The sequence below is a fragment of the Bacillus sp. CD3-5 genome (assembly GCF_006349665.1).
Classification (GTDB): Bacteria; Bacillota; Bacilli; order Bacillales; family Bacillaceae_G; genus Bacillus_A; species Bacillus_A paranthracis.
This window is the reverse complement of record NZ_VEPX01000019.1, coordinates 1-57,671: the sequence shown is the minus strand read 5'-3', so window position 1 is coordinate 57,671 and position 57,671 is coordinate 1. Positions and strand designations below refer to the sequence as shown.

The 57,671-nt window shown below is 36.5% G+C and carries 50 protein-coding genes and 1 pseudogene (1 of these 51 running past the window's edge); 42 read left to right on the top strand and 9 right to left on the bottom strand.

All coding sequences use genetic code 11. The annotated features are described in order from the left end of the window. From FH036_RS24635 to FH036_RS24620, 4 genes are all read left to right on the top strand, one after another. Positions 1-1,610, top strand: the 3' portion of a protein-coding gene (locus tag FH036_RS24635) for a peptide ABC transporter substrate-binding protein (RefSeq protein ID WP_000727525.1). It extends 103 nt beyond the left edge of the window; only the last 1,610 of its 1,713 coding nucleotides appear in the window; its start codon lies off the left edge, out of view; its stop codon occupies positions 1,608-1,610. A 376-nt stretch (positions 1,611-1,986) separates the two neighbouring features. Beyond that, positions 1,987-3,693, top strand: coding sequence for a peptide ABC transporter substrate-binding protein (locus tag FH036_RS24630; protein ID WP_070806664.1), 1,707 nt, complete (start codon positions 1,987-1,989; stop codon positions 3,691-3,693). A gap of 303 nt (positions 3,694-3,996) precedes the next feature. Continuing rightward, the gene (locus FH036_RS24625; protein ID WP_044793388.1) at positions 3,997-5,703 is read left to right on the top strand and encodes a peptide ABC transporter substrate-binding protein; all 1,707 of its coding nucleotides are present in this window, start codon (positions 3,997-3,999) and stop codon (positions 5,701-5,703) included. 112 nt (positions 5,704-5,815) lie between these two features. Further along, the gene (locus tag FH036_RS24620; protein ID WP_139896353.1) at positions 5,816-6,535 is read left to right on the top strand and encodes a class I SAM-dependent methyltransferase; all 720 of its coding nucleotides are present in this window, start codon (positions 5,816-5,818) and stop codon (positions 6,533-6,535) included. A gap of 41 nt (positions 6,536-6,576) precedes the next feature. On the opposite strand, the gene FH036_RS24615 is transcribed toward FH036_RS24620, so the two are convergent. Beyond that, complete coding sequence (locus FH036_RS24615) at positions 6,577-6,972, bottom strand: hypothetical protein (RefSeq protein ID WP_042875367.1); 396 nt, start codon at positions 6,970-6,972, stop codon at positions 6,577-6,579. Positions 6,973-7,106: 134 nt separating this feature from the next. Here FH036_RS24615 and FH036_RS24610 point away from each other — a divergent pair, with 134 nt between their 5' ends. From FH036_RS24610 to FH036_RS24590, 5 genes are all read left to right on the top strand, one after another. Next, complete coding sequence (locus tag FH036_RS24610; RefSeq protein WP_044793382.1) at positions 7,107-7,442, top strand: hypothetical protein; 336 nt, start codon at positions 7,107-7,109, stop codon at positions 7,440-7,442. 70 nt (positions 7,443-7,512) lie between these two features. Then, positions 7,513-7,851, top strand: a complete 339-nt coding sequence (locus FH036_RS24605; protein WP_139896352.1) for a VOC family protein — start codon at positions 7,513-7,515, stop codon at positions 7,849-7,851. Positions 7,852-8,108: 257 nt separating this feature from the next. Continuing rightward, positions 8,109-10,208, top strand: coding sequence for a vWA domain-containing protein (locus FH036_RS24600; RefSeq protein WP_139896351.1), 2,100 nt, complete (start codon positions 8,109-8,111; stop codon positions 10,206-10,208). 73 nt (positions 10,209-10,281) lie between these two features. Beyond that, complete coding sequence (locus FH036_RS24595; RefSeq protein WP_000175140.1) at positions 10,282-13,644, top strand: tubulin-like doman-containing protein; 3,363 nt, start codon at positions 10,282-10,284, stop codon at positions 13,642-13,644. Between the two features lie 57 nt (positions 13,645-13,701). Then, positions 13,702-13,836 carry a hypothetical protein gene (locus tag FH036_RS24590; RefSeq protein WP_001116175.1) on the top strand — a complete coding sequence of 45 codons (135 nt, stop codon included), beginning with the start codon at positions 13,702-13,704 and terminating at the stop codon, positions 13,834-13,836. 78 nt (positions 13,837-13,914) lie between these two features. Here the strand turns inward: FH036_RS24590 and gerSC are convergent, their stop codons facing one another. The 3 genes from gerSC to gerSA are packed head-to-tail and all read right to left on the bottom strand — an operon-like array spanning position 13,915 to position 17,684. Next, on the bottom strand, positions 13,915-15,051 hold the full coding sequence (gene gerSC / locus FH036_RS24585) for a spore germination protein GerSC (RefSeq protein ID WP_139896350.1): 1,137 nt from the start codon (positions 15,049-15,051) through the stop codon (positions 13,915-13,917). After that, the gene (locus FH036_RS24580; protein WP_139896349.1) at positions 15,052-16,149 is read right to left on the bottom strand and encodes an endospore germination permease; all 1,098 of its coding nucleotides are present in this window, start codon (positions 16,147-16,149) and stop codon (positions 15,052-15,054) included. Then, on the bottom strand, positions 16,146-17,684 hold the full coding sequence (gene gerSA, locus FH036_RS24575; RefSeq protein ID WP_103141356.1) for a spore germination protein GerSA: 1,539 nt from the start codon (positions 17,682-17,684) through the stop codon (positions 16,146-16,148). The genes FH036_RS24580 and gerSA overlap by 4 nt, the downstream gene beginning before the upstream one ends. Positions 17,685-18,016: 332 nt before the next feature. Here gerSA and fdhF point away from each other — a divergent pair, with 332 nt between their 5' ends. The 17 genes from fdhF (at position 18,017) to FH036_RS24490 (ending at position 33,543) form a co-directional block, all read left to right on the top strand. Then, entirely contained in the window at positions 18,017-20,956 is a 2,940-nt protein-coding gene (gene fdhF, locus FH036_RS24570) for a formate dehydrogenase subunit alpha (protein WP_139896348.1), read from the top strand. Between the two features lie 12 nt (positions 20,957-20,968). Beyond that, a complete protein-coding gene (locus FH036_RS24565) occupies positions 20,969-21,451 on the top strand; it encodes a helical membrane plugin domain-containing protein (RefSeq protein ID WP_044793370.1) in 483 nt (160 codons plus the stop codon). A 117-nt stretch (positions 21,452-21,568) separates the two neighbouring features. Next, positions 21,569-21,913 carry a Na-translocating system protein MpsC family protein gene (locus FH036_RS24560; RefSeq protein ID WP_000039582.1) on the top strand — a complete coding sequence of 115 codons (345 nt, stop codon included), beginning with the start codon at positions 21,569-21,571 and terminating at the stop codon, positions 21,911-21,913. A 16-nt stretch (positions 21,914-21,929) separates the two neighbouring features. Continuing rightward, a complete protein-coding gene (fdhD, locus tag FH036_RS24555; RefSeq protein WP_000802674.1) occupies positions 21,930-22,727 on the top strand; it encodes a formate dehydrogenase accessory sulfurtransferase FdhD in 798 nt (265 codons plus the stop codon). Between the two features lie 20 nt (positions 22,728-22,747). Then, positions 22,748-23,764, top strand: coding sequence for a GTP 3',8-cyclase MoaA (gene moaA, locus FH036_RS24550; protein WP_044793369.1), 1,017 nt, complete (start codon positions 22,748-22,750; stop codon positions 23,762-23,764). Positions 23,765-23,953: 189 nt separating this feature from the next. Next, entirely contained in the window at positions 23,954-24,733 is a 780-nt protein-coding gene (locus FH036_RS24545; RefSeq protein ID WP_000864003.1) for a formate channel, read from the top strand. 24 nt (positions 24,734-24,757) lie between these two features. After that, entirely contained in the window at positions 24,758-25,774 is a 1,017-nt protein-coding gene (locus tag FH036_RS24540; RefSeq protein ID WP_139896347.1) for a molybdopterin-synthase adenylyltransferase MoeB, read from the top strand. Positions 25,775-25,792: 18 nt separating this feature from the next. Continuing rightward, on the top strand, positions 25,793-27,100 hold the full coding sequence (gene moeA, locus FH036_RS24535; protein ID WP_139896346.1) for a molybdopterin molybdotransferase MoeA: 1,308 nt from the start codon (positions 25,793-25,795) through the stop codon (positions 27,098-27,100). Then, complete coding sequence (gene moaE / locus FH036_RS24530) at positions 27,081-27,545, top strand: molybdopterin synthase catalytic subunit MoaE (protein WP_000531873.1); 465 nt, start codon at positions 27,081-27,083, stop codon at positions 27,543-27,545. The genes moeA and moaE overlap by 20 nt, the downstream gene beginning before the upstream one ends. A gap of 4 nt (positions 27,546-27,549) precedes the next feature. Further along, positions 27,550-27,786, top strand: coding sequence for a molybdopterin converting factor subunit 1 (gene moaD, locus FH036_RS24525; RefSeq protein WP_000628476.1), 237 nt, complete (start codon positions 27,550-27,552; stop codon positions 27,784-27,786). A 129-nt stretch (positions 27,787-27,915) separates the two neighbouring features. Continuing rightward, complete coding sequence (locus FH036_RS24520; protein WP_139896345.1) at positions 27,916-28,965, top strand: P-loop NTPase; 1,050 nt, start codon at positions 27,916-27,918, stop codon at positions 28,963-28,965. A 14-nt stretch (positions 28,966-28,979) separates the two neighbouring features. After that, positions 28,980-29,204 carry a hypothetical protein gene (locus FH036_RS24515; protein ID WP_000752372.1) on the top strand — a complete coding sequence of 75 codons (225 nt, stop codon included), beginning with the start codon at positions 28,980-28,982 and terminating at the stop codon, positions 29,202-29,204. A 42-nt stretch (positions 29,205-29,246) separates the two neighbouring features. Beyond that, entirely contained in the window at positions 29,247-29,645 is a 399-nt protein-coding gene (locus tag FH036_RS24510) for a hypothetical protein (protein ID WP_001056279.1), read from the top strand. 159 nt (positions 29,646-29,804) lie between these two features. After that, the gene (locus FH036_RS24505; protein ID WP_139896344.1) at positions 29,805-30,053 is read left to right on the top strand and encodes a DUF1294 domain-containing protein; all 249 of its coding nucleotides are present in this window, start codon (positions 29,805-29,807) and stop codon (positions 30,051-30,053) included. 92 nt (positions 30,054-30,145) lie between these two features. Further along, positions 30,146-31,087, top strand: a complete 942-nt coding sequence (gene rarD / locus FH036_RS24500) for an EamA family transporter RarD (RefSeq protein WP_000535532.1) — start codon at positions 30,146-30,148, stop codon at positions 31,085-31,087. A 77-nt stretch (positions 31,088-31,164) separates the two neighbouring features. Beyond that, complete coding sequence (locus FH036_RS24495; RefSeq protein ID WP_000447815.1) at positions 31,165-31,590, top strand: divergent PAP2 family protein; 426 nt, start codon at positions 31,165-31,167, stop codon at positions 31,588-31,590. A gap of 99 nt (positions 31,591-31,689) precedes the next feature. Beyond that, the gene (locus FH036_RS24490; RefSeq protein ID WP_139896343.1) at positions 31,690-33,543 is read left to right on the top strand and encodes a terpene cyclase/mutase family protein; all 1,854 of its coding nucleotides are present in this window, start codon (positions 31,690-31,692) and stop codon (positions 33,541-33,543) included. A gap of 71 nt (positions 33,544-33,614) precedes the next feature. Here the strand turns inward: FH036_RS24490 and FH036_RS24485 are convergent, their stop codons facing one another. Then, positions 33,615-33,764, bottom strand: a complete 150-nt coding sequence (locus FH036_RS24485) for a YfhD family protein (RefSeq protein ID WP_001035808.1) — start codon at positions 33,762-33,764, stop codon at positions 33,615-33,617. Between the two features lie 133 nt (positions 33,765-33,897). Here FH036_RS24485 and fabG point away from each other — a divergent pair, with 133 nt between their 5' ends. Beyond that, positions 33,898-34,638: a 3-oxoacyl-ACP reductase FabG gene (fabG, locus tag FH036_RS24480; protein WP_000395019.1), complete on the top strand. Its 741-nt coding sequence runs from the start codon at positions 33,898-33,900 to the stop codon at positions 34,636-34,638. Between the two features lie 50 nt (positions 34,639-34,688). Here the strand turns inward: fabG and dhaS are convergent, their stop codons facing one another. Continuing rightward, positions 34,689-36,173 (bottom strand): aldehyde dehydrogenase DhaS, encoded by a 1,485-nt coding sequence (dhaS, locus tag FH036_RS24475; protein WP_139896342.1) that lies wholly within the window; start codon positions 36,171-36,173, stop codon positions 34,689-34,691. Positions 36,174-36,446: 273 nt separating this feature from the next. Between dhaS and FH036_RS24470 the strand changes: the two genes are divergently transcribed. The 6 genes from FH036_RS24470 (at position 36,447) to FH036_RS24445 (ending at position 42,953) form a co-directional block, all read left to right on the top strand. Further along, on the top strand, positions 36,447-36,725 hold the full coding sequence (locus tag FH036_RS24470) for a YhdT family protein (RefSeq protein ID WP_000800722.1): 279 nt from the start codon (positions 36,447-36,449) through the stop codon (positions 36,723-36,725). 3 nt (positions 36,726-36,728) lie between these two features. Beyond that, positions 36,729-38,162: a sodium/pantothenate symporter gene (gene panF, locus FH036_RS24465; RefSeq protein ID WP_001104830.1), complete on the top strand. Its 1,434-nt coding sequence runs from the start codon at positions 36,729-36,731 to the stop codon at positions 38,160-38,162. Between the two features lie 106 nt (positions 38,163-38,268). Continuing rightward, positions 38,269-39,216, top strand: coding sequence for a nucleoside hydrolase (locus FH036_RS24460; RefSeq protein WP_155005152.1), 948 nt, complete (start codon positions 38,269-38,271; stop codon positions 39,214-39,216). 117 nt (positions 39,217-39,333) lie between these two features. Then, on the top strand, positions 39,334-40,443 hold the full coding sequence (locus FH036_RS24455; RefSeq protein WP_000751358.1) for a serine hydrolase: 1,110 nt from the start codon (positions 39,334-39,336) through the stop codon (positions 40,441-40,443). Positions 40,444-40,544: 101 nt separating this feature from the next. Then, the gene (gene argH, locus FH036_RS24450; protein WP_138321384.1) at positions 40,545-42,053 is read left to right on the top strand and encodes an argininosuccinate lyase; all 1,509 of its coding nucleotides are present in this window, start codon (positions 40,545-40,547) and stop codon (positions 42,051-42,053) included. A gap of 66 nt (positions 42,054-42,119) precedes the next feature. Further along, positions 42,120-42,953, top strand: a complete 834-nt coding sequence (locus tag FH036_RS24445) for a GNAT family N-acetyltransferase (protein ID WP_139896341.1) — start codon at positions 42,120-42,122, stop codon at positions 42,951-42,953. A gap of 35 nt (positions 42,954-42,988) precedes the next feature. Here FH036_RS24445 and FH036_RS24440 read toward each other — a convergent pair whose 3' ends face one another. Next, positions 42,989-43,738, bottom strand: coding sequence for a (S)-benzoin forming benzil reductase (locus tag FH036_RS24440; RefSeq protein WP_139896340.1), 750 nt, complete (start codon positions 43,736-43,738; stop codon positions 42,989-42,991). Between the two features lie 116 nt (positions 43,739-43,854). Here FH036_RS24440 and FH036_RS24435 point away from each other — a divergent pair, with 116 nt between their 5' ends. Further along, positions 43,855-51,327, top strand: coding sequence for a DUF7507 domain-containing protein (locus FH036_RS24435; RefSeq protein ID WP_139896339.1), 7,473 nt, complete (start codon positions 43,855-43,857; stop codon positions 51,325-51,327). A 47-nt stretch (positions 51,328-51,374) separates the two neighbouring features. On the opposite strand, the gene FH036_RS24430 is transcribed toward FH036_RS24435, so the two are convergent. After that, positions 51,375-51,932, bottom strand: a complete 558-nt coding sequence (locus tag FH036_RS24430) for a CatB-related O-acetyltransferase (RefSeq protein WP_000966320.1) — start codon at positions 51,930-51,932, stop codon at positions 51,375-51,377. Between the two features lie 110 nt (positions 51,933-52,042). Here FH036_RS24430 and FH036_RS24425 point away from each other — a divergent pair, with 110 nt between their 5' ends. The 7 genes from FH036_RS24425 (at position 52,043) to FH036_RS24395 (ending at position 56,436) form a co-directional block, all read left to right on the top strand. Then, positions 52,043-52,384 carry an ASCH domain-containing protein gene (locus tag FH036_RS24425; RefSeq protein ID WP_001268356.1) on the top strand — a complete coding sequence of 114 codons (342 nt, stop codon included), beginning with the start codon at positions 52,043-52,045 and terminating at the stop codon, positions 52,382-52,384. Next, a complete protein-coding gene (locus FH036_RS24420) occupies positions 52,381-52,776 on the top strand; it encodes an NUDIX hydrolase (RefSeq protein WP_000197781.1) in 396 nt (131 codons plus the stop codon). The genes FH036_RS24425 and FH036_RS24420 overlap by 4 nt, the downstream gene beginning before the upstream one ends. An 86-nt stretch (positions 52,777-52,862) precedes the next feature. Further along, a complete protein-coding gene (locus FH036_RS24415) occupies positions 52,863-53,483 on the top strand; it encodes an acetate uptake transporter (protein ID WP_000070938.1) in 621 nt (206 codons plus the stop codon). A 142-nt stretch (positions 53,484-53,625) separates the two neighbouring features. Continuing rightward, on the top strand, positions 53,626-54,069 hold the full coding sequence (locus FH036_RS24410) for a flavodoxin (protein WP_001062755.1): 444 nt from the start codon (positions 53,626-53,628) through the stop codon (positions 54,067-54,069). Between the two features lie 16 nt (positions 54,070-54,085). After that, on the top strand, positions 54,086-54,985 hold the full coding sequence (locus tag FH036_RS24405; RefSeq protein WP_139896338.1) for a WD40/YVTN/BNR-like repeat-containing protein: 900 nt from the start codon (positions 54,086-54,088) through the stop codon (positions 54,983-54,985). A 215-nt stretch (positions 54,986-55,200) separates the two neighbouring features. Further along, positions 55,201-55,401, top strand: coding sequence for a cold shock-like protein CspB (gene cspB / locus FH036_RS24400; RefSeq protein ID WP_001179150.1), 201 nt, complete (start codon positions 55,201-55,203; stop codon positions 55,399-55,401). A 189-nt stretch (positions 55,402-55,590) separates the two neighbouring features. Further along, entirely contained in the window at positions 55,591-56,436 is an 846-nt protein-coding gene (locus FH036_RS24395; RefSeq protein WP_139896337.1) for an exonuclease, read from the top strand. Between the two features lie 291 nt (positions 56,437-56,727). Here the strand turns inward: FH036_RS24395 and FH036_RS27695 are convergent. After that, positions 56,728-56,856 (bottom strand): annotated as a pseudogene (locus FH036_RS27695) (hypothetical protein); the annotation flags it as partial. Positions 56,857-57,114: 258 nt separating this feature from the next. Here FH036_RS27695 and FH036_RS24385 point away from each other — a divergent pair. Continuing rightward, on the top strand, positions 57,115-57,462 hold the full coding sequence (locus FH036_RS24385; protein WP_139896335.1) for a hypothetical protein: 348 nt from the start codon (positions 57,115-57,117) through the stop codon (positions 57,460-57,462). Positions 57,463-57,671: the final 209 nt, after the last annotated feature.

Below are 57,671 nucleotides of genomic sequence, written 5' to 3'. Positions count from 1 at the left end.
CAAGCACAAATTCTAGCTCTGGCGGAGATAGCAAATCAGAAGAAAAATTAGCAGCGAAACAAGTGCTAAACCGTACAGAAACAAATGAGATTCCAACAATGGATACTTCTAAAAATACAGATACATTAGGTTCTCAAATTTTAGGGAACACAATGGAAGGTTTATATCGATTAGATAAAGATAACAAACCAATCCCAGCTGCTGCAGAATCAAGCACGAAGAGTGAGGATGGTAAAAAATATACATTTAAACTACGTAAAGATGCAAAATGGTCAAATGGTGATCCTGTAACAGCAAAAGATTTCGTATATGCATGGCAACGTCTATTAGATCCAAAAACAGCTGCAGAGTATGCATTTATCGCATTCCCAATTAAAAATGCAGAAGCTGTTAATAAAGGTGAAAAACCTGTAACGGAACTAGGAGTAAAGGCAGTAGACGATCTTACTCTAGAAGTTGAATTAGAACAAGCAGTACCATATTTCTTAAACTTAGTAGCATTCCCATCGTACTATCCGTTAAATGAGAAATTTGTAACAGAAAAAGGGGACAAATATGGTTTAGAGTCTGATACGACAGTATATAACGGACCATTCGTACTTACTGATTGGAAACATGAACAAGGCTGGAAACTGAAGAAAAACGATCAATATTGGGATAAAAAGACTGTAAAACTAGATGAAATTAACTATAGTGTAGTAAAAGAAGTAGCTACAAGAGTAAATTTATATGATACAAATGCAATTGATTTTGCACTTCTATCAGGAGAATTCGTTGATAAGTATAGAAATAATAAAGAAGAGTTTGGCACATACTCACAAGTAAGTACATTCTTCTTACGTATGAACCAAAAACGTGGCGGACAAGATACACCATTAAAGAGCCAAAAATTACGTGAAGCAATCGCACTTTCAATCGACAAAAAGAATTTAGCAAATGTTATTTTAAATGACGGATCTAAACCTGCGGACTTCTTAGTACCAAAAGGATTAGCAACTGGACCAGACGGTAAAGACTTCCAAGAAACATTTAAAAATGGTATTAAACCAGATGCGAAAAAAGCAGCTGCTGCATGGGATGAAGCGAAAAAAGAGCTTGGAAAAGACCAAGTTACAATTGAGCTATTAAACTATGACACTGGTAATGCGAAAAAAGTTGGGGAATATGTAAAAGATCAAATTGAGAAAAACTTAAAAGGTGTAACTGTTAATATTAAACTTCAACCATTCAAACAAAAACTGAAATTAGAAACAGAGCAAGATTATGATTTATCATATGCTGGTTGGGGACCTGACTACGCTGACCCAATGACATTCTTAGATATGTTCCAGTCTAATCATTCTCATAACCAAATGAGCTTCGCTGATCCTAAGTATGATGATATGATCAAAAAAGCTGGCGGAGAATTAATGGGTGATGCGAAGAAACGTTGGGAAGAGCTAGGAAAAGCTGAGAAATTACTTCTTGAGCAAGATGTAGCACTTGTACCTTTATACCAACGTGGTGATGCATACGTTCAAAAACCAAATGCAAAAGGCATCGTTCACCATAACATTAGCCCAGAGTATAGCTTCAAGTGGGCGTACATGACTGAAAAAGATGGAAAATAATTTTTAAGCAGTGAGGCTATATTTAAGTGGATGTATATAGGTTTCTTAGCTTATTTTGTAGTGAGAATCTCATTGTCCACTATAGAAAGATAAAATGATAGAGCATTCTAAAAGTAGACTATTTACTTTTGGAATGCTCTTTTATTATGAGAATACATGCGAATAAATAGATGGATGTAGGAAAGAACTTGTATCGTGATAATTGTAAAGAGTGCTCGTTACTATCACAAAAAAATAATTTTTAGAATATTTTAAAAATAACTTTACAAAAATAGAAAAGTTAGTAGAATATTAATTAATAAGAATTTTCTGATAACTAGTTATTAGAAAATCTCTCAAAATGAGTTTCGTACATATAATTGGGGAGGGTACAAAAATGAAGAAAAAGATGAAGAAGTTCACGGCAGTTGTAGCGCCAGTTTTAGCGATGAGTGTGGCGTTGACAGCTTGTTCTGGATCTGGTGGGGAGAAGAAATCAACTACGACGTCTAGTGGTGGTGGGGAAGAGAAAAAGTCTGAAATTAAATACGCAGCAAAACAAGTGTTAAATCGTACAGAGAATCAAGAGATTCCGACGATGGATGTTTCAAAATCTACCGATACATTAGGTTCTCAAATTTTAGGGAACACGATGGAAGGTTTATATCGATTAGATAAAGATAATAAGCCGATCCCAGCTGCAGCAGAATCTAGTACGAAAAGCGAGGATGGCAAAAAATATACATTTAAACTACGTAAAGATGCCAAATGGTCAAACGGTGATCCAGTAACAGCGAAAGATTTCGTATACGCATGGCAGCGATTACTTGATAAAAATACAGCGGCAGAATATGCGTTTATCGCTTACTATATTAAAAACGCAGAGGCAATTAATAAAGGTGAAAAGCCACTAACAGATTTAGGGGCAAAAGCGGTAGATGATTATACGCTAGAAGTAGAATTAGAAAAACCAGTGCCGTATTTCTTGAATTTAATGGCATTCCCATCGTACTATCCTTTAAATGAAAAGTTCGTAAAAGAAAAAGGAGATAAGTTCGGTTTAGAAGCAGATACAACGTTGTATAACGGACCGTTCGTTATGGCTTCATGGAAACATGAACAAGGATGGCAGCTAAAGAAAAATGATAAGTACTGGGATAATAAAACTGTGAAATTAGAAGAAATTAACTATAGTGTAGTAAAAGAAGTTGCGACGAAAGTAAACTTATATGATACAGGATCAATTGATTTCACGCTATTATCAGGGGAGTTCGTTGATAAATATAAATCGAATAAAGAAGAGTATGGTGAATATTCAGAAGCAAGTACATTCTTCTTACGTTTAAATCAAAAACGTAATGGACAAGATACACCGTTAAAGAGTAAAAAACTACGTGAAGCAATCGCATTATCAATTGATAAAAAAGGTTTAGCAAACGTTATTTTAAATAACGGTTCAAAAGCAACAGATCAATTAGTACCAAAAGGGCTTGCGACAGGACCAGACGGTAAAGATTACCAAGATACTTTTAAAAATGGTCTGAAATATGATCCGAAAAAAGGTGCAGCAGCTTGGGAAGCAGCTAAAAAAGAACTTGGAAAAGATCAAGTGACAATTGAATTACTAAGCTATGATGATGGAACAGCGAAAAAAATTGCTGACTATTTTAAAGATCAAATTGAGAAAAACTTAAAAGGTGTAACGGTTAATACGAAAATTCAGCCGTTCAAACAAAAATTAAAATTAGAATCAGCACAAGATTATGAAATTTCATTTGCTGGTTGGAGCCCAGATTATTCGGATCCAATGACATTTATTGATATGTTCGAATCGAAGAGCCCATATAACCAAATGAGTTATTCGAATCCGAAATATGATGAAATGGTGAAAAAAGCAGGTAATGAGTTAATGTCTGATGCGAAGAAACGTTGGGAAACGTTAGGTAAAGCAGAAAAATTATTACTTGAAGAAGATGCAGGGATGGTACCTTTATATCAAACAGGTAGAGCATATGTAATGAAACCGAATGTAAAAGGTATTGTGAAACATAACATTAGTCCAGAGTATAGCTTTAAGTGGGCTTATGTAACGGAAGGTAAATAATAAAAAGAAAAATGAGCGTTTAAAAAATATATTATTTATTTTTTTAGACGCTCTTTTACTATTCAATTAAATTTAAATAAATAGAGAAGAATAAGAAAAGTGGTACTTACATATAGTAGATGTGGGAGAATTCGTATAGTAATAGTTATTATGGTTGTTAGATTAATTATTCGGAATATTCATAAAACACTTTACAAATCAGGATAAATTAGTAGAATGATAATTAGTAAGAATTTTCTAAAAATAAACGAAAGAAAGTCTCTCGAAGTTAGTTTCGTACATATAATTGGGGAGGGTACAAAAATGAAGAAAAAGATGAAAAAGTTCACAGCAGTTGTAGCACCAGTTTTAGCAATGAGTATGGCTTTAACAGCATGTTCTTCTGGATCTGGTGGGGAGAAGAAACCGACTACAACGTCTAATAATGGTGGGGAAGAGAAGAAATCTGATATTAAATATGCGGCAAAGCAAGTGCTAAATCGTACAGAAACGAATGAAATTCCGACGATGGATACTTCCAAAAATACAGATACACTTGGATCACAAATTTTAGGAAATACAATGGAAGGTTTATATCGCTTGGATAAAGATAATAAGCCAATCCCAGCTGTAGCGGAATCTAGCACAAAAAGCGAGGATGGCAAAAAATATACATTTAAATTACGGAAAGATGCAAAATGGTCAAACGGTGATCCTGTAACAGCGAAAGATTTCGTATTTGCATGGCAACGGCTAGTAGATCCAAAAACAGCTGCTGAGTATGCATTTATTGCTTACTATCTTAAAAATGCAGAAGCGATTAATCAAGGGAAAGCAGAAGTTTCTACATTAGGTGTAAAAGCGGTAGATGATTATACGCTTGAAGTAGAACTAGAAAGACCAGTACCATATTTCTTGAACTTAATGGCATTTGCGTCATACTATCCATTAAATGAAAAGTTCGTGAAAGAAAAAGGGAATAAATTTGGTTTAGAGTCTGATACAACACTTTATAATGGTCCATTTGTGCTTACTGATTGGAAGCATGAGCAAGGCTGGAAATTAAAGAAAAATGAGCAGTATTGGGACAAAAAGACTGTGAAGCTAGAAGAAATCAATTATAGTGTAGTAAAAGAACCAGCTACTAGAGTGAACTTATATGATACAGGTGCGATTGATTTCGCGCTTTTATCAGGTGAATTTGTTGATAAGTATAGAAATAATAAAGAAGAGTTTGGCGCATATTCGGAAACAAGTACGTTTTACTTACGTCTAAATCAAAAACGTGGTGGGCAAGATACACCGTTAAAGAGCAAAAAACTACGTGAAGCAATTGCATTATCTATTGATAAGAAAGCTTTAACGAATGTTATTTTAAATGATGGTTCAAAACCAGTGGATTACTTAGTACCAAAAGGTTTAGCGAGTGGACCTGACGGTAAAGATTTTGCAGAAACGTTCAAGAATGGTTTAAAACAAGACTCCAAAAAGGCAGCGGCAGCCTGGGAAGAAGCGAAAAAAGAACTTGGAAAAGATCAAGTCACGATTGAACTGTTAAATTATGATACTGGTAATGCGAAAAAAGTTGGGGAGTATGTAAAAGATCAAGTTGAAAAGAATTTAAAAGGTGTGACAGTAAATATTAAGCTACAACCATTTAAGCAAAAACTAAAATTAGAATCAGACCAAGATTATGATTTTTCATATGGTGGCTGGAATCCAGATTATGCGGATCCAATGACATATCTTGATATGTTTGAAACAAAAAATTCGCAGAACCAGATGAGTTACTCAAATTCAAAATATGACGATATCATTAATAAGAGTAAGACAGAATGGATGGCTGATGCAAAAAAACGTTGGACAGAGTTAGGGAAGGCAGAGAAATTGTTACTTGAGGATGATGTAGCGCTTGTGCCTTTATATCAAAGTGCTAAATCTTATGTGATGAAACCAAATGTAAAGGGAATTGTGAAACATAATATTAGTCCGGAATATAGCTTCAAATGGGCATATATTGAAGAGAAATAAAAAAGATAAAAGCATTTTCAAGTTGCGGTATAGCACTTGGAAATGCTTTTTTACGTGCACGATTTATTGATGGGTGAATATATGTATTATAGAAAATTTAAAGGAGAATCCCATGAAACGAAACACATACATCGATTTCCTAGCTTATTACGGAATAGGGAGTGCTCATCCTGGTGGTTTTACGTTAACAAAACAATTGTTAGCACAACTCCCTTTTAGACATGGAGCGAATGTCCTAGAGATAGGTTGTGGCACGGGAAAAACCGCAGCATATATGGCGAGGAATTTTGGATATAAAGTAACAGCGGTGGAAAAGAATGAAATTATGATTCAAAAGGCGAAAGATAGATGGTCGTTTGAGGGAATAGATATTCAATTAATTGAAGGAAGTGTAGAGCAATTACCTTGTTTACATGATTCATTTGAGTTCGTACTCGGAGAATCGATACTCGCTTTTACAGAAAAAGAAAAGGTTATTTCAGAGTGCTATCGTGTATTACAGAAAGACGGTAAGCTTGTTGTCATTGAAATGATTATTGATAGGCACATTGATAAGGGAGAGGAAGAAAAAATCGCTCAATTATACGGGATGAAAGAACTATTAACTGAGAGCGAGTGGGTACAATTATTTCAGAAAGCAAATTTTCGGCGGGTTACTATTGCTGGCGGTGGTACAATTGCAGAAACAATCTCTAGCTATATAGAAGAGCCAGAATGGAATGTATCACAATTTATTCCGAATGAGTTATATGAGGCATGGGTGCAACATGAAAATGTACGACTTATGTATCAACATATTTTAGGTCATCGTATTTTTATATGTGAAAAATAAAGAAAAAGAGTTGGCTAAAGATAGTCAACTCTTTACTTATGTTAAATGAAAAATAATGCAGCTAATGTAATTCCGAAGATGAAACCAAATCCGAGTTCAACACCCCAGCCACAACCGCCGCCACCCCAGCCGCCGCAACCACAATTACTGCAACCACGACCGCCACATCCACAGCCGCTGAATCCACCACCACAACCAAATCCGCAACTATCACATCTGCTAAGGCCGCCGCAAAGGTCGCAACCACCATTTGCATAAGCGTCATAGTATCCGAATCCTGAATCAAAAGATGAGCGCTGTTGCACCGGTTCAATCCATACAGAGCTTTGTGTCACATCGATTATTTTACCTAAATGTATACGGCCATCACGGTCTTCAATCCGAACAACTTTTCCGAAGTAACGTCGGCACGTATCATAACATTTTTGTCTATGCATATTCATTCCTCCTTCCCCATTACAGTAATACGATATGTAAGGGGGACAAGTGCGGCTTGTACGAATGCCCTAACTATCATAATTGTTATAGGAAAGGGGAAATATAGGAAGAGGATATATAAGGAGGAAAAGGCATGAAATCTACAGATCAGTTTCAGACATACGAAGTACCGTGGGAAGAGTTTATTAAAGCGTTGAGAGAGGAAATGAAGAAGCAAGTAGGGGCAGATATTATTGATACAGTTGTTTGCAATTTAGAAGATGGTTTTGAGGTGTATACATATGTGCAGGGGGACTTGGATTTTGAGTATAAGGAAACGCTGGAAAGGAAATACGGGAGCGATGCCAAAACTCCTAACGTGTTAACAATTATGTTATTAGCTAGCATTTATCGTACAAGTGAAGAGAATATACGCTTACATGCGGATCATAAAGATAATCCAATTGTTGAAGTGTATGTGAAGCAATAAAACACGCTGTGAAGGCGTGTTTTTTATTTATATGATAAAATGTTAGAAAATTAAGAAAGATGGTGATGGTTTGAAAATTAAACATCTTAATTTAACAGTTGCAGATGTAGTAGCTACTAGAGAGTTTTTAGAAAAATATTTTCATTTAACTTGTAGCGGAGCAAGGGGAAAAGGCTTTGCAGTTATGCGTGATAATGATGGATTTATATTAACGTTAATGAAAGGGAAAGACGTACATTATCCGCAAACATTTCACGTAGGTTTTCCTCAAGAAAGTGAAGAACAAGTAAATAAAATGAATCAAAGGTTGAAGGAGGATGGATTTTTGGTCGAACCTCCTAAGCATGCACATGCGTATACGTTTTATGTGGAAGCACCTGGTGGATTTACAATTGAAGTGATGTGTTAAGTCAAAAATCAAACTTTTTGTTATTTGTTTTCAATATAAAAAGTAGGAAAAGTCTGTTTTAAGTGTAGAGCTTAAACAGGCTTTTTTACTTATAGTATCGGATAGAAAACGCTAGAAGGAATCATATTCAGTTTTTATAACTGTTTACATAATAAAGTTATGTTATGTTCGTTGTCCTAAAATACAAGTCATATATCTTGTATCCTCTCATAAATTTAAACATAGGAATTTGTCTACAAAGGTGGCGAAGCCTCATCATGAAAATTCGAATTTGTGCCACATTCATGTTGTTTCTATTAATATGGTTACATCCTTTTTGGACTTTTGCAAAAGGAGAGGAGGCAAAGGAAAGGGTCGTTTCACTTGTATATGATGATTCGGGCAGCATGAGAAATAACGATCGCTGGAAATATGCCAATTACGCTTTGCAAAGTTTAGTTGCGCTATTAGATGAAAAAGATACATTTTCTTACGTTCCAATGAGCAAGCCAAATGATCCATTAAACATTTCGTTAACGAAGGATAAGAGACAAACGGAAATTGAGGGAATTGGAGCATGGAAAACGTATTTAAATACTCCGTTTAGCGCAGTAGAAACGGCGATGCAATCTATAAAAAAGGAAGCCGATATAGATGGGAAACGTGAATTTTGGCTTATTGTGTTAACTGACGGGGCATTTAATGATTTAGAGAAAGATAAGGTTGGCGGAAAAGAACAAATTTTGCAGAAGCTAGCGCAGTTTAAGAAAGAAATGGATGTAAAAAAGATATCATTACATCCGGTTTTAATTACGATGGAAGAGGATTTAGGACAGCAAGAAAAGGTAAAACTAAATACGTTTAAAGAAATATGGAAGAAAGAGATAAATGGAGTTACGATGCCATCTAGTGGAGAGGATGGTATTGTAAAAAGCGTCAATCAAGTGGCAGCATTAGTTGCAAATCGGGATCCGTTTTCCTCTGTTGAATCGATTGTAAAAACGAAAGTAGTAGGGAAGAAAGTAGAGATTACAACACCATTTCCATTAAAGCGTATGACGCTTGTACGACAATCGCCTTCTTTGTCTAATTATCAGGTCACACAAATTTCTAAACCGTTACAATTACAATCTTCTTTTTCCATACATGCACCAGGAGAAGCGAAATTGTTCGGAAATATAGTTCATATCAGTACGGAAAATGAGGAAGTTATTAAACCAGGAACTTATACGATAGAGGTGGACCAGGATATTGAGAAAGAAGGACTACAAGTACTAGTTGAACCGGCGCTTAACTATACTGTTTCTACTTATGACAAAGAGGATAAGGATAGAAAAAATGTTGAGGAAATGTATGAAGATGTGACAGCTGTTATTGAAGCAAAACCTACTGAGTTGCCAGTTCAGTCTTCTTACTTTCAGGCAGAAGTAGAAATAGACGGGAAGCAATATGCGATGAAGTGGGACGATAAAAGACATGTATTTTATTACGAAACGAAGCTTACTAAAGGATTAGTACGCGGGAAAGTTCATATGAACATAAAGGGGTTTTACAGACAGACGAAAGAATTTAAAATCGAAACAACGAAAAAGCCTAAATTATCACTTCAAACTGTCACGAAAGATTATGAAGAAAAAGTAACAAATTTAGAGAATAGTAAACCATTTATTATACAACCACAGTTAGATGATAAGCCGATGACAGAAGAGGCTGTAAAAAAACTATTAAAATCTACTGGTGTCACATCTAAACAATCCATCAACTATGAAATAAAACAGCATGGTAATCAAATTTACATTTATCCTCGACCGCATTACTCCGACACATTCAATTTTACAGATACCGGCACCGTAGAAGCTACCATCGTAGTGCAGGATTCAAAATTACCAAAAGTAAAGAAAGATATAACACTCCATATTCAAAATGCGCCGTTTTATGAAAAGTATGCGCTTATTTTTAAGTTTGTTATTCCTATCACTTTATTACTGTTAATAGTAGGAATAATCGTTTTAGGATGGATTGTCCGTCCAAGATTTCACCGGAAAGCATTATTGTATTACGAATGGGATCAAGAGGTAGCGAAAGATTGGTTATATCAATCTGAGCCAGAGTTACTCAAAAATAAATGGTGGAAACATTATTTTGGTATTCCGTATAGAGCAGAAAGAAAGACTGTGCAATCCGTTACGTTTATAGCAAAGAAAGGATCGAAATCGATATTTGTAGCGAAAGAGTCACAAGTAGTAGGAATGATTATTGATGGGATGTTTATAACAGAGGATGAGGTTGGAATGGAACATAAGACACTATATCCAAATGAACTTTTAGTAATTGATAGAGGATATGGTAAGGAGATTTACAAATACGAGTGTGAATAGTAGATGGGGAAAAGAGGAGAGTATTATTTTTCCCTCCTTTTTTCAAACAAGCAAGAATAGGAAGGTGGTTCACATGACGTTACAAGTTCCAACAATATTAATTGGTTTAGGTGGAATCGGTAGTACTGTGACACATCAAATATATGAAAGACTACCTGAGGAGCGTCGAAAAAAGGTAGCAATGCACGTATTTGATACAGATGTCAATACATTGAGTAAATTCGATCATATTCGAAAGTTTAAGACGCAAACGAGCTCTAGTAAAACACCTAGGGAGTATATTGCGGGAGATCCGACGATTCCAGAGTGGTTTCCGATGGATCCAACTATACTTGATAAACCATTAACAGAAGGAGCAGGACAGTTACGCGTCATTTCCCGTTTAGCGTTACGTGCTGCGATGAAAGAAGATAAATTAACGTCTTTTTGGCAAGAAATCGAGAAGATTTTTCCAGTTACGAGCGATCAAACAGAATATGGAGTGCGTGTCATTATCGTAACATCACTAGCGGGCGGAACAGGTTCAGGAATGTTTCTACAAATTGCATTATATTTACGTGAAATGCTTCGGAAAAAACTGCAACATCACAACATTTTAATACGTGGTGCGTTTCTAATGCCGGATGTGTTAGTGAAGACGAGAACAGTTAGTGCGAAAGAGTTTGAAACGGTGCAAGCAAACGGCTATGCCTCGTTAAAAGAATTACATGCCATTACGCTCGGTTCTACAGGAGAACTATCCAAACGCGGCGGGGTTACGATTGAATTAGAGTATCGACCGGATCAAGTAGATGAGGATGGGAGAACAAATCACACGATTAAACAACACCATTTACCGTACAATTATTGTTTTTTATACGATTACGAAAATTTACATGGACACCATCTGCATAATTTATCAGATTATATGGAGCAAATGGCAAATACGATTTATTTACAATTATTTAGTCCGATGTCTGCAAATCATTTTGCACAGGAAGATAATCAAATTCAGCAATTAGCAGAATCAAGCGGGAAAGGGCGATATTGCGGGGCCGGAACGGCAAAGATTATTTATCCATATGAGCATGTGTTAAAATATTGTGCTTTAAAATGGGCCGTGCAAGGTTTAGATGAATCGTGGCTTCATTTAGATCAATTGTTTCAAGAGAAGAAGCATAGATATGACCAAGATGTAAAACGTGGTATGCAGCGTGAAAAGCCAGAGCGCGGGAAAAGTTATTTAGAAGATTTAGAACATCTTGCTACTCGTCCAGAGCAGGCTCATATTTTTTATAGACAAATGTACAATGAAACGCGTGAAGGAGCAGAAGGTGGCAAGGTTGGTGTTGCGAAATCTAAACTGTTTTTAGAAGCTGTAGAAAGTTATGTACAGCGTACGGTACAAAAAGACGAGGAATTAAATCGTCTGCAGCATGAGTGTAAAATTTCGGCTGCCAAGCTGAAAATGACGGAACAAATGAAAGGTGAAGTAGCAAGGGTCGATCATGCGGTTCGTTTATATGCGTATGCGATTCCGAGCCGTGTACATGAACATGTAACGACACTTTTATATGACATGATTGAATCAGACCGTTTTTCACCGAGTGGTTCTGAAGGCCAGTCATATCAATTAAATACATGGTTTTTAAAGAAAACAGATCCAGTTCATCCAGTAGCAGCTCGTTTTATGTTGTATGAAATTCGAAAGCAGTTAGTGGAAAAAATGAATCGACTACATGAAAATAATGAACAAAAGCGTAATTTAATTCAAAATTACGATAAGAAATTTAATGTGAGTAACATTGATGGAACGGTAACAGCTGTACGTCGAGTAGAAATTGCGCAACAACAAGGCTGGTTTGGAAAAATGATTAATAACCAGCAGCGTTTATTTAAAAAGGAATTTGAAGATATTGTAACGCAGTACGTACACAAATTAAACGAATACCGTAAAGAAATGCTATTAGAACTCGTGTATCAATCGCTATATCAAGCAGTTAATAAAATGATTCAATATTGGGAAAGGTTTTTTGATAATTTACATGAAACACGTGAAAATTTATTGTTCGAAATTCAAAAACGAAGCAAGGAATTTGAAGGAAAAACAAACCCAACGAATGTATACGTATTAGCTGAAGAGAAGTTGCAAGAAAAGATATGGCAAGATATGCAACAACATTTAAATTTAGGTGTATTACCGAAAGATATATCAGCAGAAATTTATATGAGCTTATACGGGGAATATTGCCGGGATGCGAAAACAGAAGAAATTCAATCGAAAAAGGTAGAAGACTTTTATCGTGAGCACATACTAAACTATTGTTACGATGAATTACAAATACGCTATCGCGATAAATTAGAGCTGAACATCGTTGAAGCATTACGAAAAGAAGCGGATTATAAGAATCGTGATCGTGATGAATATGTTCGTGAAAAAATTGAAGACTTGTTCCATTTAGCAAGTCCATTCGTGCCGAAAGTTTCTCATCATAGGGAATTACAATATTGGGGCATACATCCATCTTTAAAGAAAGAACTGCAAGAGGAATTAATGCAAGAAATGTTTAAAGAAAAAGATACAGTAAATGAAGCTTTCTCGCCATTTGAAGTCATTTGTTATCGTGCACATTACGGTTTATCACTACAAGACTTTCCTAAGCTTTCGTCTGGACATATTGCAAATGGATTTATGAATGATAAAGGTGATTATTTTCAGTCGTACTATCGCCGTGTAAACAAGTTGAATAGTAAAAAATCTAGTTTAACACCGCATTTAGATAAGTATTGGCACTTACCAGCATTCATGCCAGACTTAAATGCAACGCAAACGAAGTTAGATTATGATAAATGTAATCGAGCTCTTCTATACGCGTATATGTATCGCTGGATTAGTTTAGTTGCTGTTGATGGTCAATTCGTGTATCAATATAACGGCGTTGGACGTAGTTTCTTAATTCAGTCGATGGGGAAAAATATTTCAAGCGAAAGTTACAAATTGCATAGAGCGTTGCTTCATAATCCGTTCATTTATGAAAATATCTTATCCAGATTTGAAGAAGAACAAGAAAAGGCGATGATACAAGGTGGACATTTATATACACATCCATTTGTATTAGGTGCGCAAGATATTAGATGGCTTCGTAAAGAGCATGTCCATAATATTTTAGATATGATTTTAATGTATGACCGTGAAGCAAAGTATGACCCAACGTTAGAAGAAACTTCTGATGAATTATTAAGGTTATTCCTTGATGAAATTGAGTTATATTTCCAAAACTATTACGGTACAGGTGCCGATATGGTTGCAAAGAAAGAGAAAGAAATGTTTATTAAACAATTGTGGGATCGTTCGTACGCGAAAGGTTATGTAGATCCAAATAGTGCTCCTTATAAAAAGTGGCAAAATTTATTAAGCGTTCATGATGAAGAGGAAACGCCAAAAACGAATGTATAATGAATGAATAGGGAATCCTTAAAAGTGGCAATACAACTTTAGAAAAGAGGGATTCCGATGCCGTTTTTAGGAAGTGTATATCAAATATTTGGATTGTATCCAGAAATTTATTATGGAATGATTTCAGCTGAGCTTGCGGAGCAGCAAAGATTGGAAGAAGTGGAAAACGAAGAACCGGAAACAGAAGCGTAACTATACAGGAATTTTCAAAATAAAAATGAAAACACGCTACTTGTTCTTTAAACGTATAAGAACAAGTAGCGTGTTTTGCTATTTAATAATCCCATTTTCTAAAATTTTAATCGTAGGTGCTACTTTCACGTTAGCTTTTGAAAAGACACTCGGCCAATCGTCTTCAACTTTTTCCCATTCTTTATATTGAAACGCTCTCACATAATCACCAAATCCGAATGGATCAAGCTGATGTTTTTGAATGTTGTGGATTAAATCGTTCAAATCTTTGTTTAGTTGTTTTGTAATAAGAGAAGTTAATTTCTTTCTATCTTTGTCTATATCCATATTGAATGTAAGTTCAGATACAGCAATTTTTAAATCCATTTTAACATTAAATTTGAAGCGGTTATCGCTATAGTCTGTATGGATATCACGATTTATGCTAAGAACGTTTATTGTTACGAAATCTTCACCTTCTGTATCTTTTAGATGACTATTACTTTCAACTGAATGAGAAGGGATTTTCATTGTAAGTGAAACGGGTATATTAGCTTTTTTTTGCAACATGAGCAGAAGGGCACTTTCATAGCGATTTAAAGACATCTTATAAATTCCGCGAGAAGTTAATAGTGCAGAGCCTGTAACGATAACATCTTTTTTTCCTTTTTTTATTTCTGAAATAGCAGGTGTTATACCTTTATTAAACGTTTGCCTATGAAATTCATGAAATGGTGTGAAAACTGTCCGATTGTATAATTTATTTGTATTAATTAAATCTGTTAAATACTCAGGAAGAGCAGGTTTATCTTTAAAGTTATTATATATAACAGAAGAAATTGGCCCGTCTACTGCAACCATGCGCATGTTTCCAGTATTTTTAGAATCGCGATACCAAACATCAAGGTAGGGCATAGCCCCTTCTTGTTTTAAAAATTTCGTGCTAAATAAAATGAGCTGTAACTTTTCTGTAGATACTAAACCGCTACTTGAACTATTAAACGCTGCTTTGGCTTCTCGAGGTGTACGTACTTTCGCTTCATGTGTTTCGTACTTTTTTTCTACGTCTTCATTAAAAATAGGATTTACGTGGTACACAATTAATTTTCCTTTTGCTTTTGCGTCAAAACCGTAAATTAATGAAATGGATTGTTTTTCTAAGTCTAGCCGATCTCCACAGCCTGTTAATAAGGTTATGAGAAAGCAAAGTATAGTGAAATGAATAAAGCGCCTCATTTAAATTTTTCTCCTTTTCCAATGCTGATAAAGTGTCATGTATAAGAGAAATACGACTGGGAATAGAAAAACGATAAAATAACTGGCAGTTCCCCAAAATTCTCGCAACGCACTTATTTGGTAAGAGGAAGGGATATAAAAGAATAAGACAACAATACACCCGAATAATAAAAACCAAATAGGTAAGGAACTCCCTTTTTTGTTAAGTAATTGATTGATTCCATCTGAAGCAGTAAAAATGTAAGGAATGCAAGAATCAAAAATAATGAAGAGATAAAAAGATAAAAAAATAATTTCAAACCGTTCAAGAAATGAAAAGTGAAATGGTGTAACAAGAGAAAGAGTGGGCCATAAAAACTTTGTTATTCCGTCTGGACTAAAATAAACGAAAGAAACGAACGTGACTTGTAGGTAAACAAATAACGTAATCATATTTGCAATAACGATTCCTTTTTTTGCAGCTGATTTGTTAGTTAGATAGGGATAAAGGACGAATGCAAACTCGAATCCGAGAAACGCAATGATAGTTGATTTCACTGTGGTTACAACTGGTATCCATCCTTCCTTTAGAAAGGGAAGAAGATATATCCAATGACCATCTTTAAGAGGAATAAACAATAGTAATGGCATCCAAAGGGTAAAAATCACAGTGAAAACGGCAAAGCGACTAATAATAAGTACACCTTTACATGCAAGCATAAGCATTGGAATAGAAAGCAAAATCATAATTAAAAACATAGGAGATCTAGGTAAAATCCAAATGTGAATAACATACAGGAGGGAAAAAACTAAGGAAACTGCTGCAAGTACAGCATATAAAATCCAAAAAATCATTCCTATTCTTCCTAGCCACTTTCCAAGATAACGAGTCAGCACATCAAGTAAAGTATATCCAGGATGCTTTTCCATAATTTTTACAATACATAAACTGACTAAAGTAGTGATAGCGCATCCAATAATAATAGAAATCCATCCATCTGTATTCGCCCCTTGTGCAACTTCACGAGGAAGTGTAAGGACACCGAATCCTACTTGAACACCACTAATCGTTAAAATGTATTGAAATAAACTAATCTCCCTCTTTGCACGCTTTGTCACTTCTCTTCCTCCGTTCCTTCTATATCGCGTTGTCGATTCTCTTGTTTTAAGTTAAGGGATAGTGGGCGCTTCTTCATTATTTTCCATGGTAAACGTATAAGAATATCTTTTAAATCCGAAGCAAATAACGGAGAAAAAGGACTACCATAAGGAACACCGAGAGATTCCATAGAAAGTATATGAATAATAATGATTGCCATCCCAACCATAATACCAATGACACCAAATAAAGAGGCAATTATCATCATTGGGAAGCGAAGAAGTCGAATTCCTGCAGACATTTCTAGATTAGGGATGATGAAAGAAGCGACTGCAGTAATAGATACGACGATAACCATGACATTACTTACTATTCCTGCTTGAACTGCAGCTTGTCCGATAACAATCCCTCCTACGACGCCAATCGTTTGTCCAACGGGACCAGGAAGCCGAACTGCAGCTTCGCGGAGCATTTCAAGTACTAATTCCATCAAAAGTGCTTCTAATATAGGAGGAAAAGGAATTTTAGCTCGAGATTCTCCAATCGTTAACAATAATTTAAGTGGAATCACTTCATAATGAAAGGAAATCATAGCAATATAAAGAGCAGGAGCAAAAATTGCAATAAATAATCCAGTGAAACGAAGTAATCGTATAAAAGATGGAATCATTGGCCTGAAGCTGTAATCATCTATCGTCTGAAAAAAAGCTGAAAAAGTCATGGGTCCTATTAATACGCCTGGTGAACGATCTACAACAACAGCAATTCGCCCATCTAGAATATGATGTGCTGTTGTGTCAGGGCGTTCAGTTATTGATAATTGCGGAAAGAGAGTAAAGGAATTATCTTCAACAAACCCCTCTAATTCACCAGTAGTAAGAATCGCATCCACTTTTACTGATTCGATACGGGATGCCATTTCTTTTACGACATCTTCGTCCGCAACATCTGCTAGATAAAGCAAAAAAACCTTTGAAGTAGCTCGTTCACCAACAGTGAATTCCTTCACTTTCAACTCGCGATTTGGAATATATCGACGAATAAGTGCAAGGCTGTCGCTCGCTACTTCATTAAATCCTTCGTGTGAGCTTTTTATGGAGCTCTCTGTTGTAGGCTCTTCAATGCTCCTTTTTGGTGCCGCTTGCGTATCAAGCTCTAAAGCGGATAATTGTCCGTTTATAAATAAAATACTTTTGCCGTGTAAAAGAGATTGTTCAATGTCTGTCCACTGCTCAATCTTTTTAATATTTCCGATAGAAACAGAGGCTTCCCAAAAATCGTCTTCATTCCACTCTTTAAATAAGAGAGGACGAAGGATGTTTACGTTAATAACAGTTTTGTCTACAAGTCCTTCCATATATATAAGTGCAGCTTCCTGTCCGTTTTTTAATGGAAAATTGCGTGTTATTAATTCTGGAATACCGCTAAACAGTTTGGACAAGTGCTTTAAATTAAGGGAAAGGGAAGAAGAAATAGATTTATTTAATGTGTGATCAGCTTGCTCTTGGGTAGAAAAAGATTTTTCACCACGAATCCATTTATTAAAAGACCCCATTTGTTTGCTTACTCCTTGTTATGTTTTATCCCGATTGGTGAGGGCTGATTAAAGTTTCACTTTATATGGGTTATTATGGATAGTTCCATACGGACATATGCGTAGTTTAAATTTTATATTGTATATTTTTAACTTTAACGCTATAATTATAGTGTTAAAGATGGAATCGTGATATGACCTGTTATGACTCTATCGTTTTATTTATGAATAAATGGATTGGTATTTTAGCAAGATGTGCTAATAAACTACTCCACCATGATAATAACGTGCCGAAATGTGGTGCGTATATTTTCGTGGTGGAGTTTTTTTATTCTCAAAAAGGGGGAAAGACCATGAATAACAACATGGTTCATATTACAATTGACGGAAAAAAGTATACAGCGGAGCCCGGTTCAACGATATTGGGTGTTATAAATGAGAACGGGATTGAACATCCGCAAATTTGTTACGTGCCAGAAGTAGATCCTATTCAAACATGTGACACTTGTATTGTAGAAGTTGACGGAAAGTTAATGCGCTCTTGTTCGACAGTAGCGACAGAAGGTATGAACATTGAACGTAACTCTACTCGTGCGAAAGAAGCACAAACAGAGGCGATGGATCGGTTATTAGAAAATCATTTATTATACTGTACAGTATGTGACAACAACAATGGGAACTGTAAACTGCATAATACAGCAGAATTAATGGAAATCGAACATCAAAAATATCCTTATGAACCGAAAGTAGATGTAAGTGAAGTTGATATGACGCATCCGTTTTATCGCTATGATCCTAACCAATGTATTGCATGTGGTCAATGTGTTGAGGTGTGTCAAAACTTACAAGTAAATGAAACGTTATCGATAGACTGGGAAGCGGAGCGACCACGAGTGATTTGGGATGAAGGAGTAAATATTAATGATTCTTCATGCGTTAGTTGTGGTCAATGTGTAACCATTTGTCCTTGTAACGCTTTAATGGAGAAAACGATGCTCGGTGAAGCTGGATTTATGACGGGACTAAAGCCAGATATTCTTGAACCGATGGTAGATTTAATTAAAGAAGTAGAGCCTGGATATAGCGGTATTTTTGCGGTATCAGAAGTGGAAGCGGCCATGCGTGATACTCGTACGAAGAAAACGAAAACAGTATGTACATTTTGTGGTGTAGGTTGTTCATTTGAAGTGTGGACGAAAGGGCGTAAAATTCTTAAAGTACAACCTTCTTCTGATGCGCCAGTTAACGCAATTTCTACTTGTGTAAAAGGAAAATTTGGTTGGGATTTCGTAAATTCTAAAGAACGAATTACGAAACCTTTAATTCGTAAAAATGGAACGTTTGTTGAATCTACATGGGAAGAAGCGTTGAATGTAGTTGCAAGTAAATTAGGATCGATTAAAGAAGAGTACGGTAAAGATGCTATCGGTTTTATTTCTTCATCTAAAATTACGAATGAAGATAATTATGTGATTCAAAAATTAGCTCGACAAGTATTTGAAACGAATAATATTGATAACTGCTCACGTTATTGTCAATCACCAGCAACAGACGGATTATTCCGTACAATTGGTATGGGCGGAGATGCTGGAACGATTAAAGATATTGCACAATCTGGTCTTGTTATTATTGTAGGTTGTAATCCGACAGAAGGTCATCCTGTTTTAGCTACACGTATTAAACGTGCACATAAATTACACGGACAAAAATTAATTGTGGCTGATCTTCGTAAAACAGAAATGGCAGAGCGTTCAGATGTCTTTATTAGTCCAAAACAAGGAACAGATCAAGTATGGTTAATGGCTGTTACGAAATATATGATTGATCAAGGCTGGCACGATCAACGATTTATTGATGAGAATGTAAATTTCTTTGAAGATTTCAAAGAGAGCCTTACAGCATATACACTTGAATATGCAGAAGAAATGACTGGTATTTCAAAAGAAACAATGATTCAAATGGCTGAAATGATTCGTGATGCAGATGGTACATGTATCCTTTGGGGAATGGGGGTAACGCAAAATACAGGTGGATCTGATACTTCCGCTGCGATTTCAAACTTACTACTTGCAACAGGTAATTATCGTCGTCCAGGCGCTGGTGCATATCCGCTTCGAGGTCATAATAACGTACAAGGTGCTTGTGATATGGGTACTTTACCAGGATGGCTTCCTGGATATCAACACGTTACGAACGATATAGAACGTGCGAAATTTGAAATGGCTTATGGAGTGAAAATTAATAGCGAACCAGGTCTGAATAATATTGAAATGCTTCACGCGATTGACGAAGGGAAAATGAAAGCTATGTATCTTGTCGGAGAAGACATGGCTCTTGTAGACTCTAATGCGAATCATGTACATGAAATATTATCAAGCCTTGATTTCTTCGTTGTGCAAGATGTTTTCTTATCTAAAACGGCTCAATATGCAGATGTTGTATTACCAGCAGCGCCATCTCTTGAAAAAGAAGGTACTTTCACAAATACAGAGCGTCGTGTTCAAAGACTATATCAAGTTCTTCCTACGCTTGGAGATGCGAAGCCAGACTGGTGGATTGTGCAGGAAGTTGCGAATAAATTAGGTGCAAACTGGAGTTATAGTCATCCAAGTGAAATTTTTGCTGAAATGGCAAGTTTATCACCACTATTTTCACAAGCAAACTATGAAGTATTGGAAGGATGGAATAGTTTCCATTGGGGAAGTTTTGATGGAACGAATACACCGCTTCTTTTCCAAGATGGATTTAACTTCCCGGATAAAAAAGCTCGTTTTGCGATTGCTGACTGGGTGCGCCCAGCTGAATTCCCAGCTGAGTTCGACCTTCATATTAACAATGGTCGTATGCTTGAGCACTTCCATGAAGGGAATATGACAAATAAATCAACAGGTATTCAAACGAAAGTGCCTGGCGTTTTCGTTGAAGTTTCTCCAGCACTTGCAAAAGAACGTGGAGTAAAAACTGGTTCATTAGTCCGTCTTGTCTCTCCGTTTGGAGCGCTAAAATTACGTGCACTTGTAACAGATCGTGTAAAAGCGAATGAGTTATATTTACCGATGAACTCTACAGATAATGAAACAGCAATTAATTTCTTAACAGGTCCTGCCGTTGATACGCGTACGAACACACCTGCTTATAAACAGACGAAAGTGCGTATGGAAGTGCTGGAAGTTGATGGCGAAAATCCGATGCCAAAAGCGAACCCGCGTAATAAAAAACGTCATCCTCAATCTGGTATTGAGGTACATCGTAAGTGGGCACGTCCAGGGTATGTGCATGTAACGGATAAGTAGGAGGAGAAAAATATGGCTGCACCTATAAAAATGATTCAAAAACAAGAATTAACTGAGGAAGAAGTAAAACAGCAAAAATTAGATGATTTAAAAGAGCTTCTAGCTAATAATGAAGACGCTCTAAATCAAATGTTTAATATAGTAGGGGAATTGAATGATATTGGCATGTTAGAAGCAGCAAATTCTATGCTAAAGGCGAAAGAACCAATCGCAAAGATTGTTCTTGGTCAAGTGACTCGTGAGCCCGTTACAAATTTAATTAATAATATGATGGGGGCTGCGGGTGCTTTAACAGAACTTGATCCGGAGCTTACGAAAAAGCTTATAGGTAGCTTATTAGTAGGGCTAGAAAAAGGCAATGAACATCTAGAGAGTAATAAAAAAGTAGGGGTATTCGATCTTATGAAAGTATTGAAAGACCCAGATATTAACCGTGCTATCGGGTTTGGGCTTCATTTCTTAAAAGGTATGGGAAAAGGATTACAAGAAGAATAAACTTCATGAAGTGAACCTTTTCGCCCAAATGTTTGTACGAAATAGTTTGGGCGGAAGGCTCATTTTGGTAAAATATATAATAAAGTAAAATGAGGTTTTTTTGGGAGGTATAATTGTATGTCAAAAAAAGTACATGAATTTAATGATATGATTCGAAAACTTCGAAAGGAACTTTTCGGAAAAGGGCCAGAACGAATTCATACTGTTTTCGCTGAAAATATGGCGATTGCGACTCTTTACGGAAACTTAACACCTACTGAAAAATTCATTTCAAGTACGATGGACGGTGCGGAAATGGTTCATATGGCTAGAACGAAAATGATTCAAGAAGTGTATGCTGCAAATTCCCGTGAACATTTGGAGGAACTTGTTGGAGCGAAATTAGTGAATTTGTTTTCAGATATGAAAGTAGAAGAAGATATTGCAGTTTCGGTATTTGTTTTTGATAAAAATATAACGTGAGAGAAGGATACTGATCGTGAAACCGATACAGGTAGAAAGAGAAATCTTTCGTTATGAACAAGGGGCGTTTAAACATATAGAGGACAGCATTGTAACAGAGTTTCCAGTCACGATTAAAATGAACGGACAGGAGTTTGTTACAATGGTTAGTACTCCAGAATATATAGAAGATATGGTAATAGGCTTCTTAGCATCTGAAGGAATCATTCGGAAGTATGAAGATATTGATGACATATGGGTACAAGAGAAAGAAGGATTTGTACATGTCACGACGGCAAAAGTAAATCCGTATTACGAACAAATGCAAAATAAACGTTATATTACTTCATGCTGTGGTATGAGTAGACAAGGGTTTGTTTTTGCAAATGATGCACTAAGTGCAAAGAAAATGAATGGCGTCCATGTACAGGTTACTGCAGAAGACTGTTTTCGATTAATGAAAGAAATGCAGCAATCTGCGGAGACATTTCGTCATACAGGGGGCGTTCATAATGCATCTTTGTGTAATGTGAATGGTATTATTTTAAGTCGAATGGATATCGGAAGGCATAATGCGTTAGATAAAATTTACGGTTATTGTTTAAAAAATAATATTTCTATAAGAGATAAAATCATTGTTTTTAGCGGTCGTATTTCTTCGGAAATATTATTGAAAGTTGCAAAAATTGGTTGTGAAATTATACTGTCAAAATCAGCTCCAACTGAGTTGGCTTTACAGCTAGCTGAAGAATTAGGTATTACTACGATAGGATTTATTCGGAATGAATCCTTAAATGTATATACGCATCCGGAGCGTGTTTTAAATATAAAATAAGTAAAAGCGAGGCAATAAATATGAAATCTGTCACATTAGACAAACTACAACGTCCGTTAAAGGATTTACGTATTTCAGTTACTGATCGCTGTAATTTTCGCTGTCGATATTGTATGCCAGAAGAAATATTTGGTCCTGATTACTCGTTTTTGTCTAATGATAAAATTTTATCTTTTGATGAAATTGAAAGGATAACGCGTATTTTCGTTTCTTTAGGTGTTAGAAAATTACGGATTACAGGCGGAGAACCTTTACTTCGAAGAGGTCTTCCGCAGCTTATCGAGCGCCTGAATAAAATAGATGGTGTGGAGGATATCGGTTTAACAACTAATGGATCGTTACTTAAAAAGTTTGCTCCTGATTTATATAAGGCGGGTTTATCACGTGTGACAGTTAGTTTAGATTCCTTAGAAGAAGAGCGGTTTTTCTATTTAAATGGTAATAGAAGCAAAGTACAAAGGGTTCTGGAAGGCATACAAGCTGCAGCTGAAGTTGGAATGAAAATTAAAATAAACATGGTCGTTCAAAAGGGGAAAAACGAACAGGACATCTTGCAGATGGCACAATACTTTAAGGAAAACAAACATATTCTTCGTTTTATTGAGTATATGGACGTTGGAAATTATAATGGTTGGGAGTTAAAAGAGGTCGTATCTAAACAAGAAATAGTAAATATGATTCATCAAGTTATGCCATTAGAACGAATAGAAGCGAATTATGCAGGTGAGGTTGCGACTCGCTATCGTTATATTGGAAGTGATGAAGAAATAGGTGTTATTTCATCAGTAACAGATTCTTTCTGCTCTTCATGTACGAGAGCTCGTATTTCTGCAGAAGGAAAATTATATACTTGTTTATTCGCTTCTAAAGGAAATGACTTGAGAGAACTGCTTCGATCTGACTACACTGACGAGGAAATAACAGATGTCGTACGCGACATATGGAACAACCGAGAAGATCGTTATTCAGATGAACGGTTAAGTAATAGTAATAAAAAAGCTATGCCTAAAATTGAAATGTCACATATCGGTGGTTAATATAAAGTTGACATAAAAGTGAAAAATGGAAGGTGTACAAGAATTGTAGATTTTCTATTTTATAGTAAAAGTGATGGTTGATCTCTCTGTAAAAGATGTGCAGAGAAATTAAGCAGCATTCAAAAACCTTTATTTTGAGGAGGTTTTTTGAAGCTGCTTTTTTATTTGGAGAAAATGGAGGAATTGGTAATGGCATTTCATAAACCGGAACAAATTGCTGAGCTTGTTATTGAGGCCGGTGTTCAAAAAGTAAGTCAGACCTTGCCAGCAATGCTTATTCTCGGTTTTTTAGGAGGAGCGTTTATTTCGCTAGGTTTTTTACTTAACATTCGCGTTTTAGGTAATTTGCCTGAGCGCTGGGGGAGTTTAGTAAATGTTTTAGGAGGAGCGGTTTTTCCTGTTGGACTCATGCTCGTTGTATTAGCGGGAGGAGAATTAATTACCGGAAATATGATGTCACTGTCTATGGCGCTATATGCAAAGAAAATTACATTGGTTAGTGTGCTAAATAACTGGATTTGGATTACTTTCATGAATTTTGTAGGAGCTATTTTCGTAGCGTATTGTTTCGGTCATCTTGGCGGATTAACAGAAGGGGATTATTTAAATAAAACAGTAGCGATAGCGGAAGGCAAGTTACACGAATCATTTGGGAGAACTTTAATTTTAGCAATTGGGTGTAATTGGCTCGTTTGTTTGGCGCTTTGGCTCGCTTATGGGACGAGTGATTTTGTCGGAAAAATAATCGGAATTTGGATTCCAATAATGGCATTTGTAGTGATTGGATTTCAGCAAGTGGTAGCAAATATGTTTGTCATCTCAGCAGTTATTTTTGCAGGTCATCTCACATGGATGGATCTTGCTAAAAATTTTGTTCCTGTCTTTATCGGAAATGTAATTGGCGGAGCTGGTTTTGTTGGATTTGCGTACTTTGCTTGTTATCAAAAACAACATTCTAATATGAAATAGAGTTTGTGAGAGGAAGGGTATGTAATGGCTGAGCGGTATTCACGACAACATTTGTTTAAACCAATTGGGAGTAGAGGGCAAGAAAAAATTCGAAATAAACATGTGTTAATTGTAGGAGTAGGCGCATTAGGAAGTGCAAGTGCCGAAAGTTTCGTACGTGCAGGTATTGGTAAGTTGACGATCATAGATCGTGATTACGTTGAATGGAGTAATTTACAAAGGCAACAATTGTACTCTGAACAAGATGCAAGAGAGAAATTGCCAAAAGCAATCGCTGCTAAAAATCGGCTAGAAAAACTTAATTCGGAAGTACAAATACATGCTTTCGTAATGGATGCGTGTGTAGAAAACTTGGAAGGGCTATTAGAAAATGTCGATGTAATCGTTGATGCAACAGATAATTTCGATATCCGATTTATAATAAATGACTTATCACAAAAACATAATATCCCGTGGGTATATGGTTCTTGCGTTGGCTCGTACGGTATGAGTTGTACAATTATTCCGCAAGAGACACCGTGTTTACATTGTGTGCTGAAGAACGTTCCAGTTACAGGTGTGACGTGTGATACAGCTGGAATTATTAGCCCGACTGTACAAATCGTCGCAGCATATCAAGTGGCGGAAGCACTCAAAATTTTAGTAGAAGATTTTGCAGCAATTAGAAAAACATTTTTCATATTTGATATATGGAGTAATCAAAACCATTTTATAAAACTAGGGAAAATCAAGACAGACAATTGCTCTTCATGCGGTTTGAATCGCATTTATCCTTATTTATTATACGAAAATCAAACGAAGGTAGCTGCTTTATGCGGAAGAAATACAGTTCAAATTAGACCAGTAGACAATAGAAAATACAATTTTGATGATATAGAAAAAGTATTAAAAAAAGTGGGGGAAGTAGATCGGAATCCGTATTTACTATCTTGCCAATTAGATGAGTACCGCATCGTTGTTTTTCGGGATGGTCGTGTTTTTATTCATGGCACAAATGATATTTCGAAAGCGAAACAACTATATTATCGCGTATTCGGCTAATAGAAAGGGTTGTCAACAATGGAAAGAAGAGTACCAATCACAGTTGAAGAGGCTGTTCGTAAAGTGATGGGATTTGCTCATAACGGCTTAAAGGAGCTACTGCCTATTGAATTAGCTTACGGACGTATATTAGCAGAGGATTTAGTAGCTGACCATGATGTGCCGTCATTTAATCGTTCACCGTATGACGGGTTTGCTATTAGAGCAGAAGATACGAACTTAGCAAGTTATGAAACGCCAATTGTATTTGAAGTAGTGGGTGAAATTGGTGCAGGATCGCTATTCGATGAGAAAGTAGGTCCGTTTCAAGCAGTTCGAATTATGACGGGAGCACAGATTCCGAGTGGATGTGATGCGGTTGTTATGCTAGAGCTGACTCGTCAATATGAGGAGGCTGGCAGTAAGTATATGGAATTGAAACGGTCATTCAAAACGGGCGATAATATTTCTTTTCAAGGGGAAGATGCTCGTAAAGGAACGGTTCTTGCAAAGAAAGGAACATACATTAATCCAGGTATTTCAGCTCTTCTTGCTACGTTTGGGTATAGCGAGGTGCCAGTTGCGAGAAAGCCTGTAGTTGGACTATTAGCGACTGGCAGTGAATTACTGGATGTAAACAATTCATTACAGCCAGGGAAAATCCGAAATAGTAATACGTATATGATATTGTCTCAAATCCGAAGAGCAGGCGGAAGAGTAAAATATTTTGGGAAGTTTAGCGATGATTTTTATACATGTTTCACAGCTGTAAAAGAAGCATTAAGCCAAGTAGATATGCTCATTACAACAGGTGGTGTATCAGTAGGGGATTACGATTATTTGCCAGCTATATATGAAAAATTAGGCGCATCAGTTCTTTTCAATAAAGTTGCAATGAGGCCAGGAAGTGTTACGACTGTAGCGCAATTAAATGGCAAGTTATTATTCGGTTTATCAGGAAATCCATCTGCTTGTTACGTAGGATTTGAATTGTTTGTAAGACCTTGTATTCGAACGTATATGTTTAGTGAAAAAGCATATGTAAAAAGAGAAAAAGCGTTATTAGGAGAAGACTTTTTAAAGCCAAATCCATTTACAAGATTTGTACGAGGAAAACTAACATATAACGAAGGGCAGTTAATCGCTTATCCGTCAGGGTTTGATAAATCTAGCTCAGTTTCTTCCCTAGCAGAGACAAATATATTTATTGTACTTCCAGGTGGTACGAGAGGGTATAAAAAAGATATGTTCGTAGATGTTCTCTTGTTGGAAGATAACGAAGGTAGTGAATGGCCTTGGACATTTTATAAAGTGAGAGGTGATTCTAATGGGACAAGTGCTATTTGAAATTGTAGATATACCGATTGTAGTTGAAGAAGTAACAAATAAGGTTGCAAGAAGAGACGCAGGTGCGATTACAACTTTTATTGGTACAGTGAGAGAATTAACAAAAGGAAAACGAACGCTACATTTAGAGTATGAAGCATATAAACCGATGGCAGTAAAGCAACTTATGAGAATTGGTGAAGAAATTAGTGAAAGATGGCCGGATGCAAAAGTAGCAATTACTCACCGAGTAGGCCGGCTAGAAATAATGGATATTGCGGTAGTCATTGCAGTTTCATCACCGCATCGTAAAGTAGCTTATGAAGCGAATGAATACGCAATTGAACGTATAAAGCGAATCGTCCCAATATGGAAAAAAGAATTTTGGGAAGATGGGACGATGTGGATTGGCGATCAACTTGAAAATACACCATATCCAGCAGGAAAACCGAAGAAGGAAGAATGAGAAAATGATTACAATTTTACTGTTTGCAAATTTGCGTGAGGAAGTCGGATTAGATCGATTCGTAATTTCCGAAAAACAAGAAATGACAGTGCAGCAATTAAAAGAATGGCTCAAAGCAAACTATAGTTTACAATCGCTTGATAGAGTGATGGTGGCTGTTAATGAAGAGTTTGTAACGAATGACGAGATGATACAAGCTGGAGATATCGTCGCATTTATCCCGCCTGTTAGTGGTGGATAATAAGTGTTTCTCGCAATGACAAGAAGATGTTGTATATAAAGTGAAACTTTAATCAGTGGGGGGGTCTTCATCCCCCACTGATTATTAGTTAAAGTCGGATAAATTAGAATACGAGAAGGGATGAGTTCTATGCTTACTCAAGAACAAATAATGAATGCGTTAAAACATGTAGAGGATCCAGAATTACACAAAAGTATTGTAGAGTTAAACATGGTTAGAAATATACAAATGAATGGAACAGAGGTTAAACTTGAAGTAGTGCTAACGATTCAAGGTTGTCCGTTAAAAGCAAAAATTCAACAAGATGTGGAAGAGTCTCTGCATGCAATAGGTGCATCTAAAGTAGATTTGACGTTTGGTTCTATGACACAAGAAGAACGAGCTGCGCTAACAGAAAAGTTAAAGAAAAATAGTAGAACAGAAACTGGTATGCCGAGCATGCTTCGTCCTGATTCAGGAGTACGATTTCTTACTGTAACGAGCGGAAAAGGTGGAGTCGGAAAATCAACTGTAACAATTAATCTTGCAACAGCTTTAGCTCGTATGGGCAAAAAAGTGGGGATATTAGATGCAGATATATATGGTTTTAGCATTCCAGCTATGATGGAAACGAATCAAAAACCAACGATGATTGATCAAACAGCAATTCCAGTTATTAGTCACGGTGTTAAAATCATGTCGATGGGATTTTTTACAGAAGGAAATAATCCGGTTATGTGGCGCGGACCGATGTTAAATAAATGGATTCAAAATTTCCTTGCGAATACGCACTGGGGAGAATTAGATTATTTACTTCTTGATTTACCACCTGGTACAGGAGATGTTGCTATTGATGTTGCAGCAATGATTCCGCAGGCGAAAGAAATTATTATTACAACACCACATAATGTAGCTTCATTCGTAGCATCTAGAGTAGGCGTAATGGCAAAACATACGAAACACGAGATTTTAGGTATTGTGGAAAACATGGCTTATTATGAAGAACAAGATGGATCGAAAAATTATCTGTTTGGAAAAGGCGGAGGCGAAATGTTAGCAGAACAATTGCAAACAGAAGTAATCGCACAAGTACCTTTTGCAAAACGTGAAGAAAATAGCGGTTCATCTGTATATGATGAAGATTCTCTTGTTGGAGAAGTGTTTACATCGTTAGCAGAAGATATTATTTATAAAGGATAGAGGAGGAATTTTTTATGGCGTGTAATATCGATCATTCTATTGAAGATGTAATGAATAAACTTGAAAGTCAAAAGATTTTTTTATCTGAAGATATTTTTAAAGGGTTAAAAAAATTTTTGCAAGGTAATCACTCACAAGAAATGTTAAATGATGTATTTCACCTTTTAAAAAAGTATGACTTAGTAAGTGAAGAAGAAAGAGAGGCGAGAAATACTCAATTATTGCTGATTATAAAATAAATACACTTTGGCTTTTGTTTTGCAACAGGAGGGGTAAATGTAATGAATATGAAAAAGATGATTGAAATGATAGAAGCAACAAAAGTGACTAAAGAAGAATTATCGATTTCTACTTTACATCAAGAGCTTGTGAAGTTATATAGTGAAAAAAATGTTGCTCATTATACGGAGCTATTAAAGTATATTTTATCCTTATCCGTGCAGCTTGATTTACATTTCGTATTGAAATATTTTGGTGTGCGACCGGTTGTTGCTATAGACGAGCGTATGCAATTTCAAGAGATATTTAAATGTTTAGCTAATAAGGATGATAATGGGGAATGGTTTTTAAATTTCGTTTCTTTATATGTAGGGCTAATTGTAGTTCTTCACTTTGATGAAAAAGTGATTGAGAGAAGTTTTTTCGATGCTATGGTAGTGGGTGAAGGGAATGAAATATAAGGATCTTGCCCATAACATCTTTCTATTTAATAGCTATAATTAGTCTTTTGATTGGCTATGTAAATATGAAGGTAACGAATTAATAAAAAGTGTTCTTCAGTTGTTTCCATCGTTTTTTCATGTTACCATTAAGCGAATTTTTCATAGGGAGAGAAAGCGATGAAATGGATTTATTTTATTATGATTAACGTTATAGCTTTTAGCCTTATGGGGCTTGATAAACGAAAAGCGAAGAAGAAGCAGTGGAGAACGCCAGAAAGTACGTTGTTTTTATCAGCAGCAGCTGGGGGAGCAGTTGGAGCTTGGATTGGTATGTATATGTTTCATCATAAAACTCATAAAAAGAAATTTGTTTTCGGCATACCGTTACTTGTTGTAATAACGGTATGTTTATTATTCCTTGCATGAGAAATGTCGAAAGAAATGCAGATTGATTATTGGTAAAGTGAGCACGTGGGAACGTATAATGGAGAAAAAATGAGAAGAGGAGAAAAAGGAAGATGGGGAGTCAATCAGCAGAGCAAAAAAAAGGGATTATATATGCGGCTGGTGCGTATACGATGTGGGGAATACTACCAATCTATTGGAAATGGGTTGAGGAAGTCCCAGCAGATGAAATATTAGCACACCGCATCGTTTGGGCATTCGTGTTTATGTTAATCGTATTAGGTGTTACGAAGAGATTTCGTCAGTTTATTGGAGAGTTCGTGAATCTTTTTAAACGACCTAAATTATTAATGTCGTTAACAATAGCTTCAGTCTTGATTAGCGGAAACTGGTTTGTCTACATATGGGCCGTTAATCATAATCATGTCATTGAAGCAAGTCTTGGCTATTATATTAATCCGCTTATTAGTATTTTACTTGGTACAGTCGTTTTAAAGGAAAAGTTAAACTTTTGGCAATACGTTGCAGTTGGTTTAGCTGGAGTAGGGGTTATCATTTTAACAGTACGTTTCGGGGCTATTCCATGGGTTTCTTTATCACTTGCCCTTTCATTTGGATTATATGGATTAACGAAAAAATTGTTAAACTATGATGCGACAATTGGACTTACGATGGAAACGATGTTAGTGACGCCGTTTGCGATTATTTATTTAGTAATGACAGGAGTACATGGTTTCGGCTCATTTGGCTCGATTTCAATGTTATCGACATTACTATTAATAGGGGCGGGCATTGTTACAGCATTGCCACTTTTTTATTTTGCAAAAGGAGCCCAACTTATTCCGCTTTATATGGTAGGGTTTTTACAATATATTGCACCAACAATTAGTTTGATTTTAGGTGTATTCGTATTTGGTGAACATTTCACATCTACTCATATGATTGCATTTTTCTGTATATGGGTTGCATTAGTTGTATTCTCGGTAGCGAAAACAAAGTTCTTGGTGCAGAAACAACCGAAATTTATAAAAAATAAATCAGCAAAAGTATCGTAATGCGTAGTATTTTCTACGCATTTTTCTTTATACTGATACTATAGGATTTCCATTATAGCTAGTAGGGAGCTGAGAACGTGGAAACGATTTTACATAACGATCCGCTTATGGCCGCTGTAATTTCATGGTTTTTAGCACAATTAACGAAAGTAGTCTTTAAATTATTTAAAACGGGTGAATTTGATTTTGCAAAGTTTTTCGCTTCAGGTGGGATGCCAAGTTCTCATGCTTCAACTGTTACAGCACTGGCGACAGGTGTTGGCGTTGTGGAAGGTGTGGAAAGTACTTTATTTGCAATTGCTGCTATTTTTGCCATTATAGTTATGTATGACGCTTCAGGAGTAAGGCTGGCAGTAAGTAAACAGGCGAAAATATTGAATGAGTTTTTTCACGGTAGACAAACAGAATATAAGAAGTTAAATGAACTTGTCGGGCATACGCCGTATGAAGTAGTAGTTGGTGCTTTATTAGGGATTATTGTCGGAGTAGGATATTGTTTATGAGCAGAGCATCTTATATGTTCTGCTTTTCTTTGTATTCATACATATTCAGCTACTTTCTTGAATATCGTTATACGGATTTCGAAAGGGTGGGTGAGTAACTTGTTATTATATGAAAAAGTGCATGAAGAAATAGCGAGAAGAGCAACTGCACTTCAAACGATGCAACGGCAAGATGGTACGTGGCGATTTTGTTTTGAAGGAGCTCCATTAACAGATTGCCATATGATTTTTTTATTAAAATTATTAGGTAGAGATAAAGAGATAGAACCGTTTGTAAAAAGGTTAGCATCACTTCAAACAAATGAAGGAACGTGGAAATTGTATGAAGATGAAGTGGGAGGTAATTTATCAGCTACCATTCAATCTTATGCCGCCTTACTCGCATCGAAAAAATATACAAAAGAAGATGCGAATATGAAGCGAGCGGAAAATTTTATTAAGGAACGCGGAGGCGTGGCGCGTGCTCATTTTATGACGAAGTTTTTATTAGCAATTCATGGAGAATATGAATATCCTTCACTCTTTCATTTACCAACGCCAATCATGTTTCTACAGAATGATTCCCCCCTCAGTATATTTGAATTGAGTAGTTCAGCGCGTATCCATTTAATTCCGATGATGGTGTGTTTAAATAAAAGATTTCGAGTAGGGAAAAAGTTATTGCCAAATTTAAATCACATTGCGGGCGGGGGCGGAGAATGGTTTCGGGAGGATCGGTCTCCGTTGTTTCAAGCGTTATTAAGTGATGTAAAACAAATTATCTCGTATCCACTCTCGTTACATCATAAAGGATATGAGGAAGTCGAACGTTTCATGAAAGAGCGTATTGATGAAAATGGAACGTTATATAGTTACGCAACTGCCTCGTTTTATATGATTTATGCTTTACTTGCGTTAGGGCATTCTCTTCAATCATCACTGATTCAAAAGGCTATAGCTGGGATAACATCTTATATATGGAAGATGGAAAGAGGGAGTCACTTGCAAAACTCTCCTTCAACTGTATGGGATACGGCTTTACTCAGCTATGCGTTACAAGAGGCACACGTTCCGAAAGATCACAAGATGATTCAACAGACAATAACATATTTATTAAAAAAACAGCATACAAAAAAAGCTGATTGGAGCGTACATGCTCCCGCACTTACTCCTGGCGGTTGGGGTTTTTCGGATGTAAATACGACAGTTCCAGATGTTGATGATACAACCGCTGTACTAAGAGTGTTGGCAAGAAGTAGAGAGAATGAAAAGGTAAATAATGCTTGGCAGAAAGGGATTGATTGGGTTAAAGGATTACAAAATAATGATGGGGGCTGGGGAGCGTTTGAAAAAGGTGTGACGAGCAAATTATTAGCAAATTTACCAATCGAAAATGCAAGTGATATGATTACAGATCCTTCCACACCAGATATTACAGGAAGAGTGTTAGAGCTTTTCGGGACATATACGCAAAATGAATTACCTGAGAAACAAAAACAAAGTGCGATAAATTGGTTAATGAATGCACAAGAGGAAAATGGATCATGGTATGGGAAATGGGGGATTTGTTATATATATGGTACGTGGGCTGTTATGACAGGTTTACGGTCACTCGGAATTCCGTCTAGCAATCCTTCATTGAAACGAGCATCTTTATGGCTTGAACATATACAGCATGAAGATGGTGGTTGGGGAGAATCATGCCACAGTAGTGTGGAGAAAAGGTTCGTTACTTTACCATTTAGTACACCATCCCAAACTGCATGGGCGTTAGATGCTCTCATTTCTTACTATGATACAGAAACGCCAGCTATTCGAAAAGGTGTTTCATATTTGCTTTCGAATCCTTATGTGAATGAAAGATATCCTACTGGAACAGGTTTACCAGGTGCGTTTTATATTAGATATCATAGCTACGCCCATATATATCCCTTACTTACTTTGGCACATTATATAAAAAAATATAGAAAATAAACCGAGAGATATCTCTCGGTTTATTTTGCCCGGTAGTAGTTCCCTGTTGAAAAGAATAAGGTTGTGCTTCCTTATTTTTCTGTTGACTGGCGTTTTTGACGTGCATCAGCGGCATTTGCACGTGCGTTTGCTTCTAAGTCATTGTGGTCAGCAAGTTCACGAGAGAACTCTACATCAATGCCATCAGTAGCTTTGTTTTGTTTGAAATTTTTTTTGTTCATTCGACACAATCTCCTTGCACTTTATGCGACGTTGCAAAGTTAGTTTGACACAAATAGACTTTTTTATGCAAAGAGGAATTGGAAAGGAAAAAGCCGAAATATACAGTATAAGTAATAGAAATGGGGGATAGGGATGGAGTTTTTAAATGGGAAAACAGCTGTTGTAACAGGAGCTGCACAGGGAATTGGAAAAGAGATTGCAAGGGTTTATGCAAAACTAGGGGCGAAAGTATTAATTAGCGATGTAAATGAAGAGAAATTACAAAAAACGACACGTGAGTTCTTGGATGAAGGATATGAAGTGAGCTTATATGGATGTGATGTGAGTAATCAAAATGAAGCAAAGTCGTTAATTGAATATGCGGTTCAAAAATTTGGTACATTACATATTTTGGTGAACAATGCTGGAATTACAAGAGATGCAATGTTACATAAAATGGAGAAGTCTGCTTGGGAACAAGTATTACAAGTGAACTTAACTGGTGTTTTTTATTGTATGCAACCAGCTCTCCTTTACATGAGACAACAAGGGTATGGACGTATTATTAATATATCTTCAATTAGTAGAGAAGGAAACATAGGTCAAGCAAACTATGCAGCTACGAAGGCAGGCGTTGTAGGTTTAACGAAAACGGCAGCGAAAGAAGTTGGAAATTTCGGTATTACGTGTAATGCGATTTGCCCAGGATTTATGGATACAGATATGACAAAAACGATACCAGATAAAGTGAAAGAAAAGATGGTCGGCGCGATTCCGGTTGGTAGAATTGGAACGCCAGAAGATATTGCGAACGCAGCTGCCTTCTTAGCATCAGAATACGCATCCTATATTACAGGAGAAGTATTAAATGTGAGTGGGGGACTGCAAGTTTAAAGACATACATAATGAAAAGAACCTGACCGGATAGGTCAGGTTCTTTCTCTTTAATTTAAGTTAAGCCAAACGCTCTTCACTTCTGTATAGTTATTTAATGCATAAGATCCCATTTCACGACCAAGACCGGATTGTTTAAATCCTCCAAATGGAGATGCTGCATCAAAGACGTTATAACAGTTTACCCATACTGTACCAGCACGTACTTTACTTGCAACGTAGTGTGCTGTTTTAACATTTTCTGTCCACACACCAGCCGCTAAGCCAAATTGTGATTTATTTGCACGTTCAATTACTTCATCAATATCGTTAAACGGTATAGCAGAAATAACTGGACCGAAAATTTCTTCTTTTGCAATCGTCATTTCATCATTTACGTCAGCGAATACTGTAGGAGAAACGAAGTAGCCTTGATCAAATGGATTACTTCCTCCGCAAAGTACTTCAGCACCTTCTTCAATCCCTTTTTCGATATAGCCCATTACACGTTTTTGTTGTTCTTCGGAAACGAGAGGACCGATTGTAGTTTCTGGACTTAAGCCAGCACCTTGATTTAATTTTTTAGAGTAAAGGACAAGGTCAGCCATGACATTATCATACATTTTCTTCGGAACAAATAAACGTGATCCAGCAGAGCATACTTGTCCTTGGTTAAACATAACACCAGAAAGTGCACCAGGAATCGCGCGAGATAAATCAGCATCTGGCAAGATGATATTTGGTGATTTACCGCCTAACTCAAGTGTAACGCGCTTTAATGTTTCAGATGCTTGGCGCATAATTTGCTTACCGACTGGAGTAGAACCAGTAAATGCAATTTTATCAACGAGTGGATGATTAACAAGAGCTTGTCCAGCTGATTCACCGAATCCAGGAACGATATTAATAACACCTTTCGGGAATCCAGCTTCTTCAATTAATTCAGCTAAGTATAAGGCAGATAGTGGAGTTTGTTCTGCAGGTTTTAAAACGATTGTACATCCTGTAGCAAGCGCTGCTCCCATTTTCCACATCGCCATAAGAAGTGGAAAGTTCCAAGGGATAATTTGACCAACGACACCAACAGCTTCATGACGTGTATAGTTAAAGTAATCACCGGAAACAGGGATTGTTTGACCAACGATTTTCGTCGCCCAGCCAGCATAATAGCGCATATGCTCAATTGCAAGTGGTATGTCTGCTGCCATTGTTTCACGGATTGGCTTTCCGTTATCTAACGTTTCAAGCTGTGCAAGCTCTTCTTTATGTTCTTCCATTAAATCAGCTAACTTGTACATAAGCCGGCTTCGCTCAGCAGTGCTCATGCGAGACCAAGGACCTTCGTCAAAGGCCATGCGAGCTGCAAGGACAGCTTTATGAATATCTTCGCGACCAGCTTCAGAAACGACGGCAAGTGTTTCGCCAGTTGCTGGGTTAGGTGTGTTAAACGTTTTTCCGGAAGCGCTCTCAATAAAGGATCCATTCACATATAACTTTTTTGTACCCTGAAGAAACTTTTCTACCTTTTCATGAAGATTTACAGCTAGTTGACTCATTGTATAACCCCCTTGAAAATATAATGTAAACGCAGTACGAGACGGCGTTTATTCCGAAATCAAGGATGTGGAAACTAGATGGAAAGCCTCTAATTAAAATCATAATTAACAAATACTGAAAATTCAAATTTCATTTGTGTTACAATTGTAAAAAATATGTAATGTAAGAAAGTCTTCTATATGATTATAAAAAATCCTGCTTGTTTTTGCTTTCTAGTAGGAAAAACTAGAAGAACAATGGTACAATAATACATCGTGAGAGGAGGGAGAAAAATGAAGAATTATCATGATGATCCACGCTTTCGAATCGCCCATAGAGAAGCGTTAATTGGTCTTGGACTTGCTATTATCAATTTTATAATATGGTACGGATTTGCTTATGGGCTTGGTAGTAAAAATCCAAGTGAATATACATATGTATTTGGTTTTCCAGCATGGTTTTTTTATAGCTGTATCGTTGGATTTATCGTTATGGTTATTTTACTTAGTTTAGTTGTTCGTTTTGTATTTCAAGATATTTCACTCGATGAGGAAGAAAAAAGTGAGGAATAATAGATGAATTGGTATGTAATCATTCCAATGATAATTTCGTTTATCGTTGTATTTTTAATTGGTGTATATGCTTCAAGACGTGTACAAGCGACTGCCCATAATAAATTTTTGCAAGAATATTTTTTAGGTGGGCGTGAGCTCGGTGGTTTATTATTAGCAATGACAATGATTGCTACGTACGGTAGTGCTAGTAGCTTCATTGGTGGCCCTGGTATAGCATACAATATGGGGCTTGGATGGGTATTGTTATCTGCGATTCAAGTTGTAACAGGGTATATCGTTTTAACAGTTATCGGTAAAAAGTTTGCAATTATCGCTAGGAAGATGGAAGCTATTACACTTATTGATTATTTAAAGGGAAGATACAATAATAAAGCAGTCGTCATACTTTCTGCGTTATGTATTATTATCTTTTTATTTTCAGCAACAGTAGCTCAGTGGGTCGGCGGTGGTCGATTAATTGAGTCACTAACGGGTCTCTCTTATACAACAGCACTATTTTTATTTACTTTTTCTGTACTTGTGTACGTATTAATTGGTGGCTTTCGTGCAGTTGCTTTATCAGATACGTTATTAGGTATCATTATGTTAGTTGGAACGACAATCATTTTAATCGCTACTGTCGTTGCTGGTGGCGGAATTGAAAAGATTATGCAGGAACTTGTTCAAATCAATCCGAATTTAATTACACCATTTGGAGCGGATGGCAGTTTAACGAAATCATATGTGACATCATTTTGGATTTTAATTGGAATTGGCGTTGTCGGTTTACCGCAAATTAGTGTGCGTGCCATGTCTTATAAAAATTCAAAAGCGATGCATCAAGCGTTAATAATTGGTACGATCGTTGTCGGTACAATTATGATTGGTATGCATTTAACGGGTGTGTTCGCACGAGTCGTACTTCCAGGTATAACGGTACCAGATAAAGTAATGCCGCTACTCGCGATGGAAGTGTTGCCACCTTGGTTAGCTGGGGTTTTCTTAGCTGCACCAATGGCAGCGATTATGTCTACAGTAAACTCGTTATTGCTACTTGTAAGTTCATCAATCATTAAAGATATATACGTAAATTACATAAATAAAGATGCGGCAGATAGTACGATTAGAAAAGGAAGTTTATGGATTACTGCTATCGTAGGACTGCTCGTTTATGCAGCAGCAATTAAACCACCTGATTTTTTAATATGGTTGAATTTATTTTCTTTCGGTGGATTAGAAGCAGCATTCATTTGGCCGATCGTATTAGGGTTATATTGGAGGAAAGGAAATGCAACAGGAGCGCTTGCATCTATTTTAGTTGGGGTAAGCTCATATATGTGTATCCATCTTTTCTATCCAAATCCGTTCGGTATACATACAGTTGTCTTCCCAATTTGTTTTGCGCTTATCGCTTATATCGTTGGAAGTATGAGTGCTGTAAAGAAAACAGTATAGGTTAGTGGGAGAACGTAGTCCTTAGAGGACTGCGTTTTTTCGTATAAATTTGTTCTTTTTATTCTGTAATCCTGTGAATATTCATAAATTAATAACAATTGAGGGGATGGAGTTGAGGGTGATGAAAAAAGTATTGTTTTTAGGAGACCCGGGAATTGATGACTCTTTGGCAATTATGTATGGATTGTTACATCCTGATATTGATATTGTTGGTGTAGTAACTGGATATGGAAATGTAACGCAAGAAAAGGCGACAAGTAATGCGGCATATTTATTGCAACTGGCAGGGCGGGAAGACATACCTGTTATTAATGGTGCGAAAATCCCTTTATCTGGAGATATTACAACGTATTATCCAGAAATTCATGGGGCGGAAGGTTTAGGACCAATTCGACCGCCAAAAAATCTTTCTCCAAATATAAAGCCTTTTTGTGAGTTTTTTGACATACTTGAAAAATATAAAGGAGAATTAATTATAGTTGATGCTGGTAGGTCAACGACACTTGCGACAGCATTTATTTTAGAAAAACCATTGATGAAGTATGTGAAGGAATATTATATAATGGGCGGTGCTTTTTTAATGCCTGGCAATGTGACACCAGTCGCAGAAGCGAATTTTCATGGTGATCCTATTGCATCACAATTAGTAATGCAAAATGCCAAGAATGTGACATTGGTGCCGCTTAATGTTACATCTGAAGCTATAATTACGCCAGAGATGGTAAAGTACATTACGAAACATTCTAAAACGAGTTTTAATAAATTAATTGAACCGATTTTTACGTATTATTATAAAGCTTATAGAAAATTAAATCCGAAAATAACAGGGAGTCCAGTACATGACGTCGTTACAATGATGGTTGCGGCAAATCCCTCTATTTTGGACTATGTATACCGCCGTGTCGATGTAGATACAGTAGGGATTGCAAAAGGAGAGAGTATTGCTGATTTTCGTCCTCAACCTGATGCAAAAGCTTTAAAGAATTGGGTTCGAATTGGTTGGTCGTTACACTATAAAAAATTCCTCGAAGATTTCGTTAAAATTATGACATAGACATAATGGGAGAATACAAGTTAAAATAATGGAGATGATTACTAAAATAATCATCTCCATTATTTTGTTTGTAAGAGATAGATAGAGAAGAGCTACACAATAGGAGAGGAATTTTACTTGAAAAAAACTATAGTATGCGCAGTGATTGTGGGTATTTTCGTTTTGCTAATATCGGGTAATTTTTTAGTGAAAAAAGTTTGGAGTTCGAATAATGATGATGCGCAGTATATCGCATCCTTTATTGAAGAACATAAAGATGAAAAAAATAGCGCGCTTCTAGTAAAAAGAAACGATAAAGTCGTTTATTCTGTAAATCCGAATGTTGTATTGCCAGTTGCTAGTACAATGAAATTAATTGTGGCGCTTGAATTTACGAAACAAGTTACGGAAGGGAAAATTGATTCGTCTAGTTTTGTTTCCATAAATGATGTGAATCGGTATTATGTACCGAATACAGATGGTGGTGCGCAAGATAGATGGCAAAGGTATTTGGAGAAGACAGGTAAGATAACTGAAGGAGCGATTTCTTTAGAAGAAGTGGCAAAAGGAATGGTTAAGTTTAGTTCGAATGCGAATGCTGAATATTTAATGGAAGTGTTAGGATTAGATAATATTAATCGGAATTTACAAAGTTTATCGCTTCCAGCACATCAGCCGCTATTTCCAATCGTTTCATCTTTATACATTCCAGGATATTTGCATAAAGAACTACACGTTCCGAAATATAAAATAGAGAAAAAGTTAAAAGAAATGTCTCAAGAGCAATATCGTCAATATGCGATGATTATTCATGAGCGCTTAAAAAAGAAGGGACCATTATTACAGAAGGAAATTCCTCTTTATTTAGAGGAACGTTACGATAAAATTTGGTCAGATCGATTGCCAGCTGCTTCTGCAAACGATTATATGGTACTGCTTCAAAAGGCAAATCATAAGGGTGGACTGACAGAAGCAGAAGAAAAAGTATGGGCTAACATCGTTGAAACAGATATGAGCGCTAAGAAATACCGTAAAACATTTAGACATGCAGGGCAAAAAAACGGCTATACGCCATGGACAGTTACAAAAGCAGTTTATGCTATGGATAAACGGGGGAACTGTACAGAAATAGTGTTTTTAGCAAATAATTTAAATGAGGACGACAGTGCAGAAATACGGAAACATTTAGCAAACTTGCATTTCCAAGTGTTGCAAAGTGATAAGTATGATGCGACTTTTATTAAATAAACTCGGTGCAGAGAGCACCGAGTTTATTTTTGTGTACAAGCACTTTTTTGCTATCTCTGGGTATGATGGGTAGTAATACTTAGGTGAGAGGGGAAAAGGTGATGAAACAAAGTAAAGAAGAGTTTATAAAGAGTGAAGGCGCTGATTTCCCTGGGAAAACATATGTGGATTGTGTATTACAACATGTATTTCATTTTCAACGAAATTACTTATTGAAAGATATGTTTCAAGTGCATAAAGCGCATATTACGATGCTGATGGAAGAAAATTTAATGAAAAAGGAAGAAGCTAAAGTTATATTACACGCGTTAAAAAAGGTAGAGGGAATGCCAGAAGAGCAATTGCTCTATACAGAGCAGCATGAAGATCTCTTTTTTTTAGTGGAACATTTAATTTCTCAAGAAGCAAAAAGCAATTTTGTAAGTAATATGCATATTGGTAGAAGTAGAAATGATATGGGTGTCACGATGTATCGCATGAGTTTAAGACGGTATGTATTACGATTAATGGAACATCATTTGTTATTGCAAGAGAGTATATTGCAACTTGCTGCTGATCATAAGGAAACGATTATGCCAGCTTATACCCATACACAACCAGCGCAGCCAACGACATTTGGTCATTATACGTTAGCGATTTATGATACGATGCAGAGAGATTTAGAACGCATGAAAAAAACGTACAAACTTTTAAATCAGTCCCCAATGGGAGCCGCTGCGCTAGCTACAACAAGTTTCCCAATTAAACGAGAGCGAGTTGCCGAGTTACTTGGGTTTACAAATGTAATTGAGAACTCATATGATGCTGTTGCTGGAGCGGATTATTTATTAGAAGTTAGCTCTTTACTTATGGTAATGATGACGAATACGAGCAGATGGATCCATGACTTCTTACTATTAGCGACGAAAGAATATGATGGTATTACTGTGGCGAAGCCATATGTGCAAATTAGTAGTATTATGCCGCAAAAGCGAAATCCAGTTTCCATTGAACACGCCCGTGCAATTACGAGTAGTGCTTTAGGAGAAGCATTTACAGTATTTCAAATGATTCATAATACACCATTTGGTGATATTGTTGATACAGAGGATGACTTGCAGCCATACTTATATAAAGGGATTGAAAAGACTATTCGTGTTTTTTCTATTATGAATGCAGTTATTCGAACGATGAAGGTTGAGGAAGAAACGTTGAAAAATCGTTCCTATAAACATGCAATTACGATAACTGATTTCGCAGATGCTTTAACAAAAAACTATGACATTCCATTTCGGCATGCGCATCATGCAGCGAGTGCTATTGCAAATATGTTATTGGAGCAGAAAAAGGAGCTGCATGAATTACATTTGAAAGATGTGAATATGTACTTACAAGAAAAATTTAATATAACTTTATTAGAAAAAGAGTGGAAAGAAATTATATCGCCAGAAGCTTTTATACAAAAAAGAAATGTATACGGTGGGCCGAGTAAAAAAGAAATGGAGCGCATGATTAACAATCGAAAAGAGTCATTTCGACAAGAAGAAGAGGGATTTGAAAAGGAAAAACAGAGAATTTTACAAGCTGAAAATAATTTGAATACGTTAGCTTCGAATATTATTGAATCGTAAAAGAGGGATTTAGTGAATTAATCGCCAATACTTAATAAAACTATAAATAGAGAGAAGAGATTGTCGATGATTCAATTACATGTATATGAAGAGATTGTTAATTTTAAAGAAGAGGTTACACCATTTCTAGAAAAGAATGAGCAGGAAAATAATCTCATATTAGGCGTATTACAAATGGTCCACCAACCGATATTTATGGGGATAGCGAAACAAGGAGAAGAAATTGCGGTTGTATTTCTTCAAACAGAAGAGAAGAAACAAATTATTGTTGCTACGTCTGAAATGGCGGAAGAGGACATCGTGGAACTTGCAAAAAAATTAGCGGAAGTATATCCAAATGTTCCTGGATTAATCGGTAATAAGAAAATTGTACAGAGATTAGCCGAAGAGATTGCAATGTTAGAAAATAAGAAAACTACTGTTGCGATGGAGCAAGGTATATATGAATTAAAACAAGTGAAGAAAAAGTGGAATGGAGATGAAGTCTTTCGAGAAGTAAATAGTGATGAGCTAACATTAATAGAACAGTGGATATACCAATTTTGCGAAGATGTGAATCTTCCTACTACGAAAGAGGAAGCAAAACAAACGGCACATACATTAATTACTAATCATCGTTTATTTGGTCTAGAAGTAGATGGGAAACTTGTTTCTGTAGCAGCAAAAACACGTCCAACTAAAAATAATATAACAGTTAATTTCGTATATACGCCGAAAGAAGAAAGGAAAAAGGGATACGCATCTAATTGTGTAGCGACACTTAGTCAACGTATGTTAGATGAAGGTTACAAAACAACGACATTATATACGGACCTGGCAAATCCAACATCGAATAAAATTTATCAAGAAATTGGTTATGAACAAATTGCGGAGTCTGTGCTTATATTTTTAGAGAAGTAGAACAAAAAGGCGTGCTAAAATAGCACGCCTTTTTGTTATTCATCAATTCTAATAACTTCGCCTTGAGGGAAGTCTTCAGTTTCTAGTAAATTACGAATAGCTTTCGCGACATATTCAGGTGATAATAGCTTTCCTTCTTCTTTTAATGCGATGAAGCGGTCTAAATTTGTGAAGTCTTCTTTATTTGTTTCACGAATTTGTGCTTGCATATTAGTGTCAACAACACCAGGCGCAAAAGCGACGATTTTTACTGGGAATTCTTTTGCTGCTTCTTCCGTTGCTACGCACTGTGTAAACATATTTACGCCAGCTTTCGTCGTACAATAAGCGCCCCATCCGAAGTAAGGATTTTTTCCTGCACCAGATGAAATGTTTATAACACGTTTATCTACTTTCCATTCTTTCGTATGTTTCATGAAAGTGGAGGTGAGAATCATAGGTGCAAGTAAATTAATGTGAACGTTCGTAATGAATTGTTCACTTTCTGCTTTTTCAATTGGCTTCATAGGAGCAACCGTACCCGCATTATTAATTAAATGAATAGAAGATACACTGTCTTCTTGAATAGATGAAATGATTTTGTTAAAGTTCGTTTCTAAATTATGTACATCTTGAAGATCTAAGGAGTGGAAAACACAATTGTTATTATATTGTTCTGCGAGTTTCGTAAGCTCTTTATTTTCTCTTCTAGAAATAGAGATAATACTCGTGTTTTCTTCTAACAATTGCGCGGCGATAGCCTCACCTAAACCTTGTGAAGTTCCTGTTATGATAACATAGCGCATAGTGTAGTAAGCTCCTCTCGTATGTGCGGAATTTTGTTGGACAACGTACATTGCATAGTTTGTCTACATTTTATAGTATAGAGCACTTTTTACTATAAATGAAATGAGATGATTACGTGCCTTTTTTGAATCGTTTTACGACAACAGTAACTGGTGCCGTCACGTTCACTGGGAACACGTTAGGACTTAGTCCCACATCGCCTGCACCAGGTAATATTTTTGGTACACTTGCTGTTTTTACAACGGTAAATACAGCGCTGCAAGTACCAGGGTTCCCAGCAGGTACAACGGATGACTGGCGATTGAATTCTTCAAGTGCAATTTTAAATCTTCCGGCAGGGAGTAGTATTTTGTATGCAGAGTTAGTTTGGGCAGGAACTTTCCGGACTGATACGGAAGATGTTTTACCATTTTTAAATGATAATATTACATTTACAACACCAGCAGGAACATTTTCTGTTACGCCAGACCCTGCTACCGCGCAGCAAGGTTCAGTAGGGAATCAGTTTTATTATGCACGCTCTGCTAATGTAACGAATCTTGTTAGTGCAGGTGGGGCAGGCACATATACGACAGGTGCTGTGCCAGCTACAAGAACTTCAGCTGATCCAACAATTAGTCGTTCAGCTGGCTGGACGCTTGAGGTTGTGTATCAAAATGCAAGTTTACCACTTCGGAATTTGTCAGTATATGCGGGGCAAGAAATTATCGATGCTTCATCACCACCAGTTGATGCTACTATTTCAGGATTTGCTACCCCAGCGACAGGAGCTGTTACAGGGCGAGTGCTAGTAACTGCTCAAGAAGGTGATTCTAACATAGTTGGAGATCAACTTCGCTTTGGACCGAATGCGAATGCTACAGTTGCATTATCTGGCCCGAGAAACCCCGCAAATAATTTCTTTCAATCACAAATTTGTAACGACATTGGAGAGTTAGATACAACTGGAACGTTTGGAGATTTGAATCAGCCTTTAGGGATAGCTTTGGCTGTCCGAAGACAAGGGTGGGATATTACAAATGTAAATGCCTCTGCATCATTAGTAAATAATCAAACGTCCGCAACTGTTCGATTCGTTACAAATGGAGATGGATATGCCGCGGCTGGCTTTGGTGTTCAAATTGATGCAACGGGGCCAATTATTAATCCTGTTAAATCGGTTAATAGAACAGTCGCAGGGGTAGGGGATACTCTCACTTATACGATTACGGTCCCAAATACAGGGACAGGAAGTGCAGAAAACGTTGTATTACGTGATAGTATTCCGAACGGAACGACGTTTGTTGCAGGTAGTGTAACGGTAGGAGGAGTAACACAGCCGAATGCGAACCCTGCTAATGGAATTAATTTAGGAACAATCCAAAATAACACGCAAAGAATTGTTACATTTCAAGTGCGAATAACATCGTTTCCGAACCCAAATCCTATTCCAAATCGCGCAATGGTGTCATATCAATTCCGTCCTTTCGTCGGTAGTCCACCTATTACAAGTACGTCTTCTTCAAATACAGTACAAACGACAGTGAATCAAGCAACTATAAGTATGCAAAAATCTGTAGATTTACAGACGGCAACACTTAATGATGTATTAACATACACGGTTAATGTGACGAATAATGGAAATGTCACTGCAAATAATGTTATTTTTGTCGATAGTATCCCTGGTGGAACAATATTTGTTCCAAATAGTGTTACGGTAAATGGGATAGTACGTCCAGGAGCAAATCCAGCAAGTAGTATTAATCTAGGAAGTATTAATGCCTCGCAAACGACTGTAGTGCGCTTTCAAGTTCGAGTAACATCTAATCCGCTTGTCAATCCAATTCCGAATCGTGCGAGTGCAACATTTAACTTTACTCCAGTACCTGGTCAACAACCAGTTTCAGGGCAAGCGACAAGTAATACTGTAGTTACTACTATTAATATAGCTGATATAAGAACGAGAAAAACAGTGGATAGAGCTTTTGCGACAGTGAATGACGTTCTTACGTACACTATTACAATTGAGAATATCGGAAATGTACTTGCGACAAATGTTATTTTTCAAGATCCGATTCCAGTTGGAACGACTTTTATCACAAATAGTGTGACTGTAGATGGGGTTTCACAACCTGGAGCAAATCCTTCGACTGGGTTTACGGTAGCAAATATTTCTCCTGGCGGAAGTAGGACAGTGCGTTTTCAAGTCCGAGTGACATCTACGCCATCAGGAGGCACGATTGCGAATCGCGGAAATGTATCTGCTAATTTCGTCGTTATTCCGAATCAACCACCAGTGACGATTAATAGGCAAACGAATACAGTTGTGACACAAGTGAATACAGGTGGTTTAAATGTAATAAAAGAAGTGAATACGACACAAGCGGCAGTGGGGGATACTTTAACATATACGATTGCCGTTCAAAATACAGGAAACGTGCCGTTAACAAACGTGTTTTTCCAAGACACTATTTCTCCCGCTGTTTCATTTGTTGCAAATTCTGTAACAATTAATGGAGTACCACAAAGTGGATTGAATCCAAATACAGGATTTTCTCTTCCGAATATTCCTGCGGCTCAAACAGTTGTAGTCACATTTGACGTATTAATTGTACAGGATCCAGAAAATGAAGATATTTTAAATCAAGCAAATGTAACAGCAAGTTTTCAAGTGAATCCGAGTGAACCACCTGTAACGATCAATGTTCCGAGTAATGTTGTGAATACAACAGTACAAACAGGGAACTTTGAAGTTGTGAAATCAGTGAATACGGATGTTGCAACGGTAGGGGATGTTTTAGTATATACCATCGAAATTATAAACGCTGGTAGTGTGTCAGCAACAAATGTATTTTTTCAAGATTCAATTCCACAAGGGACATTATTTATTGAAAACAGTGTATTGGTTAATGGTATTTTACAAGAAGGCGCAGATCCAGAACTTGGATTCCCGTTAAATGATTTGCCTACTGGCGCGAATGTAATTGTTTCATTTGAAGTGTTAATTGATGAAATTCCTCAAGGAAACAATGTTGTAAATAATGCGAATGTAACTGGAGATTTCCTTGTAAATCCAACAGAGCCACCGATTACTGTAACAGAACCAAGTAATACTGTTATGACAGTCGTGAATTCTTCAGGGTTAAATGTAAGGAAAAGCGTAAGTGCTACTGAAGCCGGTGTAGGAGATACGTTAACGTATACAGTTCGTATACAAAATAGTGGAACAGTAGCAGCGACAAACGTTTCATTCCTTGATCCAATTCCATCTGGAACAACGTTTGTAGCAAATAGTGTAATAATAAATGGAACGCCTCAACCAGGTTTAAACCCGACAACTGGATTTCCACTTGCTAATATTCCAGTCGGAGGGATGGTAACAGTTACTTTTCAAGTGACAATCACGAGTGTACCATCAAATAGAGTTCTTCCGAATAATGCGAATGTCACTGCTGATTTCCAAGTAAGTCCTCTCCAGCCACCAATTACAGTTGTAACGATTAGTAATATTGTAGTGACGCGAGTGAATGTAGGATCACTTAATGTAATGAAGAGTGTAAATACAACGCAAGCAGGAGTAGGAGATACGTTAACATATACGATTCGCATTCAAAATACAGGAACAGTTCCTGCAACGAATATTATTTTTCAAGATCCAATTCCGTCTGGTGCTGCGTTTGTAGCAAATAGTGTGACGATAAACGGAGTCGTTCAGCAAGGTGCGGATCCTATGGCAGGTTTCCCGGTACCGAATATTCCGGTCGGGCAAACGGCTACGATTACGTTTCAAGTTACAGTGACGAGTGTACCGAGCGGTGGAAATATAAGAAACCAATCGAACGTTACTGCAAGTTTTCTTATCAATCCAGCAAACCCTCCAATAACGACTGTTACGAATAGTAACTTTGTAGTGACGCAAGTAAATACAGCTCGATTAAATATACAAAAATCTTCATCTGTACAACAAGCTGCACTTGGAGAAACTTACACGTATTCTGTTGTCATTCGAAATAACGGTACAGTAACAGCAACGAATGCTTCCTTTATTGATCCAATTGCTCAAGAAACCACATTTGTAGCAAATAGTGTAACGATAAATGGAACGCCTCAACCTGGGTTTGATCCAAATATAGGTTTTCCGCTTCCCAATATCGCAGCTGGAACATCATTGACTGTAACGTTCCAAGTAACAGTAGTTGCGCCATCCACGCGCGGAGCCGTACTAAATACGGCATCTGCTACAGCCACTTTTTTATTAAATCCTTTACAGCCTCCTGTAACAACGACAAATTCAAGTAATACGACAGTAGTTACGATACCGTTACCTCCTCCTGGTGAAGTAACAGCAACAAAAACAGTTGATATTGCCGCTGGTGCTGTTGGAGATGTATTAACGTATACAGTGTTAATAACAAATGTAGGAATCATCCCTGTTACAGATGTGCTCTTCCAAGATGTCATTCCAGAAGGGACGGCGTTTGTAGCAAATAGTGTAACGATAGGCGGGATACAGCAACCTGGTTTAAATCCAGAAATAGGTTTTACAGTTAGTCCACTATTAAATGCTGGAGCGAGTATTTCTGTGACGTTCCAAGTGACGATTACGGAAATTCCAGATAATGAAGTTATATTAAATGATGCTGACGTTACGTTTACTTCACAACCGAATCCGCAGGAACCGCCAATTACACAAACAATATTAACGAATTTAGTCGTAACGACAATTAATATAGCTTCGATTTTCCCGTTAAAACTAGTAGATAAAGAAGTAGCGACTGTAGGAGAAATATTAACGTATGATGTATTAATCTTTAATAATGGCACAGTGGCAGCGACGAACGTTGAATTTATAGATACAACTTCCGCCGGTGTAGCATTTGTACCGGGAAGTGTGAGCATAAATGGGGTGCCGGCACCAGGATTAGATCCTTTCATTGGTTTTCCAGTTCCAGATATCTCTGTAGACGATTTTGTACTTGTCACATATCAGGAAGTGGTTACGAGCATACCTGAGGGTGGAACGATTGTTAACTTTGTAGACGTTACAGCTGCATTTGCTGTAAGTGAAACGGAGCCGCCTATTACAGAAACAACAACAAGTAATACGACATTAACAGAAATTAATGAACCTGGTTTAAATGTTTTAAAATCAGTAAGTCAGCCGGTTGTTGCAGTAGGTGATACAATCACATATACAACAGTAGTTCAAAATACAGGTACAGTGGTAGCGACGAATGTTCAATATAGTGATGTATTACCGTCCTCAATCACATTTATACCAGATAGTGTAACGATAGATGGTGTGCTACAACCTGGATTCGATCCTAATAATGGATTGCCGCTTCCAGATATAAGCCCAGGTGAAAGTGTAGAAGTTACGTTCCAAGTAACAGTTGTCAGTGTCCCATCAAACGGAACAATTGCTAATACCGCGAATGTTATGGGAAGCTTTATACTAATCCCAGGAGAACCACCAGTTGTAGTAAACCAACCGAGCAATACAACACTTACAACTGTAAACAGAGGAAGATTTAATGTTATTAAACAAGTAAATAGGGCTGCTACTCTCGTTGGAGATGTATTAACGTATACAGTTCAAATAACGAATACAGGAACGGTAACAGCTAATGATGTTCAGTTTATTGATACGATTTCAGCAGGAGCGTCATTTATACCAAATAGTGTAACGATAGATGGAACCCCGCAACCAAACTTAAATCCGATTACTGGTTTTGGAGTTGGAGATATACCAGTTGGTGAAACAGTTATCGTGACGTTCCAAGCGACAGTTACAAACATCCCGTCATCAGGAACCATTACGAACGTTGCAAATATAACAGGAAGCTTTACTTTAGTGCCAGGAGAGCCGCCGGTTGTAGTAACTGAACCGAGTAATACGACAATAACAAAGGTAAATAGAGGAAGATTTAATGTTATAAAAACCGTAAATAAGCAAGCAACACGATTAGGGGATACGTTAACTTATAGTGTGCAAGTTACAAATACGGGAACGGTAATAGCGACGAATGTTCAGTTTATTGATGTTCCGTCACCTAGTTTAGAATTCGTTCCTGGAAGTGTACAAATAAATGGAATTCCGCAAGTAGGTTTAGATCCATTTGTAGGCTTTTCATTACCAAATCTTGCAGTAGGGGACAGTATAGTAATTACATTTGAAGTAAATGTAATCGCAATTCCGCCTTCTAGTAACATTATGAATACAGCGAGAGTAACTGGTAATTTCGAATTGATTCCAGGAGAACCACCGTTTACCATTACGAACTCAAGTAATACGACAGTCACACCAGTAAATCGAGGTAGTTTAGATATGTTGAAAGAAGTAGACAATTCAATCGTTGGTGTAGGAGAAACGGTAACGTATACGGTTCGTATATTAAATACTGGTACTGCTGATGCGATGAATGTTCAATTTATCGATGTGCTATCTCCGGAAGCTGAATTTGTTCTAAATAGTGTAACGATAAATGGAGATCCACAGCCGGGGTTAAATCCGCAGGTCGGATTTACGATACCAGATATTCCAGTTGGTGAAACCGCACTTGTAACATATGAAGCTACGATTACAAGTTTTCCAGATGGTGGTACAGTAGTGAACGTTGCTGGGGCGTTAGCAGAATATATTTTAGTACCAGGAGAACCGCCGGTTACAGTGATGGATACGAGCAATACAGTTATCGTGACGGTAAATACGGCAATCTTATTTGTTGCAAAAGGAGCGAATTTTGAAGTAGCGATGGTAGGAGATGTTGTCACTTACGGAATTGCTGTTATAAATGATAGTACAGTTCCTGTGACGAATATTGTTTTAACGGATATCATTGATCCGAATACGCTATTTATAAATGGCTCGGTAACGGTAAATGATGTACCTTTTCCATTTGCTAATCCAAATACCGGTATTCCATTAGGCGATTTTCAGCCAAATGATGCGGCAATTATTAATTTCCAAGTCGTCATAACAGGAGGACAAATAAATAATTTAGTTACAAATACTGCTATAGCGAATGGGTTTGCAACTGTGAATCCAAATGAAGCGCCTGTAGTAGTTGAAGGCGATAGCAATACAGTTGTTATCCCGTTTATTCCTCAAAATGTCTCAACGACGGTTGTAAAAACGGCAGATTTACAGGCAGCCACGATTGGAGATGTTATTACCTTTACGACAGTTATTACAAATACGGGTGATACTGTCATACAAAATATTCGTTTTCAAGATATGTTAGATAGTAGTGTTCAATTTGTCCTTGGAAGTGTAACGGTTGATAATACACCAGTACCAAATGTAAGCCCGGTATTAGGATTTCTTATAGGGAATTTAAATCCAGGTGAAGCACGAACAGTTTCGTTCCAAGTAGTAATTCAGAGTGCCCCAAGTGGTTCGGGGAATTATATAAATCAAGCAAGTATTCGTTTCGAACATCAAGTAGGCACAGTGTTACCACCTGTTACACAAATAGTAGAAAGTAATATAGTTGTTATTCCATTTGTTCCAACGATAGAACAAATTTGCGAAACGAATCTTAATTGTTTAGGGAAAATTTCTTTTCAATGTTCTCCGTGTGATCACTTGCAAATAAAGAGAAAATAAATGCAGAAAGAGCATCCTGTAAGAGAAGGATGCTCTTTTTGTATGAATCAAGTAGATTCTTTTTCGGGTGAGCTGAAAAATTCATCAATTTTGTCGGAGAGTAGAAATGGAATAGCTCCTTTTATAACAGAAATGTCCCAGTCCCACCATGAGATATTTTCTAGTTTGTCAATTGTTTCTTGCGGGAAACGATATCGAACAAATTTTGCAGGATTACCAGCTACAATTGCATATGGCGGTACATCCTTTGTAACAACACTCTTTGCGCCAATAATGGCACCGTTACCAATCGTAACACCAGATAAAATGCAGGATTGATAACCAATCCATACATCATTGCCGACTACAATATCACCTTTTGAAGAGGGGTGACCAGTAATATGGGCTCCTTCGCTGAAAAGAGCGTTAAATGGATAAGTCGTTATCCAGTCCGCGCGATGTTCTCCGCCAAGTATGAAAACAACTTCTTCTCCTAATGAACAAAACTTACCTATTTTTAATTTCGTTTCATCATTCCAAGAAAAAATAGTTGGACCTACTTTACTATAAGTATAATCACCGATATCATACTTACTATATTCAGGTTTTTGATTTAAATATAACATGATTCTTCAACCTTCTTTCTCAATCAAGAAATAAGCGTGGAATATTATATGCAAGGTGTAGTAAGGTGACCAGTGTTAATAGGTAAAATAAATAAATGGGAGTGGAATGTATGAGATATGAAATGGGATTATATAATAAACCTTTTCAGTCAATTCAATCAGGAAAAAAAGTGTATGAAGTGCGCTTATACGATAAAAAGCGTCAACTCATAAAACAAGGCGATCATATTGTATTTACGAACCTTACGACAGCAGCAACGATGGCTGTAAAAGTAACGGAGATAAAACGATATAAAAACTTTCAAGCAATGTACGAACAAATTGATAAAAAATTATTGGATTGTGAAAATGATAGTTTAGAGGAAATGTTAGAAAGTACATACAAAATATATACGAAAGAACAAGAACAAAAGTGGGGAACAGTTGCGATCGGTATTGAGGTAATAAAATGACAAGAAATCGCGGCGCGGCTATCATTGTGCAGGAAGGGAAAATTGCTCTTATAAAACGTATCCGAGAAGATGAAACGTACTATGTTTTTCCAGGTGGAGGAATTGAAGAAGGAGAAACACCTGAAGAAGCAACAAAGCGAGAAATTTTTGAAGAATTAGGGGTACATATAAAAGTGGAGCATCTAATTGCAAAGGTGGAGTATAAGGGTACGGAGTATTATTTTAATGCCGATATTGTAGGTGGAGTTTTCGGAAGTGGTAAAGCTGAAGAATTCGAAATGAAAGATAGAGGGATTTATATTCCGTTATGGTTGCCGATATATGAGTTGGAAAAAGTGAACATAAAACCGTATGAAGTGGTTGAAAGTATATTAGAACATTATAAAATATAAGGTCTGACAACATACAAAAAAAACCATTGACATAGTCTTCTGATTTAAGTATTGTATTCGAGTATGTTTATAATCAGGAGGTTTATATGAGCAATCAAACAACTACACATCATGTGAAAATGACAACAGCAGATCCATCTGGAATTGGTCTATTTGGATTAGCGATGGTAACACTTGTAGCATCATCTCAAAAGTTAGGCTTAACAGATGGCGTTTCACTAGTATTACCATGGGCAATCTTTTTAGGAGGATTTGCACAAATCTTTGCTTGCATTCACGATGCAAAGCATAACAATACATTCGGTACAACAGCATTCGGTGCATACGGTCTATTTTGGCTAGGTGTTGGAATGACTTGGTTAATTCAACTTGGAGTATTTGGCGAAAAATTAGCACAAGCTGCAGATTCAAAACAGCTTGGTGTAGCCTTTATCGGATATTTGATTTTCACAATATTTATGACAATTGGTGCAATGGAAACACATAAAGTATTATTTATGATTTTCGTCCTTATTGATTTCTTATTTATCGGTCTTTCATTAAGTACTTTAGGTGTTATGCCGCATGCAATGCATAATTTAGCAGCATATTCTGAACTTCTTATTTCATTATTATCTTTCTATGGTTCAGCAGCAGCAGTGTTAAACACACACTTCGGAAAAGTTGTTTTACCAGTTGGAAAGCCGTTTGGTATTTTTAAAAAGTAATAAAAAAGCACAGATGATTGTATAGTCATCTGTGCTTTTTTTTATGAAGTAAACAGAAATAATAAAAAATATAATTGAAATTGATTCTCACTATTAATATAATGAGAATGAGAATCATTTATTATTAGAGGGGGATGCCAAATTGGCGAAAATTTTAATAGCTTATGCAAGTATGTCAGGAAATACAGAGAGTATTGCTGATTTAATTAAAGTTAGCTTAGATGCTTTTGATCATGAAGTAGTCTTGCAAGAAATGGAAGGCATGGATGCTGAAGAATTATTGGCTTATGATGGAATCATTTTAGGGTCTTATACGTGGGGAGATGGTGAACTACCATTTGAAGCGGAAGATTTCCATGATGACTTAGAAAATATAGATTTATCAGGGAAAAAAGTAGCGGTATTTGGATCAGGAGATACGGCGTATGAACTGTTTTGTGAAGCGGTAACGATATTTGAAGAGAAACTTGTAGAACGCGGTGCAGAGCTTGTACAAGAAGGATTGAAAATCGAATTAGCTCCAGAAGATGAAGAGGATGTTGAAAAATGCAGTAATTTTGCAATTGCATTTGCTGAGAAGTTCTAAGAATGGGAGTGTCAACGTGGAGACAATGTTAAGTGCGACCGCTATTACAAAGTTAAGAGATGGAAAGCTTATGTTAGCTACTACATATAATGGCTTATTTATTGAACAAGACGGAGAATGGAAACAAATTTTAAATGGTTTTCAAAAACGAATTAGGGATTTACATAGCGAAGATAATGTAGTGTATGGTGTAGGTGACGAAGGAATTTTTATTCGTAGTATGAATGGTGGAGAGAATTGGACGGTTCAACGTTTTCCAACAAAGGCAACGAGTTGGAATGTGTGTAGTAATATAGAAGGAACTGTCATTGCTCATGGAGATAAAACGTTGTATCATTCTAATGATTTTGGTTCGACATGGGAAACCATTCATCCATTTCTTGAGTATGGTAGCGGGGCACCATCTATTCGATCGTTGTTTTTATATAAACATTACTTATTTATCGGTACGAAAATACATGCTAAATATGGTGGTGTTTGGCTCTTTAATTTGGAGACACGTAAATTAAAGAGGATTAAAATCGTGATGAATCAGATGATCTCAGCGTTGACTTTACACAACTCGTATTTAGTAGCAGCCAGTGGATCGTGCAAAGGGATTAGTGGGAATATTTCTTTTTGTAAAATAGAAGAAAGTATTGAGAGTGAAAAAATATATTGGCACACATGCCAAAGCGAGCAAAAAGCAAGTAGCTATTTAGACTTAAGTGTAGATCAACATGTGTTATATACAACGTCAACGCAAAATAAGGCTGGGATTAGTACTGTTTGTCGTGTACTTTTAGAAGAAGGAATTGTAACAGTATGTGATTCAGTTAAAGGGCATGGCTGGCGCATTGTGAACCAAAAAGAAGCCTATTTTGTAGCTGGATCAGGTGAATCAAAAGCGATGCAGTGGAAGAAAAAAGTTGTATAGCAAAAAAACTTTGCTTTTATTATATTGATATGATATATTATATTTAAACCATTTTACTTTTAATAATATAGAGATTTAAATGAGCTGTAACTTCCGAGGAGGATAGCAATGTTAAATCTCCTCAGAGTTGCAGTTTTTTTAATGTCTGACTTATTTTTGTAAAGTGGTTGAAAATGAATATGTACATATAGGTACATTGTAGGAGGATTTTTTACATGCAAAACGGTAAAGTAAAATGGTTTAACTCAGAAAAAGGTTTCGGATTCATCGAAGTTGAAGGCGGAGAAGACGTATTCGTTCATTTCTCAGCTATCCAAGGCGAAGGTTTCAAAACTTTAGAAGAAGGTCAAGAAGTTACTTTCGAAGTAGAACAAGGTAACCGTGGACCTCAAGCTACAAACGTTAACAAGAAGTAATTGTGGAGAAAAGAAGGGCTTGCCCTTCTTTTTTTTTGCATTTTTATTGAATAACCTCCTATGTACATAGCATAATGAGATTGAATTTTCGTTTGTTAGACGAAGTATTACATGCATAAAGTGTATGAATAAATAAATACTGAAAATAAAGTATATGTGTGAAAAGGAATGTAGAAAGAGGTAAATAAATTGGAAAACGCTACACATTTTATTGTGTTTGATATAGAGAGAAATTTTAGGCCATATAAATCAGAAGATCCGTCAGAGATAGTTGATATCGGAGCTGTAAAAATAGAAGCAAGTACAATGAAGGTAATTGGAGAATTTTCGGAGTTAGTAAAACCGGGGGCACGACTTACTCGTCATACGACAAAATTAACGGGAATTACAAAGAAAGATTTAATTGGTGTCGAGAAATTCCCGCAAATTATAGAAAAATTTATTCAGTTTATCGGAGAAGATTCTATATTTGTTACATGGGGAAAAGAAGATTATCGATTTCTATCTCATGATTGTACGTTACATAGTGTAGAATGCCCTTGTATGCAAAAAGAAAGAAGAATTGATTTACAAAAATTTGTTTTTCAAGCGTATGAAGAATTGTTTGAGCATACACCAAGTTTACAATCTGCAGTAGAACAGCTCGGTTTAATATGGGAAGGGAAGCAGCACCGAGCTTTAGCGGATGCTGAGAATACAGCGAACATACTTCTTAAAGCATATAGCGAGAGAGATATTACTAAAAGGTATAAAAGACATGGCGAACTTGAACTTGTAGAGAACGGAAAACTAACAGAAAAAGCGAAAAAAAAGATGCGAAAATGGGTATTTAAAGAAATGAGAAAAAATACTGAGCGTCCTTTCGTCTGGAGTACATTTGAAAGTAGTGACACGTGGGAAAGTATAACGGAAAGATATTATATAAGTGAACCTACAATAGAACTTCTGAAAAAACATTTTCGTACGGCGGTTAGAAAAGCGGAAAGGCAGATTAGATATTTGGCTGAGATGGAGAAAGTAGTAGAAGAAAGTTAGTGCTATCATCTATTTTATTCATATGTACAACTAAACTTCAGGATTAAGTCGCTGAGGTTTAGTTGGAAAATTTCCGGCTTGCCCCGTATTAGGAATGGAATATTTTATTGTTGTTAGTACGAATGTACATATTATTTGTTTTCTGAGAAAGATAATTGAGAGTAGTGTGAGAAATAGAACAAAAAAGAGAGAAGGTTACGCAGAGGATTCATTATTTAGGGAGAGATAACGTGAATTTCCAGTTTGAAATATAATAGGAATAGCATTGTTTACATTGTTCGAATTAACGAGTTAATATTCATTTTCTGAAAACGTAATATTTAATTTGTTTTCTACAGTACGTAAACGTTGATTTAAACGGTTTAGCCGGAGGGTGTGTCGCTCAACTGTATTTTCTAATTGATGAACTCTTTCATTTAAGTTATTCATCTGAAAGTTTAACTTTTTTATTTTTTGTTCAAGTTCGTATATCTTTCTTTCCGATGAATTGTAACATCCCATATAAATCCTCCATTCTCTTAAAGTAAGTTTAATCTATAGTAGTATATGTATAAATGAAAGGAAAGGTAACTTAATTTAGAAGAATTGGAAAACGTTTAATATATCTTTAAGTCATGGTGTATTAAAGATTTAAAATCGAAGAGTAAAATATGAGTTTAATACAAGGGGTGTGTGATATTGATAGACTTGGATATTAAAGACGTCAAAGTACAGATGGAATTAAACGGAGTCTTTTGGAATGAGGATGGGATTGCTGAAATGACAGTGACTACAAAAGAAGAGCATTCTTTTCTTCTTCGTTTAGTAGTTGATTTAGAAAGTAAAACGATTAGGGCGACGAGTATTGAAATAGTGAATGGATTCTGTCCGCTATGCAAACAGAAAAGGAACGAATGTAGTGAATTGCATGACTTGCAAAACAAAATGGATATTTTAGAAGAAGCCTACGATTGGGTGAGAGAGCATCCGGAATATCGTTTTCAGTTATCTTTTTACGAGTACAATAAGTTTGAGGTAGTAAAGTGAAAATTTCATTTTACTAATATACATAGTGACTACTCTAATGGAAATACACTTGTACAACAAAAAACAAATCTACTGAATCCTGTGACAAATGTCCTTTTGGATTAAAAATAAGCATATTTTGTTATAAAGCAGAAAGAGGTTGTCCCAAAAGGTCGTTAAAAACGAACTTTTGGAGACAACTTCTTTTATTTTTCCTGTATATGGATAAA

Bases quoted from the DNA above. Each gene is read 5' to 3' on its own strand.
- FH036_RS24630 (WP_070806664.1), top strand. From the start codon at position 1,987: ATGAAGAAAAAGATGAAGAAGTTCACGGCAGTTGTAGCGCCAGTTTTA.
- FH036_RS24625 (WP_044793388.1), top strand. From the start codon at position 3,997: ATGAAGAAAAAGATGAAAAAGTTCACAGCAGTTGTAGCACCAGTTTTA.
- FH036_RS24620 (WP_139896353.1), top strand. From the start codon at position 5,816: ATGAAACGAAACACATACATCGATTTCCTAGCTTATTACGGAATAGGG.
- FH036_RS24615 (WP_042875367.1), bottom strand. From the start codon at position 6,972: ATGCATAGACAAAAATGTTATGATACGTGCCGACGTTACTTCGGAAAA.
- FH036_RS24610 (WP_044793382.1), top strand. From the start codon at position 7,107: ATGAAATCTACAGATCAGTTTCAGACATACGAAGTACCGTGGGAAGAG.
- FH036_RS24600 (WP_139896351.1), top strand. From the start codon at position 8,109: ATGAAAATTCGAATTTGTGCCACATTCATGTTGTTTCTATTAATATGG.
- FH036_RS24595 (WP_000175140.1), top strand. From the start codon at position 10,282: ATGACGTTACAAGTTCCAACAATATTAATTGGTTTAGGTGGAATCGGT.
- FH036_RS24590 (WP_001116175.1), top strand. From the start codon at position 13,702: ATGCCGTTTTTAGGAAGTGTATATCAAATATTTGGATTGTATCCAGAA.
- gerSC (WP_139896350.1), bottom strand. From the start codon at position 15,051: ATGAGGCGCTTTATTCATTTCACTATACTTTGCTTTCTCATAACCTTA.
- gerSA (WP_103141356.1), bottom strand. From the start codon at position 17,684: ATGGGGTCTTTTAATAAATGGATTCGTGGTGAAAAATCTTTTTCTACC.
- fdhF (WP_139896348.1), top strand. From the start codon at position 18,017: ATGAATAACAACATGGTTCATATTACAATTGACGGAAAAAAGTATACA.
- FH036_RS24565 (WP_044793370.1), top strand. From the start codon at position 20,969: ATGGCTGCACCTATAAAAATGATTCAAAAACAAGAATTAACTGAGGAA.
- FH036_RS24560 (WP_000039582.1), top strand. From the start codon at position 21,569: ATGTCAAAAAAAGTACATGAATTTAATGATATGATTCGAAAACTTCGA.
- moaA (WP_044793369.1), top strand. From the start codon at position 22,748: ATGAAATCTGTCACATTAGACAAACTACAACGTCCGTTAAAGGATTTA.
- FH036_RS24545 (WP_000864003.1), top strand. From the start codon at position 23,954: ATGGCATTTCATAAACCGGAACAAATTGCTGAGCTTGTTATTGAGGCC.
- FH036_RS24540 (WP_139896347.1), top strand. From the start codon at position 24,758: ATGGCTGAGCGGTATTCACGACAACATTTGTTTAAACCAATTGGGAGT.
- moeA (WP_139896346.1), top strand. From the start codon at position 25,793: ATGGAAAGAAGAGTACCAATCACAGTTGAAGAGGCTGTTCGTAAAGTG.
- moaE (WP_000531873.1), top strand. From the start codon at position 27,081: ATGGGACAAGTGCTATTTGAAATTGTAGATATACCGATTGTAGTTGAA.
- moaD (WP_000628476.1), top strand. From the start codon at position 27,550: ATGATTACAATTTTACTGTTTGCAAATTTGCGTGAGGAAGTCGGATTA.
- FH036_RS24520 (WP_139896345.1), top strand. From the start codon at position 27,916: ATGCTTACTCAAGAACAAATAATGAATGCGTTAAAACATGTAGAGGAT.
- FH036_RS24515 (WP_000752372.1), top strand. From the start codon at position 28,980: ATGGCGTGTAATATCGATCATTCTATTGAAGATGTAATGAATAAACTT.
- FH036_RS24510 (WP_001056279.1), top strand. From the start codon at position 29,247: ATGAATATGAAAAAGATGATTGAAATGATAGAAGCAACAAAAGTGACT.
- FH036_RS24505 (WP_139896344.1), top strand. From the start codon at position 29,805: ATGAAATGGATTTATTTTATTATGATTAACGTTATAGCTTTTAGCCTT.
- rarD (WP_000535532.1), top strand. From the start codon at position 30,146: ATGGGGAGTCAATCAGCAGAGCAAAAAAAAGGGATTATATATGCGGCT.
- FH036_RS24485 (WP_001035808.1), bottom strand. From the start codon at position 33,764: ATGAACAAAAAAAATTTCAAACAAAACAAAGCTACTGATGGCATTGAT.
- fabG (WP_000395019.1), top strand. From the start codon at position 33,898: ATGGAGTTTTTAAATGGGAAAACAGCTGTTGTAACAGGAGCTGCACAG.
- dhaS (WP_139896342.1), bottom strand. From the start codon at position 36,173: ATGAGTCAACTAGCTGTAAATCTTCATGAAAAGGTAGAAAAGTTTCTT.
- FH036_RS24470 (WP_000800722.1), top strand. From the start codon at position 36,447: ATGAAGAATTATCATGATGATCCACGCTTTCGAATCGCCCATAGAGAA.
- panF (WP_001104830.1), top strand. From the start codon at position 36,729: ATGAATTGGTATGTAATCATTCCAATGATAATTTCGTTTATCGTTGTA.
- FH036_RS24460 (WP_155005152.1), top strand. From the start codon at position 38,269: ATGGAGTTGAGGGTGATGAAAAAAGTATTGTTTTTAGGAGACCCGGGA.
- argH (WP_138321384.1), top strand. From the start codon at position 40,545: ATGAAACAAAGTAAAGAAGAGTTTATAAAGAGTGAAGGCGCTGATTTC.
- FH036_RS24445 (WP_139896341.1), top strand. From the start codon at position 42,120: ATGATTCAATTACATGTATATGAAGAGATTGTTAATTTTAAAGAAGAG.
- FH036_RS24440 (WP_139896340.1), bottom strand. From the start codon at position 43,738: ATGCGCTATGTTATCATAACAGGAACTTCACAAGGTTTAGGTGAGGCT.
- FH036_RS24430 (WP_000966320.1), bottom strand. From the start codon at position 51,932: ATGTTATATTTAAATCAAAAACCTGAATATAGTAAGTATGATATCGGT.
- FH036_RS24425 (WP_001268356.1), top strand. From the start codon at position 52,043: ATGAGATATGAAATGGGATTATATAATAAACCTTTTCAGTCAATTCAA.
- FH036_RS24420 (WP_000197781.1), top strand. From the start codon at position 52,381: ATGACAAGAAATCGCGGCGCGGCTATCATTGTGCAGGAAGGGAAAATT.
- FH036_RS24415 (WP_000070938.1), top strand. From the start codon at position 52,863: ATGAGCAATCAAACAACTACACATCATGTGAAAATGACAACAGCAGAT.
- cspB (WP_001179150.1), top strand. From the start codon at position 55,201: ATGCAAAACGGTAAAGTAAAATGGTTTAACTCAGAAAAAGGTTTCGGA.